Origin of the sequence: Burkholderia sp. MSMB1459WGS (assembly GCF_001534535.1) — a bacterium.
Taxonomy (GTDB): Bacteria; Pseudomonadota; Gammaproteobacteria; order Burkholderiales; family Burkholderiaceae; genus Burkholderia.
In genome coordinates, this window is sequence record NZ_LPMU01000079.1 from 57,672 (window position 1) to 113,982 (window position 56,311).

Annotated in this window: 52 protein-coding genes and 1 other RNA gene (2 of these 53 only partly in view); 30 read left to right on the forward strand and 23 right to left on the reverse strand. The window is 68.1% G+C overall.

The window, feature by feature from the left end; translation table 11 throughout:
- From secD to WT97_RS29965, 3 genes are all read left to right on the forward strand, one after another.
- Positions 1-1,665 carry the 3' portion of a protein translocase subunit SecD gene (secD, locus tag WT97_RS29955; RefSeq protein ID WP_059501019.1) on the forward strand. It extends 357 nt beyond the left edge of the window, so 1,665 of the gene's 2,022 nt are visible here — the last part of the coding sequence; its start codon lies off the left edge, out of view; it ends in the stop codon at positions 1,663-1,665.
- 18 nt (positions 1,666-1,683) lie between these two features.
- Entirely contained in the window at positions 1,684-2,634 is a 951-nt protein-coding gene (gene secF, locus WT97_RS29960) for a protein translocase subunit SecF (RefSeq protein ID WP_059501018.1), read from the forward strand.
- Positions 2,635-2,850: 216 nt separating this feature from the next.
- Positions 2,851-4,395 (forward strand): S41 family peptidase, encoded by a 1,545-nt coding sequence (locus WT97_RS29965; protein ID WP_257128575.1) that lies wholly within the window; start codon positions 2,851-2,853, stop codon positions 4,393-4,395.
- 18 nt (positions 4,396-4,413) lie between these two features.
- Here the strand turns inward: WT97_RS29965 and WT97_RS29970 are convergent, their stop codons facing one another.
- From WT97_RS29970 to WT97_RS29985, 4 genes are all read right to left on the reverse strand, one after another.
- Positions 4,414-5,691, reverse strand: a complete 1,278-nt coding sequence (locus tag WT97_RS29970; RefSeq protein WP_060354941.1) for an MFS transporter — start codon at positions 5,689-5,691, stop codon at positions 4,414-4,416.
- 192 nt (positions 5,692-5,883) lie between these two features.
- Complete coding sequence (locus tag WT97_RS29975; protein ID WP_006476873.1) at positions 5,884-6,465, reverse strand: YceI family protein; 582 nt, start codon at positions 6,463-6,465, stop codon at positions 5,884-5,886.
- Positions 6,466-6,530: 65 nt separating this feature from the next.
- The gene (locus WT97_RS29980) at positions 6,531-7,091 is read right to left on the reverse strand and encodes a YceI family protein (protein ID WP_059501115.1); all 561 of its coding nucleotides are present in this window, start codon (positions 7,089-7,091) and stop codon (positions 6,531-6,533) included.
- 8 nt (positions 7,092-7,099) lie between these two features.
- Positions 7,100-7,660, reverse strand: a complete 561-nt coding sequence (locus tag WT97_RS29985) for a cytochrome b (RefSeq protein WP_034206446.1) — start codon at positions 7,658-7,660, stop codon at positions 7,100-7,102.
- 258 nt (positions 7,661-7,918) lie between these two features.
- On the opposite strand from WT97_RS29985, the gene WT97_RS29990 reads away from it, so the two are divergent.
- From WT97_RS29990 to WT97_RS30015, 6 genes are all read left to right on the forward strand, one after another.
- Complete coding sequence (locus tag WT97_RS29990; RefSeq protein ID WP_060354942.1) at positions 7,919-8,584, forward strand: paraquat-inducible protein A; 666 nt, start codon at positions 7,919-7,921, stop codon at positions 8,582-8,584.
- On the forward strand, positions 8,581-9,216 hold the full coding sequence (locus tag WT97_RS29995; RefSeq protein ID WP_059501015.1) for a paraquat-inducible protein A: 636 nt from the start codon (positions 8,581-8,583) through the stop codon (positions 9,214-9,216). The genes WT97_RS29990 and WT97_RS29995 overlap by 4 nt, the downstream gene beginning before the upstream one ends.
- Positions 9,209-10,828, forward strand: a complete 1,620-nt coding sequence (locus WT97_RS30000) for an intermembrane transport protein PqiB (RefSeq protein WP_059501014.1) — start codon at positions 9,209-9,211, stop codon at positions 10,826-10,828. Before WT97_RS29995 ends, WT97_RS30000 begins: the two co-directional genes overlap by 8 nt.
- Entirely contained in the window at positions 10,825-11,544 is a 720-nt protein-coding gene (locus WT97_RS30005) for a membrane integrity-associated transporter subunit PqiC (protein WP_059501013.1), read from the forward strand. Before WT97_RS30000 ends, WT97_RS30005 begins: the two co-directional genes overlap by 4 nt.
- A 483-nt stretch (positions 11,545-12,027) precedes the next feature.
- Positions 12,028-14,142: a site-specific recombinase gene (locus WT97_RS30010; RefSeq protein WP_060354943.1), complete on the forward strand. Its 2,115-nt coding sequence runs from the start codon at positions 12,028-12,030 to the stop codon at positions 14,140-14,142.
- 152 nt (positions 14,143-14,294) lie between these two features.
- Positions 14,295-15,596, forward strand: a complete 1,302-nt coding sequence (locus WT97_RS30015) for a class I SAM-dependent RNA methyltransferase (protein ID WP_060354944.1) — start codon at positions 14,295-14,297, stop codon at positions 15,594-15,596.
- 73 nt (positions 15,597-15,669) lie between these two features.
- On the opposite strand, the gene WT97_RS30020 is transcribed toward WT97_RS30015, so the two are convergent.
- Complete coding sequence (locus tag WT97_RS30020) at positions 15,670-16,134, reverse strand: SRPBCC family protein (RefSeq protein ID WP_059779228.1); 465 nt, start codon at positions 16,132-16,134, stop codon at positions 15,670-15,672.
- Complete coding sequence (locus WT97_RS30025; protein WP_034206438.1) at positions 16,127-16,459, reverse strand: helix-turn-helix transcriptional regulator; 333 nt, start codon at positions 16,457-16,459, stop codon at positions 16,127-16,129. Before WT97_RS30025 ends, WT97_RS30020 begins: the two co-directional genes overlap by 8 nt.
- 171 nt (positions 16,460-16,630) lie before the next feature.
- Here WT97_RS30025 and WT97_RS30030 point away from each other — a divergent pair, with 171 nt between their 5' ends.
- Positions 16,631-17,035 (forward strand): VOC family protein, encoded by a 405-nt coding sequence (locus WT97_RS30030; RefSeq protein ID WP_060354945.1) that lies wholly within the window; start codon positions 16,631-16,633, stop codon positions 17,033-17,035.
- Between the two features lie 73 nt (positions 17,036-17,108).
- Positions 17,109-17,795 (forward strand): YafY family protein, encoded by a 687-nt coding sequence (locus WT97_RS30035; RefSeq protein ID WP_059501008.1) that lies wholly within the window; start codon positions 17,109-17,111, stop codon positions 17,793-17,795.
- A gap of 66 nt (positions 17,796-17,861) precedes the next feature.
- Here the strand turns inward: WT97_RS30035 and WT97_RS30040 are convergent, their stop codons facing one another.
- Positions 17,862-18,785: a carbon-nitrogen hydrolase family protein gene (locus tag WT97_RS30040; protein ID WP_060354946.1), complete on the reverse strand. Its 924-nt coding sequence runs from the start codon at positions 18,783-18,785 to the stop codon at positions 17,862-17,864.
- Between the two features lie 80 nt (positions 18,786-18,865).
- Between WT97_RS30040 and WT97_RS30045 the strand changes: the two genes are divergently transcribed.
- Entirely contained in the window at positions 18,866-19,786 is a 921-nt protein-coding gene (locus WT97_RS30045; protein ID WP_059501006.1) for a LysR family transcriptional regulator, read from the forward strand.
- A gap of 87 nt (positions 19,787-19,873) precedes the next feature.
- Here WT97_RS30045 and WT97_RS30050 read toward each other — a convergent pair whose 3' ends face one another.
- The 3 genes from WT97_RS30050 to WT97_RS30060 are packed head-to-tail and all read right to left on the reverse strand — an operon-like array spanning position 19,874 to position 22,802.
- Entirely contained in the window at positions 19,874-21,328 is a 1,455-nt protein-coding gene (locus tag WT97_RS30050) for an NAD(P)(+) transhydrogenase (Re/Si-specific) subunit beta (RefSeq protein ID WP_006483443.1), read from the reverse strand.
- Positions 21,325-21,651 carry an NAD(P) transhydrogenase subunit alpha gene (locus tag WT97_RS30055; protein ID WP_012327914.1) on the reverse strand — a complete coding sequence of 109 codons (327 nt, stop codon included), beginning with the start codon at positions 21,649-21,651 and terminating at the stop codon, positions 21,325-21,327. Before WT97_RS30055 ends, WT97_RS30050 begins: the two co-directional genes overlap by 4 nt.
- 11 nt (positions 21,652-21,662) lie before the next feature.
- Positions 21,663-22,802, reverse strand: a complete 1,140-nt coding sequence (locus WT97_RS30060; protein ID WP_059501005.1) for a Re/Si-specific NAD(P)(+) transhydrogenase subunit alpha — start codon at positions 22,800-22,802, stop codon at positions 21,663-21,665.
- Positions 22,803-23,093: 291 nt separating this feature from the next.
- Here WT97_RS30060 and WT97_RS30065 point away from each other — a divergent pair, with 291 nt between their 5' ends.
- The 3 genes from WT97_RS30065 to WT97_RS30075 all read left to right on the forward strand — a co-directional run bounded on the left by WT97_RS30065 (position 23,094) and on the right by WT97_RS30075 (position 26,530).
- The gene (locus tag WT97_RS30065) at positions 23,094-23,603 is read left to right on the forward strand and encodes an NUDIX hydrolase (protein ID WP_060354947.1); all 510 of its coding nucleotides are present in this window, start codon (positions 23,094-23,096) and stop codon (positions 23,601-23,603) included.
- Positions 23,600-24,790, forward strand: coding sequence for a tRNA 2-thiouridine(34) synthase MnmA (mnmA, locus tag WT97_RS30070; RefSeq protein ID WP_060354948.1), 1,191 nt, complete (start codon positions 23,600-23,602; stop codon positions 24,788-24,790). Before WT97_RS30065 ends, mnmA begins: the two co-directional genes overlap by 4 nt.
- Before the next feature lie 120 nt (positions 24,791-24,910).
- Positions 24,911-26,530, forward strand: a complete 1,620-nt coding sequence (locus WT97_RS30075) for an FMN-binding glutamate synthase family protein (RefSeq protein ID WP_060354949.1) — start codon at positions 24,911-24,913, stop codon at positions 26,528-26,530.
- Positions 26,531-26,636: 106 nt separating this feature from the next.
- On the opposite strand, the gene WT97_RS30080 is transcribed toward WT97_RS30075, so the two are convergent.
- Positions 26,637-27,251, reverse strand: coding sequence for a glutathione S-transferase family protein (locus WT97_RS30080; protein ID WP_027783574.1), 615 nt, complete (start codon positions 27,249-27,251; stop codon positions 26,637-26,639).
- Positions 27,252-27,435: 184 nt separating this feature from the next.
- On the opposite strand from WT97_RS30080, the gene WT97_RS30085 reads away from it, so the two are divergent.
- From WT97_RS30085 to WT97_RS30130, 10 genes are all read left to right on the forward strand, one after another.
- On the forward strand, positions 27,436-28,833 hold the full coding sequence (locus WT97_RS30085; protein WP_059791826.1) for an aminopeptidase P N-terminal domain-containing protein: 1,398 nt from the start codon (positions 27,436-27,438) through the stop codon (positions 28,831-28,833).
- A 74-nt stretch (positions 28,834-28,907) separates the two neighbouring features.
- On the forward strand, positions 28,908-30,095 hold the full coding sequence (locus WT97_RS30090; protein WP_060354950.1) for a UbiH/UbiF/VisC/COQ6 family ubiquinone biosynthesis hydroxylase: 1,188 nt from the start codon (positions 28,908-28,910) through the stop codon (positions 30,093-30,095).
- A gap of 128 nt (positions 30,096-30,223) precedes the next feature.
- Positions 30,224-31,291 carry a tRNA dihydrouridine synthase DusB gene (gene dusB / locus WT97_RS30095; protein WP_060354951.1) on the forward strand — a complete coding sequence of 356 codons (1,068 nt, stop codon included), beginning with the start codon at positions 30,224-30,226 and terminating at the stop codon, positions 31,289-31,291.
- Positions 31,288-31,521 (forward strand): Fis family transcriptional regulator, encoded by a 234-nt coding sequence (locus WT97_RS30100; protein WP_060354952.1) that lies wholly within the window; start codon positions 31,288-31,290, stop codon positions 31,519-31,521. The genes dusB and WT97_RS30100 overlap by 4 nt, the downstream gene beginning before the upstream one ends.
- A gap of 44 nt (positions 31,522-31,565) precedes the next feature.
- The gene (gene purH, locus WT97_RS30105) at positions 31,566-33,131 is read left to right on the forward strand and encodes a bifunctional phosphoribosylaminoimidazolecarboxamide formyltransferase/IMP cyclohydrolase (protein ID WP_059500999.1); all 1,566 of its coding nucleotides are present in this window, start codon (positions 31,566-31,568) and stop codon (positions 33,129-33,131) included.
- A 154-nt stretch (positions 33,132-33,285) separates the two neighbouring features.
- A complete protein-coding gene (gene ruvC / locus WT97_RS30110) occupies positions 33,286-33,828 on the forward strand; it encodes a crossover junction endodeoxyribonuclease RuvC (RefSeq protein WP_006476894.1) in 543 nt (180 codons plus the stop codon).
- Between the two features lie 176 nt (positions 33,829-34,004).
- Positions 34,005-34,586, forward strand: a complete 582-nt coding sequence (gene ruvA, locus WT97_RS30115) for a Holliday junction branch migration protein RuvA (RefSeq protein WP_021162490.1) — start codon at positions 34,005-34,007, stop codon at positions 34,584-34,586.
- Between the two features lie 108 nt (positions 34,587-34,694).
- Positions 34,695-35,768 carry a Holliday junction branch migration DNA helicase RuvB gene (ruvB, locus tag WT97_RS30120; RefSeq protein ID WP_059500998.1) on the forward strand — a complete coding sequence of 358 codons (1,074 nt, stop codon included), beginning with the start codon at positions 34,695-34,697 and terminating at the stop codon, positions 35,766-35,768.
- Between the two features lie 23 nt (positions 35,769-35,791).
- Positions 35,792-36,745, forward strand: a complete 954-nt coding sequence (locus WT97_RS30125; protein WP_060035400.1) for an oxygenase MpaB family protein — start codon at positions 35,792-35,794, stop codon at positions 36,743-36,745.
- Positions 36,746-36,897: 152 nt separating this feature from the next.
- Positions 36,898-38,022, forward strand: a complete 1,125-nt coding sequence (locus WT97_RS30130; protein ID WP_060035447.1) for a ParB/Srx family N-terminal domain-containing protein — start codon at positions 36,898-36,900, stop codon at positions 38,020-38,022.
- A 61-nt stretch (positions 38,023-38,083) separates the two neighbouring features.
- Here WT97_RS30130 and WT97_RS30135 read toward each other — a convergent pair whose 3' ends face one another.
- From WT97_RS30135 to tyrS, 3 genes are read right to left on the reverse strand one after another with little or no spacing between them, the layout of a single operon-like run.
- Positions 38,084-38,746, reverse strand: a complete 663-nt coding sequence (locus WT97_RS30135) for a histidine phosphatase family protein (protein WP_059500996.1) — start codon at positions 38,744-38,746, stop codon at positions 38,084-38,086.
- Between the two features lie 23 nt (positions 38,747-38,769).
- Positions 38,770-39,225: a D-aminoacyl-tRNA deacylase gene (gene dtd / locus WT97_RS30140; protein ID WP_060354953.1), complete on the reverse strand. Its 456-nt coding sequence runs from the start codon at positions 39,223-39,225 to the stop codon at positions 38,770-38,772.
- Positions 39,222-40,463 carry a tyrosine--tRNA ligase gene (tyrS, locus tag WT97_RS30145; protein WP_059500994.1) on the reverse strand — a complete coding sequence of 414 codons (1,242 nt, stop codon included), beginning with the start codon at positions 40,461-40,463 and terminating at the stop codon, positions 39,222-39,224. Before tyrS ends, dtd begins: the two co-directional genes overlap by 4 nt.
- Positions 40,464-40,605: 142 nt before the next feature.
- Between tyrS and WT97_RS30150 the strand changes: the two genes are divergently transcribed.
- Complete coding sequence (locus tag WT97_RS30150; RefSeq protein WP_059791834.1) at positions 40,606-41,754, forward strand: anhydro-N-acetylmuramic acid kinase; 1,149 nt, start codon at positions 40,606-40,608, stop codon at positions 41,752-41,754.
- 106 nt (positions 41,755-41,860) lie between these two features.
- Here WT97_RS30150 and erpA read toward each other — a convergent pair whose 3' ends face one another.
- From erpA to rplM, 3 genes are all read right to left on the reverse strand, one after another.
- Entirely contained in the window at positions 41,861-42,232 is a 372-nt protein-coding gene (gene erpA, locus WT97_RS30155) for an iron-sulfur cluster insertion protein ErpA (RefSeq protein ID WP_006759918.1), read from the reverse strand.
- Positions 42,233-42,448: 216 nt separating this feature from the next.
- On the reverse strand, positions 42,449-42,841 hold the full coding sequence (rpsI, locus tag WT97_RS30160) for a 30S ribosomal protein S9 (RefSeq protein WP_006476904.1): 393 nt from the start codon (positions 42,839-42,841) through the stop codon (positions 42,449-42,451).
- Between the two features lie 11 nt (positions 42,842-42,852).
- The gene (gene rplM, locus WT97_RS30165; RefSeq protein WP_009687896.1) at positions 42,853-43,281 is read right to left on the reverse strand and encodes a 50S ribosomal protein L13; all 429 of its coding nucleotides are present in this window, start codon (positions 43,279-43,281) and stop codon (positions 42,853-42,855) included.
- A 311-nt stretch (positions 43,282-43,592) separates the two neighbouring features.
- On the opposite strand from rplM, the gene WT97_RS30170 reads away from it, so the two are divergent.
- Together WT97_RS30170 and WT97_RS30175 are read left to right on the forward strand one after the other, a co-directional pair.
- On the forward strand, positions 43,593-43,898 hold the full coding sequence (locus WT97_RS30170) for a DUF1090 family protein (protein ID WP_060354954.1): 306 nt from the start codon (positions 43,593-43,595) through the stop codon (positions 43,896-43,898).
- 410 nt (positions 43,899-44,308) lie between these two features.
- Positions 44,309-44,773 carry an OsmC family protein gene (locus WT97_RS30175; protein WP_074801272.1) on the forward strand — a complete coding sequence of 155 codons (465 nt, stop codon included), beginning with the start codon at positions 44,309-44,311 and terminating at the stop codon, positions 44,771-44,773.
- Positions 44,774-44,841: 68 nt separating this feature from the next.
- Here WT97_RS30175 and rnpB read toward each other — a convergent pair.
- The 3 genes from rnpB to pyrC form a co-directional block, all read right to left on the reverse strand.
- An RNA gene (gene rnpB / locus WT97_RS30180) (RNase P RNA component class A) lies at positions 44,842-45,253 on the reverse strand.
- A gap of 12 nt (positions 45,254-45,265) precedes the next feature.
- Positions 45,266-46,144, reverse strand: a complete 879-nt coding sequence (locus WT97_RS30185; protein ID WP_060354955.1) for a DUF3025 domain-containing protein — start codon at positions 46,142-46,144, stop codon at positions 45,266-45,268.
- On the reverse strand, positions 46,141-47,205 hold the full coding sequence (gene pyrC, locus WT97_RS30190; RefSeq protein WP_059500990.1) for a dihydroorotase: 1,065 nt from the start codon (positions 47,203-47,205) through the stop codon (positions 46,141-46,143). Before pyrC ends, WT97_RS30185 begins: the two co-directional genes overlap by 4 nt.
- A gap of 203 nt (positions 47,206-47,408) precedes the next feature.
- Between pyrC and WT97_RS30195 the strand changes: the two genes are divergently transcribed.
- Positions 47,409-48,323 carry a class II glutamine amidotransferase gene (locus tag WT97_RS30195; RefSeq protein WP_060354956.1) on the forward strand — a complete coding sequence of 305 codons (915 nt, stop codon included), beginning with the start codon at positions 47,409-47,411 and terminating at the stop codon, positions 48,321-48,323.
- Positions 48,324-48,923: 600 nt separating this feature from the next.
- On the forward strand, positions 48,924-54,197 hold the full coding sequence (locus WT97_RS30200; protein WP_060354957.1) for an autotransporter outer membrane beta-barrel domain-containing protein: 5,274 nt from the start codon (positions 48,924-48,926) through the stop codon (positions 54,195-54,197).
- Positions 54,198-54,278: 81 nt separating this feature from the next.
- Here the strand turns inward: WT97_RS30200 and WT97_RS30205 are convergent, their stop codons facing one another.
- The 3 genes in view from WT97_RS30205 to WT97_RS30215 are tightly spaced (each overlapping or abutting the next) and all read right to left on the reverse strand, a layout consistent with a single transcriptional unit that may run on beyond the window.
- Entirely contained in the window at positions 54,279-55,004 is a 726-nt protein-coding gene (locus WT97_RS30205) for an amino acid ABC transporter ATP-binding protein (protein ID WP_034206415.1), read from the reverse strand.
- Positions 55,001-55,678: a glutamate/aspartate ABC transporter permease GltK gene (gltK, locus tag WT97_RS30210; RefSeq protein WP_059500987.1), complete on the reverse strand. Its 678-nt coding sequence runs from the start codon at positions 55,676-55,678 to the stop codon at positions 55,001-55,003. Before gltK ends, WT97_RS30205 begins: the two co-directional genes overlap by 4 nt.
- Positions 55,678-56,311 carry the 3' portion of an amino acid ABC transporter permease gene (locus WT97_RS30215; protein ID WP_059500986.1) on the reverse strand. It continues 107 nt past the right edge of the window, so the window shows 634 of its 741 coding nt (coding positions 108-741); its start codon lies beyond the right edge, outside the window; it ends in the stop codon at positions 55,678-55,680. Before WT97_RS30215 ends, gltK begins: the two co-directional genes overlap by 1 nt.

Below are 56,311 nucleotides of genomic sequence, written 5' to 3' on the forward strand. Positions count from 1 at the left end.
CGCTGGCTGACCGCGCTGCACGCGCTGCCGATGTATCTCGGCCTCGACCTGCGCGGCGGTGTGCACTTCCTGCTCCAGGTCGACATGACGGGCGCGCTCACGAAGAAGCTCGACTCCGACGCGTCCGACGCGCGCACGCTGCTGCGCGACAAGAACATCCGCGACGGCGGCGTGAGCCGCGTCGAGCAGTCCGTGGTCGTCAACTTCAGCGATGCGCAGACGGCGGAAGACGCCCGCAAGGTGCTCGCCGCGTCGATCACCGAGCTGCAATGGGCGACGCAGCCCGGCGGCGGCGGCACGCAGGTGGTCGGCACCTTCACGCCGGCCGTGCAGAAGTCCGTCGAGGACGCCGCGCTCAAGCAGAACCTGACCACCCTCCACAACCGCGTGAACGAACTCGGCGTGTCCGAGCCGATCCTGCAGCAGCAAGGCAGCGACCGCATCGTCGTCGAACTGCCGGGCGTGCAGGACACCGCGAAGGCGAAGGACATCATCGGCCGCACCGCGACGCTCGAGGCGCGCCTCGCCGACCCGATCAACACGCACCCGAACCCGAACGATCCCGTGCCGCCGGGCGAGGAACTCTTCACGCAGGGCAACCAGGCGCCCGTGCTGCTGAAGAAGGACGTGATCTTCACCGGCGACCGCATCATCGACGCGTCGGCCGGCTTCGACGAGCACCAGCGTCCGTCGGTCAACATCCGCCTCGATTCGGCGGGCGGCCGCGCGGTGCGCACGGTGTCGCGCGAGAACATCGGCAAGCCGATGGCGATGGTGCTGTTCGAGAAGGGCAAGGGCGAAGTGCTGACGGTCGCGACGATCCAGTCCGAACTCGGCGACCGCTTCCAGATCACGGGCCAGCCGACGCCGCAGGCCGCGGCCGATCTCGCGCTGCTGCTGCGCGCCGGTTCGCTTGCCGCGCCGATGGACATCATCGAGGAACGCACGATCGGCCCGAGCCTCGGCGCCGACAACATCAAGATGGGCATCCACTCGGTGATCTGGGGCTTCTGCGCGATCGCCGTGTTCATGGTCGCGTACTACATGCTGTTCGGCGTGGTGTCGGTGATCGGCCTGTCGGTGAACCTGTTGCTGCTCGTCGCCGTGCTGTCGCTGATGCAGGCGACGCTGACGCTGCCGGGCATCGCGGCCATCGCGCTCGCGCTCGGCATGGCGATCGACTCGAACGTGCTGATCAACGAGCGCGTGCGCGAGGAACTGCGCGCCGGCCAGCCGCCGCAGCTCGCGATCCAGGCCGGCTACGCCCATGCGTGGGCGACGATTCTCGACTCGAACGTCACGACGCTGATCGCCGGCCTCGCGCTGCTCGCGTTCGGCTCGGGCCCGGTTCGCGCGTTCGCGATCGTGCACTGCCTCGGCATCCTGACGTCGATGTTCTCCGCGGTGTTCTTCTCGCGCGGGATCGTCAACCTCTGGTACGGCGGCCGCAAGAAGCTGAAGTCGCTCGCGATCGGCCAGGTGTGGAAGCCGGAAGGCGCCGCTGCCGCCGCGTCGTTCGCCGATGCAGACGAATCGACCGACACTGCCCGCGCCGCGAAGCTCGCCGCCCCGGCGAAGGGCAACGCGCCGCGCGCCGGCAAGCCGCAGTTGCGCAACCGCGCGCAGCAAGGCGTGTCGCCGAAGAAACCGGGCTCGACCCAATAAGGCCCCGGAGACGAAGCCATGGAATTTTTCCGCATCCGTAAAGACATTCCGTTCATGCGGCACGCGCTGGTGTTCAACGTGATCTCGCTGGTCACGTTCCTCGCCGCCGTGTTCTTCCTGTTCCACCGCGGGCTGCACCTGTCCGTCGAATTCACCGGCGGCACGGTGATCGAGGTCCAGTACCAGCAGGCCGCGCAGCTCGAACCCGTGCGCGCGACGCTCGGCAAGCTCGGCTATGCCGATGCGCAAGTGCAGAACTTCGGCACGTCGCGCAACGTGCTGATCCGCCTGCAACTGAAGGAAGGCCTCACGTCCGCGCAGCAGAGCGACCAGGTGATGAGCGCGCTGAAGGCGCAGAGCCCGGACGTGACGCTGCAGCGCGTCGAGTTCGTCGGCCCGCAGGTCGGCCGCGAACTCGCGACCGACGGTCTGCTCGCGCTCGCGTGCGTCGTGATCGGTATCGTGATCTACCTGTCGTTCCGCTTCGAATGGAAGTACGCGGTGGCCGGCATCATCGCCAACCTGCACGACGTCGTGATCATTCTCGGCTTCTTCGCGTTCTTCCAGTGGGAGTTCTCGCTGGCGGTGCTTGCGGCGATCCTCGCGGTGCTCGGCTACTCGGTCAACGAGTCGGTCGTCATCTTCGACCGGATCCGCGAAACGTTCCGCCGCGAACGCAAGATGAGCGTGCAGGAAGTGATCAACCACGCGATCACGACCACGATGTCGCGCACGATCATCACGCATACGTCGACGGAAATGATGGTGCTGTCGATGTTCTTCTTCGGCGGCCCGACGCTGCACTACTTCGCGCTCGCGCTGACGGTCGGCATCATGTTCGGCATCTACTCGTCGGTGTTCGTCGCGGGCTCGCTCGCGATGTGGCTCGGCATCAAGCGCGAAGACCTGATCAAGGAAAAGAAGGCCGCGCACGATCCGGACGATCCGAACGCCGGCGCGCAGGTTTGAGCGCTACACCGTTTCGGCTTCGAAAAAACCGGCCCGTTTGGGCCGGTTTTTTTATGTGCGGGCCACCGCGGTCCGACACGCGGCCGGCTCGACCGGCGCGGTCGCAGGGGTCGGCTACAATCTTCACCGCGCCCTGCCCCGTCGCTTGCCGGTTGCCCCCGGCACCGGGCACCCCCTCGCCACCCGTCCGAACGTGCGGTCCCGATGATGCCTCCCATGCATGTCGTTCGTCGCCTCGCCGTCTGCGCAGCCGTCGCGGCCGCGTTCCCGTATGCGCCGCTCGCCGATGCGCAATCGGCATCCGCATCCCCCGCCGCTTCGCTGCCTGCCGCTTCACCGGCCGCCGCTTCGGTGCCCGCCATCCGACCGCCGTCGCCCTGCCCGCCCGACTGGGAGCCGCAGCTCTGCGAACTGAAAGCGGCCGTCGAAGTGCTGAAGAAACAGCACCTGACCGACGTCGACATCGGCGCGCTGCTCGACGCCGCGACCCACGAAGGCATCAAGACGCTGCCTTACGCACGCTTCTTCAACGCGAAGGAAGAGCAGGAGCGGCGCGACGACGAGCGGCGCGCACGCGACGGCACGCCGGGCATCGGGATCGTGTTCGAAACACGGCCCGACGGACTGCACATCATCGACGTGATTCCCGACGCGCCGGCGGAACGGGCCGGCGTGCGGCCCGACGATCTCGTCGTCGCGATGAACGACAGGAGCGTCGTCGGCATCGACGGCAGCGCGCTGATGCAACTCGCGAAGGGCGACGCGGGCGTGCCGCTGAAGCTCACGGTGCAGCGCGGCCCGAAGCATGCGGTGCTGAGCTTCGCGCCCCTGCGCACGATCGTCAAACCGCATCCGGCGACCGCGAAGCGGCTCGACGGCGACATCCTGTACACGCGGCTGTCGAGCTTTCCGGAGCCGGCGGTCGGCGACTATATCGACGCGGTGCAGGCCGCGCGCCGCGCGGGGCCGCCGGTGAAGCAGATGATTCTCGACCTGCGCATCAACGGCGGCGGCGCGCTCAATGCGGCGATCGGCATCACCGCGCTGTTCGCGGGACGCGACCGCACCGCGATGGTGACGGTCGAGCGCGGCGACACGCACCGCCGCCGCTACACGACCAACTGGCCCGACTACGAATTGCCCGTCATGCACGGGCAGGATCCGCTCGCGCCGCTGCAGGCCGACGACTGGTGGCGCACCGTGCCGCTCGTCGTACTCGTCGACGGACAGAGCGCGTCGGCCGCCGAAGCGACCGCGGCCGCGCTGAAGGATCTCGGCCGCGCGAAACTGCTCGGCATGCCGACCTACGGCAAAGGGCTCGCGCAGACGGGCGTCGACCTGATCGACGGCACGCGTCTCAATTTCACGTTCGCGCGCAACCTGCGGCCGAACGGCTGCCCGATGGACGGCTACGGCGTCATGCCGGACTGGCTCGTGCCGCCGCGCGTCGATTCGGACGTCGACGGCGTGCTGCTGTGGTACCGGGAAGCCGATCTGGCCCGCGCACCGTATGCGGACCGGCAGGCGCCCGACCCGTTCGCGCAGGTGCGCAACGCACGGCAGAAGCTGCGCGAGCAGCGCGTGCGCGCGAAGATCGATACGGCGAGGAGCGCGGCGCTGCCGCAGCGCGCATTCGGCACGGCCGCCGACTGGCAGCTCCGGCAGGCGCTCGCCGCGCTCGCGGGGCGCCCGGTCCGGACCGTCGACGCGCCGCCGCAACTGATGCCGGCGCAACCGGTGTGCGAGCGCGGCGGCAATTGACGCGCCGCCCCGCCCCTTTCAGCGAAACCCGAACCGCCGCCGCAGCACGACCAGCGCCGCGAGGCTCAGCACGGCCGCGAACATCAGGTAGAAGCTCGGCGCAGTCTTCATCCCGGTCTCGCGGATCAGCCACGCGATGATGAACGGCCCGAAGCCGCCGAAGATCGTCACCGCGACGTTATACGCGAGCGACATCCCGGTCGTGCGCGTCTGCACTGGAAACACCTCGGACAACAGCCCCGGCAGCGCCGCGAAGTAGCCGGTCATCAGGAACGCGAGCAGCACCTGCAGCGCGATCAGCGTGCCGAAGCCCGGATGCGCGACGAGATACGCGAACGCCGGATAGATCAGCACGAGGATGCCGAGCGCCGGCGCGATCATCACGCGCACGCGGCCGTAGCGATCCGACCAGTGGCCGACGAGCGGCGCGAACGCCATCTGGATCACGCCGACGACGAGAATCGCCGCGAACGCGGCGGACGGCGCGAGGCCGAGCTGCTTCACGCCGTAGGTCGGCATGAACAGCACGAGATAGGTCGCGACGGTGCCGAGCACGACCACGCCCATCGCCGCGACGAGGCGCGCCTTGTGCGACGCGAACGTATCGCGCAGCGGGTTCGCGGTGCCTTCGGCCGCGAGGAATTCGGGCGTCTCGTCGACCTTGGTACGGATGTAGTACGCGACCGGCCCGAGCAGCAGCCCGAAGAAGAACGGCACGCGCCAGCCCCACGACGCCATCTGCGCGGCCGACAGCTGCGCGTTCAGCACGGTGCCGAAGCCCGCGGCGAGCAGCGTCGTGAGCCCCTGGCTCGCGACCTGCCAGCTCGCGAAGAACCCGCGCCGGCCCGGCACGTGCTCGGCGAGGAACGCGGTTGCGCTGCCGAACTCGCCGCCTGCCGAAAAGCCCTGCATCAGCCGCGCGGCGACGAGGATCACCGGCGCGGCGACGCCGATCGTCTCGTAGGTCGGCAGCACCGCGATGATCAGCGTGCCGGCCATCATCAGCAGGATCGACAGCGTGAGCGCGGCCTTGCGGCCCGCGCGGTCGGCATACGCGCCGAGCACGATCGCGCCGAGCGGCCGCATGAAGAACGACACGCCGAACGTGCCGAGCGTGAGCAGCAACGACACGGTGTCGTTGCCGGCGGGGAAGAACAGCTTCGAGATCGTCACCGCGAAAAAACCGTAGACGACGAGATCGAACCACTCGAGCGCGTTGCCGATCGACGCGGCGACCACCGCGCGCCAGACGCGCGGCGACGAGGCAATGGAACGGGACTGCGTGACGGCATGCATCGGCGATCTCCTTGTCGTTGTACGTTCTGTTCGAGGCGGCCGCCGTCGCGGCGTCGGCCTGCCCGGCGCCGCATGGCCGCATGCTGCGCTCGGGCGATTATAGGCGCGCAAAAAAACCGCCGCGCCCCGATAACGGGAGCGCGGCGGTTTGCCCGCAGGGGCCGGCACGATGGCCGGCCCGGCAGGAGAGCCTTACTGCTGCTTGACCGCTTCGGCCGTGATCAGCAGCTTCGTCTTCATCTTGAAGCCGTACTGCTTGCCGTAGTCGAGACCGAAATCGTCGCGGCTGAATTCGCCGACCGCGTCGACGCCGCACACTTCGCGCTTGAGCATCGGGTGCGGCATGCACTTGAACGAATCGATCTTCAGCGTGAGCGGCTTCGTGACGCCATGCAGCGTCAGGTTGCCGACCACCGACACCGGCTTATCGCCGTCGAACTTGATCGTGCCCTTGTAGTTCGCCTGCGGGAACTTCGCCGCATCGAAGAACTCGGCCGTCTGCAGGTGCTCGTCGAGCTTTGCGCTGCCGGTGTGGATCGACGCGATGTCGGTCGTCACGTCGACCGTGCCGGTCTTCGCCGCGCGATCGAGCGTCACAGTGCCGCTCGACTTGTCGAACTTGCCGCGCCAGACCGACAGGCCGCCGAAGTGGTCGGCCTCGAAGCTCGGGTACGTGTGGCTCGGGTCGAACTGGTAGGTCGCGCTTTCGGCGAAGGCCGAGAACGACAGCGAAGCGGCCAGCGCGCCGGCGGCGATGATCAGATGCTTTTTCAAACCTTTTCTCCTGGGAACGGCGCCGCGCCCTCGCGCGGCATTCAGTGGACGCGGCAACCTGCCGCTTACTTCGTGGCGACGAGATGGAACTTGATCTGCACTTCGTCCGCGACGACCGACGTGTCCTTCCACTCGCCGGTACCGACGTTGAAGGTCGAACGCTTGATCGGCAGCACGCCGTCGAACGTCTGCGTCGCGCCGTTCTGCGCGACCGTGACGGGCACCGTGACGGTCTCGGTCTTGCCCTTGATCGTCAGCTTGCCGGTCACGTTGTACTTGTTGCCGCCGGCCGGCGCGATCGCCGACGACACGAAGCTCGCCTGCGGATAGGTCTTCGCGTCGAACCAGTCCTTGCCGGCGACCTGGTCGTTGTACATCTTGTCGCCGAGGTCGAAGCTCGCGACGTCGATCGTCATTTGCGCGCTGCCCTGCGCGGCCTTCGCCGGGTCGAACTTCACCTGCGCGGAAAACTTCTTGAACGCGCCTTCGGTCGGCACGTTCATCTGCTTCGACACGGCGGACACCTTGCTCTTCGCGAGATCGACGTCGGCATGCGCCGCGCCCGACGCGACAAACGCCGCCGCGGCGAACGCGGTCAGCATGGAGCGGGAGAAAGACACTTTCATGGGATCCTTCATTTGGCAAAGGGAAGCATGCGCGACAGCAGGCCGTCGCGGTCCAACAACTGATGCTTGAGCGCCGCGAGCACGTGCATCGCGACGAGCGCAAGCAGAATGTAATTCAAAGACACGTGCAGCGTCTTGAAGGTTTCCTTGAGCGCCGGATCGGGGTCGATCAGGCGCGGCAGCGGCACGATGCCGAGATAGACGACCGGGATGTTCGACGCCGAGCTGTACAGGTAGCCCGTCGCCGGAATCACGATCATCAGCACGTACAGCAGCATGTGCACGCCGTGCGACGCCGCGCGCTGCCACGCCGGCGTGTCGCCCGGCAGCGGCGGCGGCACGTGGGTCGCCCGCCACAGCACGCGCACGACGGCGAGTGCGAACACCGTCACGCCGATCCACTTGTGCCACGAGAAGTACTTCAGCTTGGTCGGCGTGAAGCCGGGGATGTCCGTCATCACCCAGCCGAGCGCGAAGCCGCAGACGATCAGCAGCGCGATCAGCCAGTGCAGGGCGATCGCGGTAGGCGCGTAGCGTGCCGGCGCGGCCGGCGGCGATTTCGATGCCATCTTGGGTTCCTCAGTTCAGCGAACGGCTGCGCCGGTAAATTCGGCCGACGCATGTCGAGGGCGCCATGCTACCGCAACCTTTTGACGCGCGCGGACTCTGAGGACAGGCGCGCCAGCCGGCTGACGGCTTCCCGTCATGTTACCGACCGGTCACGCAGCGCACGATCCTTGACCCATCGAAAAAGCCCTTTTGGTAAGATTGGCGCGGGTTCCGGCCCCGTCGACGCGTTCCCCGGCCGTCGCAGCACCGCCTTTTCCATGCAACGATACGACCTGATTGCCTGCCACGAATGCGACGCACTGTTGCATAAACCGCGCCTGAGCGGCCGCGAAATCGCACGCTGCCCGCGCTGCGACGCGCTGCTCTATCGCAACAGCACCACGCAGATCGAGCGCATCAGCGCGCTCGCGGTCGCGGCGCTCGTCACGTTCGTCATCGCGCAGGCGTTCCCGATCCTCGAAATGGACCTGAACGGCACGCGCGTGCAGACGACGCTGATCGGCGCGATCGATGCGCTGTGGCATCAGGACATGGAGATCGTCGGCGTGATGGTGTTCTGCTCGACCGTGCTGTTCCCGCTCGTCGAGATGGCCGCGCTCCTTTACGTCCTGCTGCCGATCCGGCGCGGCATCGTGCCGCCCGGCCTCAACGTCGTGCTGCGCACGATCCAGCTCGTGCGGCCGTGGGGGATGATCGAGGTGTTCATGCTCGGCATCGTGGTCACGATCGTGAAGATGGTGAGCCTCGCGCGCGTCGTGCCCGACGCGGCGCTGTTCGCGTTCGGCGCGCTCACGCTGATGACCGCCGTCGTGCTGATGTTCGACCCGCGCGCGGTGTGGGACATCGCCGACGACCTGCGCGCCGGCCGCGCGCCGGCGCGACCCGACCCCGCCGCGCCGCTGCAGGACACGCCCCGCCGATGACGAGGCCCACGCCGACCGCCGCCCGCGAGGGCTACGCCAGCTGCCACGCGTGCGGGCTCGTGCAGACGATCGACCGGCCGCACGCGCATTGCGCGCGCTGCGGCAGCGCGCTTCACGTGCGCACGCCGAACAGCATCATGCGCACGTGGGCGCTGCTGCTCGCGGCCGCGATCCTCTACATTCCGGCGAACCTGCTGCCGATCATGCGTACGTCGTCGATCGTCGGGTCGCAGCAGGACACGATCATGAGCGGCGTCATCTATTTCTGGACGTCCGGCGACTGGCCGCTCGCCGTGGTCGTGTTCGTCGCCAGCATTCTCGTGCCGATGCTCAAGCTCGCCGTCCTGACGATCCTCGTCATCAGCGCACAGCGCCGCACCGCCTGGCGGCCGCTGCAGCGCACGCGCCTCTATCGGATCGTCGAGCGCATCGGCCGCTGGTCGATGCTCGACATCTTCGTCGTGACGCTGACCGTCGCGCTCGTCCATTTCCGTTCGCTCGCCGTCATCACGGCCGGCCCCGGCGCACTCGCGTTCGGCTCGGTCGTGATCCTGACGATGCTCGCGTCGATGCAGTTCGATCCCCGCCTGATCTGGGATCCAGTCGAAACCTCAGGGAATCACCATGAATAGTCCACAAGGCCCGCAGCACGACGCGCCCCGGCCGCCCGATCCGGCGATCTCGACGAAAAGCGGCTGGCTGCCGTCGCTCGTCTGGCTCGTGCCGCTGATCGCCGCGCTGATCGGCATCGGCCTCGTGATCAAGTCCGTGCGCGAGCGCGGCCCGGAAATCACGATCAGCTTCCACAGCGCCGAAGGGCTCGAGCCGGGCAAGACCCAGGTCAAGTACAAGGACGTCGAGATCGGCACGGTCAAGACGATCAAGCTGTCGAAGGACCTGTCGCGCGTGCTGGTCCAGGTGCAGCTCAAGAAGGAAGCCGAGGACTTCGCGGTCCAGGGTTCGCGCTTCTGGATCGTGCGCCCGCGCGTGGGCGCGACCGGCGTGTCGGGGCTCGGCACGCTGCTGTCCGGCGCGTACATCGGCGTCGACGCCGGTCACGGGCAGGACACGCTGACCGACTTCACCGGCCTCGAGACGCCGCCCGCCGTCACGGGCGACCAGAAAGGCACGCAGTACGTGCTGCGCGGCGATTCGCTCGGCTCGGTCGACATCGGCTCGCCGGTCTACTACCGTCGCGTCCAGGTCGGCCAGGTGGTCGGCTTCTCGCTCGACAAGGACGGCACGGGCGTCACGTTCAACGTGTTCGTCAATGCACCGTACGACCAGTACGTCGGCATGAACACGCGCTGGTGGCAGGCGAGCGGCGTCGATCTGCGGCTCGATTCGAGCGGCCTGAAGCTGAACACGCAGTCGCTCGCGACGGTGATCCTCGGCGGCATCGCGTTCCAGACGCCGCCGAACCAGGGCAGCGGCACGACCGCGCCGAACAACACGACGTTCCGTCTCGGCTCCGACGAGGGCGACGCGATGCGCGACCCGGACGGCCAGCCGCTGCAGGTCGTGATGAACTTCAACCAGTCGCTGCGCGGGCTCGCCGTCGGCGCGCCGGTCGACTTCCGCGGCATCGTGCTCGGCGAAGTGACGAACATCGGCATCGACTTCGATCCGAAGACGAAGAACTTCCTGATGCCGGTGACGATGAACGTGTATCCGGAGCGCCTCGGCCGCCGCTTCCGCGAGACGATCGAGAGCAAGGGCGAACCGGCGCGCCGCGAAATCGTGGAGCGGCTCGTCCAGCACGGGCTGCGCGGCCAGCTGCGCACCGGCAACCTGCTGACGAGCCAGTTGTACGTCGCGCTCGACTTCTTCCCGAAGGCGCCGGCCGTGAAGATCGACACGGCCCGCCAGCCGCTCGAGCTGCCGACCGTGCCGAATACGCTCGACGAGCTGCAGTTGCAGGTCGCCGACATCGCGAAGAAGCTCGACAAGGTGCCGTTCGACCAGATCGGCGCGAACCTGAACAGCGCGCTCGCGAACGCCGACAAGCTGTTCAAGCAGCTCGACACGCAGGTCGCGCCGCAAGCGCGCGACACGCTGTCGGCCGCGAAGCAGACCTTCTCGACCGCCGAGGCGACGCTGCAGCAGGATTCGCCGCTGCAGTCCGACGTGCGCGGCGCGCTGAAGGAACTCACGCGCACGCTGCAATCGCTGAACGCGCTCGCCGACTATCTGGAGCGCCACCCCGAATCGCTGCTCAAGGGCAAGCCAGGAGATAAACCATGACGACACGCGTGAACGGTTTTGCGAGCGGCGCGGCGGCCGTCTTCGCCGCACTCGCGCTCGCCGCGTGCAGCTCGCCGCCCGCGCGGTTCTACACGCTCAGCCCGGCCGACGCCGCGGCGCCGCTGCGCACCGCGCCGGCCAACCCGGCGTTCCTGATCGAGGTGCCGTCGGTCGGCGTGCCCGAACAGGTCGCGAAGAACCAGTTGGTCGTGCAGAAGAACGCCGCGCAGGTCGACGTGCTCGAGCAGGAACGCTGGGCGTCGCCGCCCGCCGACGAGATCCGCCGCGCGCTGTCGGACGATCTCGCCGCTCGGCTCGGCACGATCGACGTCGCGAATTCCGCCTATCCGGCCGGCGTGCCCGTGTACCGCATCAGCGTGAACGTGCAGCGCTTCGAGTCGTGGCCCGGCAAGCGGGCCGCGGTCGACGCCGTGTGGAGCGTGCGCTCGCTCGCCACGCAGGCCGTGATGACCTGCCGCACGAGCGTCGCCGAACCGGTCGGCGACGGCTACGACGCACTCGTCGCCGGCCACCGGCGCGCGCTCGACGCGATTGCCGCGCAGGCCGCGGACGGCGTGCGCGCGATGGCCGCGCGCCGCGGCGCGCCAGCCACGCCCGCGGCCGGCAGCAAGACGGCGGCCGCGCCGGTCGTGCCGTGCCCGGCCAACCCGACGTCCGGCGGCGACGCCGGCGCGACGGGCAAGTCCGGCGCATAAGCGAACGCGGACGGCGCGCAGGCGAACGTTCGACACGGCGTTCGCCCGCGCGGTGTCGAATGGCGCGTCGGGCCGCGTGCCGCCCGTCGGGGGCTGCACGCTGCCGCAGCCGGCCTCGCGTACCGCCTTCATCGGCCCGACGGCCATTTAGAACGGCCATTTACATTCTTTGTCAAAGCCGCCGGAACCCGCGCCATGCAACGCGGTCGGCTTGCGTTTTCCGGCCCGATTGACGATCCTACGCACTTTCAGGCTCGCGCCGTTCGTCGTGCGCACCGGCCAGTGGCGCCGGGCCGCGTTCGGCCCGACCGCCGTGCCCCCGGCGCCTGCACGCGGTCGGCGTGCACCGCAGCGGGGCAGTCGCATCGCGGGTCGCCGCGCCCCGTCCGGCACCGGCCCCGTCTCATCCGTTCTCCCGGCGCCGCGCCGTTTCCCCGGCCGGCATCCCGAACCCGCCCGTCACGGGCTTTCGCTATTCCGTTTATGTTTCGTTCCCTGACGACCCTGATCAAGAAGTGGCGCGCGTCGCGCAATGCCGGTCACCAGCTCGATGCGCTGCTCGCGCATGCCGACGCCGACGCGTCGTACGCCGAGCGCAGCGAATGGCTGATCGAGCTCGCGCACTGGCTGCGCCGCAACGGCACGGTGCAGGACGCGCCGGCCGAGCGCGACGCCGACACGCGGGCCTATCCCGCCCATGCGCGGCTGCGCTACCTGTTTCACGTGCTCGATCGCAACCCCGCATGGAAAGCGCACGCCGCGCGCATCCTGCGCGGCATCCTGCGCGAGTGCGACGGCATCTCGCTGCTGTGCGACGCCGGCATGCCCGTGCATTCGGGCTTCTTCGGCGCGCTGTTCGAGCGGATCGATTCGTCGCTGATCCCGCCCGCGCCGAACCGCCGCGAACTGTCGGCGCTGTTCACGCTGATGTTCCCGACGCCCGAGGACGCGAAATGGATCGACGCGCTGCCCGACGACCTGCTCGCGCGTCTCGCCGAGCTGCTCTCGTTCGACGTCACCGACGAGGAGCGCCACGAGCCCGGCTCGTTCTCGCGCGATCTGCTGGCCGCGCTGCACAACCTGACCTGCCAGATCAGCTCGACCGGCCTGTCGCAGACGGTGCGCAGCCGGCTGTCCGACGACGATGCGCGCAAGCCGCTCGAATCGCAGCCGTTCTACCGCCTCACGCGCGCGATGCTCGCGGTCGAGACAGCGCACGCGGCCGTCGAGGACGGCGGCGATCCGAGCAAGCTGCTGCACGAGGTGAACTACCTGCGCGTGCTGCTCGACGAATGCCGGATCGCCGTCGACAACGTGTTCGCGCACCTGTACCGCAACGGCGTGTCGGTCGACATCGTGTTCCAGGTCGAGCGGATGCGCATGCGCATCCTGCGCGCGGAAATGCTGCTCAACGCGTGGATGGCGCGCGACGACCTGCACGGCATGGCGCACCTGACCGCCGAGCTCGTCGACGCGAACCAGAGCAGCCAGAGCGTCGCGCACCTCGTGCGCAGCAACTTCTCGCTGTTCGCACGCAAGCTCGTCGAGACCAACGCGGACACCGGCGAGCACTACATCTCGCGCGGCCGGGCCGAGTACCTGAAGATGCTGCGGATGGCCGCGGGCGGCGGCCTCGTCACGGTCGCGACCGTGTGCGTGAAGTTCGCGATCACGGGTGCGCACCTGCAGTCGATGCTCGAAGGGCTGCTGGCGGGCATCAACTACGCGGCCAGCTTCATGCTGATGCACTTCCTGCATTTCACGCTCGCGACCAAGCAGCCCGCGATGACCGCGCCGACGCTCGCGCGCGAGCTCGACGACACCGGTCACGAGGAAGGCGTGAAGGCGTTCGTCGCGTCGGTGATCGCACTGATCCGCACGCAGGCGGCCGCGATTTCCGGGAACGTGGTCGTCGTGCTGCCCGTGTGCCTGCTCGTGCAGCTGTTCGCGGCCAACGTCACGCATACGAACCTGATCTCGCCGGAGAAGGCGCACGCGACGCTGCATTCGTTCTCGCTGCTCGGCCCGACCCCGTTCTATGCGGCGCTCACGGGCGTGCTGCTGTGGGCGTCGAGCCTGCTCGCGGGCTGGGCCGACAACTGGTTCGTGCTGCACCGCGTCGGCGACGCGCTCGCGTACAACCGTAGGCTGCGCCTGACGCTCGGCGCGGCCGGCGCCGCGAAGCTCGCGCATTTCTGCCGATCGAACGTCGCCGGCGTGGTCGCGAACGTCGGCCTCGGCCTGATGCTCGGCCTCGTCCCGGCGATCGTCACCGTGTTCATGTTCCCGTTCGAGGTGCGGCACGTGACGCTGTCGGCCGGCTCGATCGGGATCGCGCTCGGCGTACTGGGCAAGGATGCGCTCGGCACGCCCGAACTGTGGTGGGCCGGCGCCGGCGTGCTCAGCATGGCCTTCCTCAACGTGCTCGTGAGCTTCGCACTCGCGTTCACGATGGCCGTGCGCTCGCGCAGCCTGCGCCCGACCAAGGTGCGCGCGCTCGTCGCCGCGATCGTCCGCACGGTGCTGTCGAATCCGCTCGCGCTGTTCTGGCCGGCGGGCACCCCGGCCGCGCGCGCCGGCCAGCCGGGCGCGCACTGAGCTGCGGCGGGCAGCGGCGCCCCGCCGGTGCCCGTCGCCGTCCTCCCGGCACGCGCGAGCGGCCGTCGTGCCGGCGCCGCCGCGCCGAAACGCCGGCCCCGGTCGGCCGCGCCGCGTACAATAGTGGACTTTTGCACGTCCTCACCCGCCTTATGTCCTCGCCCACCCTGTTCGAATTCTTCGCCCCCTGCCCGCGCGGCCTCGAAGCGGCGCTTGCCGCCGAGCTGGCCGAAATCGCCGGCCGCCACCTGAACGGCGCGCCGTTCACCGCGGGCGCGCAGGTGCCGGGCGGCGTCCATTTCAGCGGCGGCTGGGCCGCCGGCATGGCCGCGAACCTCCATTCGCGGATCGCGAGCCGGATCCTGCTGAAGATCGCGCACCGCGCGTACCGCAACGAGCAGGACGTCTATGCGCTCGCGCTCGAGCAACCGTGGGAGCGCTGGTTCGCGGCCACGCAGACGCTGCGCGTCGACATCACCGCGATCAAGTCGCCGCTGAAAAGCCTCGAATTCGCGACGTTGCGCGTGAAGGACGCGATCTGCGACCGGATGCGCGACAAGACCGGCGCGCGCCCGAGCATCGACACCGGTGCGCCGGACGTGCGCGTGTTCGCGTTCCTGACGGCGGGCGAATGCACGCTGTACCTCGATACGTCAGGCGAGCCGCTGTTCAAGCGCGGCTGGCGTCTCGACAAGGGCGCGGCGCCGCTGCGCGAGAACCTCGCGGCCGGCATCCTGCGCCTGACCGGCTGGACGCCCGGCACCGCGCTGTACGACCCGATGTGCGGCAGCGGCACGTTCCTCGCGGAAGCCGCGCAGATCGCGCTCGGCGTGGCGCCCGGCGTCGAGCGCCGGTTCGGCTTCGAAAAGCTCAAGCAGTACGACATCACCGCGTGGCAGGGGCTGAAGGTCCCGGCGCTCGACGCGAAGCGCGCGGCGCGGGCCAGGCGCGGCGACGCGCTCGGCGTGTACGGCAGCGACATCTCCGGCGACATGCTCGAGAAGGCACGCGCGAACCTCGAGCGCGCGGGCGTGCCGTCGGTGTGGCTCAAGCAGGTCGATGCGCGCGGGATGACGCCGCCGTGCGACGGGCCGGGCGTCCTCCTCGCGAACCCGCCGTACGGCGAGCGGATCGAAGTGCGCGGCCGCAGCGCGCGCGGCGAGGTGCGCGAAACCGGCCGCAACCGCGGCAACGACGACGCATTCCGTCGCACGCACACCGACGCGCCGGACAGCGAGTTCTTCAACGCGCTCGGCGATGCGCTGAAGCAGCGCTTCACGGGCTGGCAGGCGTTCCTGCTGACGTCCGACCGTTCGCTGCCGGGCCAGTTGCGCCTGCGCGAATCGGCCAAGACGCCGCTGTTCAACGGCGCGCTCGAATGCCGGCTGTTCCGCTTCGATCTGATCGCCGGCAGCGTGAAGGCACGCCCGGCCGCGCCGGAGGGCGACGCGTAAGCCATCCGTGCGCTTGTGCAAGCCACGACGTGCAGGGGCCGCCATCGCGGCCCCTGTGCTTTTCCGCAGCCGGTCAATGCTTCGACTGCGACCAGCGCGCCATCGTGAACGGCAGGGCATGCCCCGTCTCGAGCAGCGTCTTCAGGCTCGACAGCACGACCGGCCAGCCGCCGCGAATCCCGCGGTCCATCTCCGAACCGGGCACCAGCCCGTCGTGCGTGACGGTCAGCTTCACGACGCCCTCGTGCGGCTCGACCAGATAGGTCACGCGCGATTCCTCGCCCTCCCCCGACGGCGTGCGCCACGTGACGACCAGCCGGCGCGGTGGATCGTTCTCGACCACTTCGCCGACGATGTCGACCCGCGACGGATCGTCGTAGTCCTGATGTTCCCACCGCGAACCCGGCCGCCAGTCGGGCGACGCGTTGCGATGCCGTACCCAGTAGTCCTTCGTCAGCTCGGCGTTGGTCAGCGCGTCGAACACGCGCTCGGGCGTGGCCGCAATGAAGGTCACGTACACGAAGTCGGGATTACCCATCGTCGTCTCCCGTGTCGCGGGGGGCTTCCAGCCCCCGCTTGAGGTCCGCCAGCGCCTGCAGGCGCTGACGCTCGAACTTGCCGATCCAGCGTTGTGCGATGTCATGGATCGGCACCGGATTCAGGTAATGCAGCTTCTCCCGGCCGCGCCACGTCGTCGCGACGAGATTCGCGGCCTCGAGCAGCGCGAGATGCTTGCTCACGGCCTGCCGGCTCATCGCGAGCCCGTCGCACAGCTCGGACACGGTCTGGCCGTTTTTTGCGTACAGCAGATCGAGCAACCGACGGCGCGTGGCATCGGCCAGCGCCTTGAAAACGAGGTCCATGCCGCTCCCGGGTCAACGGCCTTATTATGCAACCAAATGGTTGCATGTCAAGAGTGACAACTCTACTGACAATACGGTGTCAGCAGCCCGCGATCACACTGCAATCCCGGCGCAATGCAGGCTGGTTTCCCCCACCGAATCCGAATAACAACGCAACACAAGGAGCTCGTCATGACGTCAGCAACCGCCACTGCAACCGTGGAACGCGCGATCGCCTGGTTCGACATTCCGTCCCTCGATTTCGACCGCGCGATCCGCTTCTACGAAACCGTGCTGCAAACCACGTTGCAGCGCGAGGTCATCGGCGGCGTGCCGATGGCGACGTTCGATCGCGACGCATCGAGCACGGGCGGCAGCATCGTGTTCGATCCGCAGCAGATGAAGCCGAGCGCGAACGGCGTGCTCGTCTACCTGAACGCCGGCGAGTCGGTCGTCGCGGCGCTCGAACGCGCGAAGCGCGCGGGCGGCGTCGTGCAGGGCTCCGTCGTCGAGCTGCCGAACCACTACGGCTACGTCGGCTACCTGATCGACACGGAAGGCAACCGCGTCGGCCTGCACGCGCCGAAATGCCACTGAGCGCAGCGGTCAGCGGGCCGGCGCGGCGCTATCATCGCGAAGTCCCCGTAGCCAGAGGAATCGAGGTGCTGTCATGACCCGCCGTGCCGACCGCCTGTTCCAGATCGCCGAGCTGTTGCGCGGGCGTCGTCTCACGACCGCGCAGCAGCTGGCCGACTGGCTGTCGGTGTCGCCGCGCACGGTCTACCGCGACGTACGCGACCTGCAACTATCAGGCGTGCCGATCGAAGGCGAGGCCGGCATCGGCTACCGGCTGAACCGCAACGCGAGCCTGCCGCCGCTCACGTTCACGGCCGAGGAGCTGGCGGCGCTCGCCACCGGCGCGCGCATGCTCGAGACCTGGGGCGGTGCGCGCTTCGCGAGCGGCGCGCGCTCGGCGCTCGCGAAGATCGCGTCGGCAATGCCGGCCGACAAGCGTACGGCGCTCGACCGGCTGCCCGTGTTCGCGCCGTCGTTCCACATCGACGCGACGTTTTGCGCGAAGGTCGACGCGATCCACCAGGCGATCGACACGCGCCACATCGTCAGCTTCGACTATCGCGACCGGCTCGGCGCGCATTCGCAGCGCCGCGTCTGGCCGCTCGGGCTCGTCTACTGGGGCGGGCGCTGGACGATCGGCGCGTGGTGCGAGCTGCGCGACGATTTTCGCACCTTCGACATCGCGCGGATGGGCGACATCACCGTGCACGAGCAGTTTCCGGACATGGAGGGCCGGCGGATCGCCGACTACATGCGGATCGCGGAAGCGCCGATGCGCTGACGCGGCGCGGCGGGCGGCCGCCGCCCTTCGTTTTCGGGCGCCATGTGGCGCCCGCCTCCGCTTTCGTTACCCGCCGAACACCACCGGCCGCTTCGGCCGCTCGTCGACGTGCAGCGAAAACACGTCCGCACGTGCGTAGTGGCCCACGACGTCGAAGTCGTAGCGCGCCCGCACGAGCTCGTCGGTGTCGATACGGGCGGTCACGAGCCCGGCCTCGCCGATCAGCGGCTCCGTCAGCAGGTCGCCGAGCGGCCCGACGATCACGCTGCCGCCGCGAATCAGCGGCCGCTCGGGGTCCCAACCCGGCACGTCGATGCCGAGCGCGCGCGGCGACGGCTGCACCTGGCACGCGCTCACGACGAAGCAGCGCCCTTCGTGCGCGATGTGCCGCATCGAGCTCTGCCACACGTCGCGCTCGTCGACGGTCGGCGCACACCAGATCTGCACGCCTTTCGCGTACATCGCGCAGCGCAGCAGCGGCATGTGGTTCTCCCAGCAGATCGCGGCGCCCGCGCGGCCCGCGGCCGTCTCGACGACGGGCAGCGTCGAGCCGTCGCCCTGCCCCCAGATCAGCCGTTCGGTGCCGGTCGGCATCAGCTTGCGGTGCTTCGCGACGAGCCCGTCGCGCGGATCGAAGAACAGCGCCGTGCAGTACAGCGTGCTGCCGCCGCGCTCGATCACGCCGACCACGAGGCTCGCGCCGGTGCGCTGCGACAGCGCGGCCAGTTCGTCGGTTTCCGGCCCCGGCACGTCGATCGCCTGCGCGGCGTAGCGCGCATATGCGTCGCGCCCCTCGGGCAGCCGGTAGCCGAGCCGCGTGCCGAAGATTTCGCCTTTCGGATAGCCGCCGAGCACGGCCTCGGGCAGCACGACCAGCGACGCGCCGCTGTCGTGGATCGAGGTTTCGTAGCCGAGGATCGTGTCGAGCGTGGCGCGCGTGCCGGCGGGCGATGCGCCGATCTGCAGCGCGGCGATGACTGACGTGGACATGAAGGCGTCTCCGTTGAATGGGATGTCGCCATCTTTATCGATAAGATGTCATCGATCAAATCGATGGAACGATATGTGTCATGAACGTGGATGATATCGCCAGCCTCGACCTGAACCTGCTGAAGGTGTTCGAGGCGCTGTACGAGGAAGGCGGCGCGAGCCGCGCGGCGCTGCGGCTCGACCTCACGCAGTCGGCGGTCAGCGCGGCGCTCGGGCGGCTGCGCGTGATCTATGCCGATCCGCTGTTCGTGCGCACCGGCCGAGGGCTCGCGCCGACGCCGCGCGCGGACGAGCTGAAGCCGATCCTGTCGGACGCGCTCGACCGCTGCCGCGAAAGCCTCGCGATCGCGGCCGACGGCGGCGACCGCGTCGGCCGCACGATTTCGATCGGGCTGTCCGACGACTTCGAGATCGCGCTCGGCCGCGCGTTGATCGATGCGCTCGCGCAAGAAGCCGCCGGCATCCGGCTGATCTTCCGGCAGACCCACAGCGGCATCGCCGGCGACGCGCTGCTGCGGCACGGCGTCGATCTCGCGATCGCATCGGGCGGCTTCTCGGCGAACGGGCTCAGCCGGCGCGCGGTCGCGACGGGCGGATATGCGTGCCTGATCGATCCGGCCGGCCGCGCGCGGACGCCGCGCACGCTGACGCTCGCCGAGTTCCTGCGGCGCGACCACCTGCTCGTATCGTCGGGCGGCGTGATCGGGATCGTCGACGAGGCGCTGGCCGCGCTCGGCCACCAGCGGCGCGTCGCGGCGTCGACCACGCATTTCGCCGCGCTGCCGTACCTGCTCGCCGGCTCCGACGCAGTCGCGACGATTCCCGCGCATGCGGCCCGCGCGATCGCGCAATCGACCGCGCTGCGCGCACTCGCGTGCCCGATCGACCTGCCGCGCTATCCGGTCGAAATCGGCTGGCGCACGAGCACGCAGCGCGACCCGGCGATCGTGCGCGTACGCGACGCGATCGCCGCCTGCATCGCGCAACGCGTCGCACCATGAAAAAAACCCGGCCGGCTTGCGCCGGTCGGGCCTGTGCCGGCGCGGCGCCCGCGCATCGAAGCGGGCGCCGCATAGCCTCGGCGTGCGCTACTCGACCGCCTTCACCATGTCCTCGATGACCTTCTTCGCATCGCCGAACACCATCATCGTCTTGTCCATGTAGAACAGGTCGTTGTCGAGGCCCGCGTAGCCAGCCGCCATCGAACGCTTGTTGACGATCACCGTGCGCGCCTTGTACGCCTCGATGATCGGCATCCCCGCGATCGGCGATTTCGGATCGTTCTTCGCGGCCGGGTTCACGACGTCGTTCGCGCCGAGTACGAGCACCACGTCCACCTGGCCGAATTCGCCGTTGATGTCCTCCATCTCGTGCACGATCTCGTACGGCACTTCCGCTTCCGCGAGCAACACGTTCATGTGGCCCGGCATCCGGCCGGCGACCGGGTGGATCGCGTACTTCACGTCGATGCCCTTCTCGACAAGCTTGTCGGTCAGCTCCTTCAGCGCGTGCTGCGCACGGGCGACGGCGAGCCCGTAACCCGGCACGATCACGACCGATTCCGCGTTGCCGAGCATGAACGCCGCGTCGTCGGCCGAACCCGACTTCACCGGCCGCTGCTCCTGCGCGCCCGCCGCGCCGCCGGCCGCCGCTTCCCCGCCGAAGCCGCCGAGGATCACGTTGAAGAACGAGCGGTTCATCGCGTGGCACATGATGTACGACAGGATCGCGCCCGACGAGCCGACCAGCGAACCGGCGATGATCAGCATCGCGTTGTTCAGCGAGAAGCCGATGCCGGCCGCCGCCCAGCCCGAGTACGAGTTCAGCATCGACACGACCACCGGCATGTCCGCGCCGCCGATCGGGATGATGATCAGCACGCCGAGCACGAACGCAATCGCCGTCATGATGATGAACGGCAGCCACGCCTGCGTGATGAAGAACAGGATGCCGAAGCCGAGCATCGCGATCGCGAGCATCAGGTTGATCAGGTGCTGGCCCGCGTACACGACCGGCGCGCCCTGGAACAGCCGGAACTTGTACTTGCCCGACAGCTTGCCGAACGCGATCACCGAACCGGAGAACGTGATCGCGCCGACGAACGTGCCGATGAACAGCTCGACCCGGTTGCCGTACGGGATGAAGCTCGACGACACCGCGTCCTGCGGCACGAGGCCGAACGCTTCGGGCTCCGACACCACCGCATATGCGATGCACACGGCCGCGAGACCGATCAGCGAGTGCATGGCCGCGACGAGCTCCGGCATCTTCGTCATCTCGACGCGCGCGGCGACGAACGCCCCGACGCCGCCGCCGACGATCAGCGCGCCGAGCACGAGCGCGAGGCCGAGCGGCAGGTTCGCGCCGAGCCACGCGGCCTGCTTGACGATCAGCGCGATCGTCGTGAGGATCGCGATGGCCATCCCGACCATCCCGAACAGGTTGCCGCGCCGCGCGCTCTTCGGATTCGACAGGCCCTTCAGCGCCTGGATGAAGCACACCGAGGCGACGAGGTACAGCAGCGTAACGACGTTCATGCTCATCGCGCGCCCTCCTTGCCGCCCTCGATGCGCTTGGGCTCCTTCTTGCGGAACATCTCGAGCATTCGCCTCGTCACGAGAAAGCCGCCGAACACGTTGACGGCCGCGAGCGCGACCGCGAGCGTGCCGAAGAACTTGCCGGTCGCGCCGACGGTGAGCGCCGCCGCGAGCATCGCGCCGACGATCACGATCGCCGAGATCGCGTTGGTCACGGCCATCAGCGGCGTATGCAGCGCCGGCGTGACGTTCCAGACGACGTGGTAGCCGACGTACACCGCCAGCACGAAGATGATCACGTTGATCACCGTGTGATTGATGACTTCCATGGTCTCCTCCGTTATTTGCGCGTGACTTCACCGTCGCGGCACAGCAGCGTCGCGGCGACGATGTCGTCGGTCAGGTCGACGTTCAGCGTGCCTTCCTTCGTGACGATCAGCTTCGTGAAGTCGAGCAGGTTGCGCGCGTACAGCGCCGATGCGTCCGACGCGACCATCGACGCGAGATTCGTGTAGCCGGCGATCGTCACGCCGTTGTGCACGATCACCTGATCGGCGACGGTCAGCGGGCAGTTGCCGCCCCTGCGGCCGTCGATTTCCGGGCCGCGGCCGGCCGCGAGATCGACGAGCACCGAGCCGGGCTTCATCGCCTGCGCGGTGTCGACCGAGATCAGCGTCGGCGCCGGGCGCCCGGGAATCAGCGCGGTGGTGATCACGATGTCGGCCTGCCTCGCACGCTCGTGCACGAGCGCGGCCTGGCGGCCGAGCCACGATGCCGGCATCGGGCGCGCATAGCCGCCCACACCCTGCGCGGCTTCGCGCTCTTCGTCGGTTTCGAACGGGACGTCGAGGAATTTCGCGCCGAGCGACTCGATCTGCTCCTTCACGGCCGGCCGCACGTCGGACGCCTCGATCACCGCGCCCAGCCGCTTCGCGGTCGCGATCGCCTGCAGGCCCGCGACGCCCGCGCCGAGAATCAGCACGCGCGCCGCCTTCACGGTGCCCGCGGCCGTCATCAGCATCGGCATGAAGCGCGGATACAGCGACGCGGCCACCAGCACGGCCTTGTAGCCGGCGATGTTCGCCTGCGACGACAGTACGTCGAGACTCTGCGCACGCGTCGTGCGCGGCGCGGCCTCGAGCGCGAAACCGGTCACGCCGGCCGCGGCGAGTTTCGCCGCCTGCTCGCCGTTGAACGGCTCGAGCATGCCGATCAGCACGGTGCCGCGCTTGAGCAACGGCAGCTCGGCGTCGGTGGGCGCCTGGACCTTCAGGACGAGATCGGCGTCAAACGCGGCCGACTGGTCGGTCAATTCGGCGCCGACGGCCGCATAGGCTTCGTCGGGATAGCTGGCTGCGCTGCCGGCCCCTTTCGCGATACTGACGCGATGGCCGGCCGCCGCGTATTTCTTCACGGTTTCCGGCGTCGCAGCCACACGCGCCTCGTTGGCCCGCGTTTCAGCAGGCACTCCAATATGCATCGTCAGTCCCTCCAGTCATTGTCAGTATTTCTTTTCTTGCGATCTTTTACTGCACAACGAGCCGGACAGGCTGACATACCGGCTCACGAGCAACGGCTTTCACGCTGCACTTTAACCGAAAGCGATGGTCGCGCCAGCACTTTCCGCACGATCGTGCTCGAATGCGACAGGCGCTTGACCCGCGCCGCCACGCAGCGTCGTCACGCAGCGCCGGGACGGACGATCCGAGAGGGTCGGATCGTCTGACGAACGGCCGGCAACGTTCGGGCGCAACCGGTAAAATGCCGAACCATGAAACCCGAAATCTGGACCCCGCATGTGACGGTCGCCGCGCTCGTCGAGCGCGCCGGCCGCTTTCTCGTGATCGAGGAAGAAACCTCGACGGGCCTGCGCATCAACCAGCCGGCCGGTCATCTCGAAGCCGGCGAAACGCTGGCCGATGCCGTGATCCGCGAAACGCTCGAGGAAACCGCGCGCCCGTTCACGCCCGACGCGCTCGTCGGCGTCTATCTCGCGCACTACGATCGCCCCGGCAGCGCCGGCGCGACCTACCTGCGCTTCACGTTCTGCGGCACCGCCGGCGAACCGGTCGCGGGCCATGTGCTCGACGACGGCATCGTCCGCACGCTGTGGATGACGGCCGACGAACTGCGCGCCTGCAGCGAGCGCCATCGTTCGCCCGCGGTGATGCGCTGCGTCGACGACTATCTCGCCGGGCGGCGCATTCCGCTCGATTTCGTGCACACGCATTCGGTCGCCCCGTGCCCCGAGGCATTCGAACGTCAGGCGGTCGGCAAATGAGCAAGCGCCGTGTAGTGGTGGGCATGTCGGGCGGCGTCGATTCGTCGGTGACCGCGTGGCTGCTGAAGGAACAAGGCTACGACGTGGTCGGCCTGTTCATGAAGAACTGGGAAGACGACGACGACGGCGAGTACTGCTCGACGCGCCAGGACTGGATCGACGTCGTGTCCGTGGCCGACCTGATCGGCATCGACGTGGAAGCCGTCAACTTCGCCGCCGAATACAAGGACCGCGTGTTCGCCGAGTTCCTGCGCGAATACTCGGCCGGCCGCACGCCGAACCCCGACGTGCTGTGCAACGCCGAGATCAAGTTCAAGGCGTTCCTCGACCACGCGATGTCGCTCGACGCGGAAATGATCGCGACCGGCCACTATGCGCGCGTGCGCGAGCGCGACGGGCATTTCGAACTGCTGAAGGCCTTCGATCATACGAAAGACCAGTCGTACTTCCTGCACCGGCTGAACCAGGCGCAACTGTCGAAGACGATGTTCCCGCTCGGCGAGATCCCGAAGACGAAGGTGCGCGAGATCGCCGCGCAGATCGGGCTGCCGAATGCGAAGAAGAAGGATTCGACCGGCATCTGCTTCATCGGCGAGCGGCCGTTCCGCGATTTCCTGAACCGCTATCTTCCGACGAAACCCGGCCCGATGAAGACGCCCGACGGCAAGGTGGTCGGCGAGCACATCGGCCTCGCGTTCTATACGTTCGGCCAGCGCAAGGGCATCGGCCTCGGCGGCAGCAAGAGCGGCAGCGGCGAGCCGTGGTTCGTCGCCGCGAAGGACATCGCGACGAACACGCTGTACGTCGTGCAGGGTCACGATCATCCGTGGCTGCTGTCGCGCGAGCTCGTCGCCGGCAACGTGAGCTGGGTCGCCGGCGAGCCCCCGGCGGACGGCTTCGCGTGCGGCGCGAAGACGCGCTACCGGCAGGCCGACGCGGCGTGCACGTTCGGCCGGGCCGCGGATGGCCGGGCCGCGACAGGCGCCGCGGCAGCCGGCCCGGCAGGCGAAGCTCGCTTCTCGCTCGCGTTCGACGACGCGCAGTGGGCCGTCACGCCCGGCCAGTCGGCCGTGCTGTACGACGGCGAGATCTGCCTCGGCGGCGGCATCATCGAGTTCGCGGCCACCGGCCAACCCGGCCAGGCTGCACCGGCGGGCCACGCGCCGGCGCTCGCCGAAGCACGCTGACATCCATTCGGTTTAGACTTGCGGCACGCCGCGCCCGGCGGAACACGATTCCGCCGCGGCCGGCGCGCCGCCTTCGCAGCGTACGCATGGCGGTATTTCAAGATTCTTATGGAGTCCCCCATGCTTTCACGCCGCTACCTCGCGATGTGGTGTGCCGTGCTGCTGCTCGTCGCAGCGGCCGCGCTCGCGTCGGCCCACGTTCTTTCCTGGCTGTGGATCGTCGTCCCCATCGCCCTCGTCGTGCTCGGCCTGTACGACCTGAAGCAGGACCGCCACGCGATCCTCCGGAATTACCCGCTCTGGGGCCACTTCCGCTTCCTGTTCGAATTCATCCGACCTGAAATCCGCCAGTACTTCGTCGAGGACGACACCGACGAAAAGCCGTTCTCGCGCGCGCAGCGCAGCCTCGTCTACCAGCGCGCGAAGAACGTCGCGGACAATCGTCCGTACGGCACCGAGCTGAACGTGAAGGCCGTCGCGCACGAATGGATCAGCCATTCGCTCGCGCCGACGAAGCTGCCGAGCCACGACTTCCGCATCCGCGTCGGCGCGAATCGCGCGCAACCGTACGACATTTCGATCTTCAACATCTCGGCGATGAGCTTCGGCTCGCTGTCCGCGAACGCGATCCGCTCGCTGAACCTCGGCGCGAAGAAAGGCGGCTTCGCGCACGACACCGGCGAAGGCTCGCTGTCGAAGTACCACCGCGAGCACGGCGGCGACATCATCTGGGAAATCGCGTCCGGCTACTTCGGCTGCCGCAACGAAGACGGCACGTTCAACCCCGACAAGTTCGCGAAGCAGGCCGCCGATCCGCAGGTCAAGATGATCGAGGTGAAGCTGTCGCAGGGCGCGAAGCCCGGTCACGGCGGCGTGCTGCCGGCCGCGAAGATCACGCCGGAAATCGCCGAAACGCGCGGCGTGCCGATGGGCAAGGACTGCATCTCGCCCGCGACGCACTCGGAATTCTCGACGCCGCGCGGGCTGCTCGAATTCGTCGAGCGGCTGCGCACGCTGTCCGGCGGCAAGCCGACCGGTTTCAAGCTGTGCATCGGTCACCCGTGGGAATTCTTCGGCATTGCGAAGGCGATGATCGAGACGGGCATCGTGCCCGACTTCATCGTCGTCGACGGCGCGGAAGGCGGCACGGGCGCGGCGCCGCTCGAATTCACCGACCACGTCGGCGTGCCGCTGCAGGAAGGGCTGCTGCTCGTGCACAACACGCTCGTCGGGATCGGCGTGCGCGATCGCGTGAAGCTCGGCGCGAGCGGCAAGATCATCACCGCGTTCGACATCGCACGCACGCTCGCGATCGGCGCGGACTGGGTGAACTCGGCGCGCGGCTTCATGTTCGCGGTCGGCTGCATCCAGGCGCAGCACTGCCACACCGACCGCTGCCCGACCGGCGTCGCGACGCAGGACCCGGTGCGCCAGCGCGCGCTCGTCGTGCCCGACAAGGCCGAGCGCGTGTACAACTTCCACCGCAATACGCTGCATGCGCTGCAGGAACTCGTGCAGGCGGCCGGCCTCGCGCATCCGTCCGAGCTGCGCGCGCATCACATCGTGCAGCGGGTCGCGCCGCACGAGGTGCGACTGATGTCGCAACTGCTGAAATACCTGAAACCCGGTGCGCTGCTCGACGGCCAGACCTGCGGCTTGTCCCTGTACGACAAGTGGTGGCCGATCGCGCGCAGCGATTCGTTCTCGCTCGGCGAAGCCGTGTACGCGTCGATCGAGTGACGCGCGCGGCCGCCCCGCGCCGACGGCGGCCGGCGCGGCAAAAAGAAAAGCGCCCCGCGGGGCGCTTTTCTTTCGTCTGCCGAATGCGTGAAGGCCGGGCCGCGGCTCAGTTCTGCGGCAGCGTATCGGCGAACGACTGCCGCTGCTGCAGCTTCACGAAATGCTTGTCGAGGTTCGGGTGGCGATCGCGCCAGTCGAGCTCGGGCATCCGGAAATCGAGATAGCCGAGCGCGCAGCCGAGTGCGATGTCGGCGAGCGTGTAATGATTGCCGACGCACCACGTCTTGCCGCCGAGACCCTGCGACATCGCGACGAGCGCGTCGTCGATCTTGCGTTGCTGGCGCGCGATCCAGCTCGCGCTGCGCTGCCCTTCTTCCCGCAGCGTGTGTTCGAGACGGATCGCGACCGCCGCGTCGAGCACGCCGTCGCCCAGGGCTTCCCAGCAGCGCACTTCGACGCGCTCGCGGCCCGACGGCGGAATCAGCTTGCCGACCGGCGACAGCGTATCGACGTATTCGCAGATCACGCGGGAATCGAACACCGCGGCGCCGTCTTCCATCACGAGGCACGGGACCTTGCCGAGCGGATTCGATGCATGAATATCCGTCTCCGGCGCCCACACGTTCTCGAGCTCCAGCTTGTAGTCGATCTTCTTTTCAGCAAGCACGATCCGCGCCTTTCGGACGTACGGGCTGCTGAGCGAACCGATTAATTTCATCATCTGCCTTTTCAAGGGAACCGCCGAGAGTATACGTTGTCGCCGATCATAACCGGCACGCGCGGCCGGGTAGAAAATCGCCCGTCCGGCCTGTGGATGGTTTGCAACAGCCGCCGCGCGGGCCTTGGCCGGAGCGGCTTGCGGCCCCACTCTCACGCACCGCGTCGCGCGGCGCTACAATCGCACGATGAATGCGCCCCTCGATACCGCCATCGCCGTCGACGTCTACCGCCAGCGCCGCGAACGCGTGCTTGCCGCACTGCGTGCCGCGGGCGGCGGCGTCGCCATCGTCCCCACCGCGCCGGAAATGCTGCGCAACCGCGATACGGCCTACCCGTATCGGTTCGACAGCTATTTCCATTACCTGACGGGCTTCACCGAGCCGGATGCCGTGCTCGTGCTGAACGCGGCCGCGCCGCACGGGGCGCCGGAATCGATCCTGTTCTGCCGCGGCAAGAACGTCGACCGCGAGATCTGGGAAGGCTTTCACTACGGTCCCGACGCCGCACGCGACGCGTTCGGCTTCGATGCGGCATTCGCGGTTGACGTGATCGACACCGAAATGCCGCGCCTGCTCGCCGATGCGGGCACCGTGCACTACCGGTTCGGCGCATCGGCCGACTTCGAGCGCCAGCTCGCAGGCTGGATCGACGCGGTGCGCGCGCAGGCACGCACGGGCGTCGCCGCGCCGGACGCGCTGCTCGACCTCACGCCGCTGCTCGACGACATGCGGCTCGTGAAGGACGAACACGAACTCGCGATCATGATGCGCGCCGCGCACATCTCCGCGCTCGCGCACCGCCGGGCGATGCAGGTGTGCCGCCCCGGCATCCGCGAATACGAGCTCGAGGCCGAGCTGCTGTACCTGTTCCGCAAGCACGGCGCGCAGGCGCCCGCGTACGGTTCGATCGTCGCGGCCGGCGCGAATGCGTGCGTGCTGCACTATCCGGCCGGCAACGCGGCCGCGCGAGACGGCGACCTGATCCTGATCGACGCCGCCTGCGAACTCGACGGCTATGCGTCGGACATCACGCGCACGTTCCCGGCCAACGGCCGCTTCTCGCCCGCGCAGCGCACGCTGTACGACATCGTGCTCGCCGCGCAGCAGGCCGCGATCGACGCGACGCGCGCGGGCGTGCCGTTCGAGGCGCCGCACGACGCGGCCGTGCGCGTGCTCGCGCAGGGGCTGCTCGACACCGGGATCATCCCGAAAACGCGCTTCTCGAACGTCGACGACGTGATCGCCGAGCGCGCGTACACGCGCTTCTACATGCATCGCACCGGCCACTGGCTCGGGATGGACGTGCACGACTGCGGCGACTATCGCGAGCGGCTCGCCGCGCGCGACGCCAACGGCGCGCTGCCGTGGCGCACGCTGAAAGCCGGCATGACGCTCACCGTCGAGCCCGGCCTGTACGTGCGCGCGGCCGACGACGTGCCGCCCGAGTACTGGAACATCGGCATCCGCATCGAGGACGACGCGATCGTGCGCGAGCACGGCTGCGAACTGATCACGCGCGACGTGCCGGTCGCGGCCGACGAGATCGAGGCGCTGATGCGCGAGGGCGCCGCGCACGGCGCGTGAGCGGCCGCGTGCCGCCTGCGACTGCCTGGACCGCTTGAACCGCTTCGACCGCCAACACCGTTTCACGAACCCTGATGACGACCGCTTCCCCCTCCGCCACGCCGGATTACGACCTCGCCATCGTCGGCGCGGGCCCCGTCGGGCTCGCGCTCGCCGGCTGGCTCGCGCGCCGCAGCGCGACGCAGCATGCATCGATCGCGCTGATCGACGCGCGCGACCCGGCCGCGAGCGCGAACGATCCGCGCGCGATCGTCGTGTCGCACGGCAGCCGCGTGCTGCTCGACACGCTCGCGTGGCCCGCCGACGCCACGCCGATCGAACATATCCACGTGTCGCAGCGCGGCCATTTCGGCCGCACGCTGATCGATCGCGACGAGCACGCCCTCGCCGCGCTCGGCTACGTGGTGCGCTACGGCTCGATCGTGCAGGCGCTCGCGAATGCGGTGCGCGGCACGCGCGTCGACTGGCTCACGTCGACCACCGCGCGCGCGCCGCAGCAGGACGCCGACGGCGTCGCGCTGACGCTCGACGGCCCGCAAGGCGAGCGCACGCTGCGCGCGCGTATCGTCGTCAATGCCGAAGGCGGGCTGTTCCACGAACAGCAGGCCGATACGGCCAAGCATCGCCGCGACTACGGACAGACCGCGCTCGTCGGCACGGTCACGGTATCGGCGCCGCGCCCGAACGTCGCGTGGGAACGCTTCACGCACGAGGGCCCGCTCGCGCTGCTGCCGCTCGGCGGGCCGCGTCAGGCCGATTACTCGCTCGTCTGGTGCTGTACGCCCGACGAAGCGGCGCGACGTGCCGCACTGCCCGACGATGCGTTCCTGCGCGAGCTCGGCAGCGTGTTCGGCGAACGCATGGGCGAATTCGTCGCGATCGCCGGGCGCGCGTCCTTCCCGCTCGGCCTGAACGCCGCGCAGACGCTCGTCAGCGGTCGCGTCGCGATCGTCGGCAATGCCGCGCAAACGCTGCACCCGGTTGCAGGCCAGGGGCTCAACCTCGGGCTGCGCGATGCGCACACGCTCGTCGACACGCTGTCCGCACAAGGCTTCGAAGCGACCGCGCTCGCGACCTTCAACGCGCGCCGCGCGCTCGACCGGCGCTTCACGATCGGCGCGACCGACACGCTGGCGCGCCTGTTTACGGTCGACTCGGGCCCGCTTCCGTTGCTGCGCGGCGCCGCGCTCACCGCGCTCGAGTTCGTGCCGCCGCTCAAGAAGGCGATCGCGCGCCAGATGATGTTCGGCCAGCGTAGCTGACGCGCGGCACACCGCACAGCGCCTCCAGCAAACCGGGTCAAATCGGCGGGGCATGGGAATACGGTAAAATGCCCGCTTTCCGTCTTCCCTTCCCCCTGCCCGCGCTTGCCGCGGGCGGCGCCATTGCGATGCCCGTTATCGGCTCTCACGTATTGCGTAACAACCTGTTCGTCGCCCCGATGGCCGGGGTGACGGATCGTCCGTTCCGCCAGCTGTGCAAACGGCTGGGGGCCGGTTATGCCGTGTCCGAGATGGTCGCGTCCAACGCGCAGCTGTGGAAAAGCGCGAAGACGATGCGGCGCGCGAACCACGAAGGCGAAGTCGAACCGATCGCGGTGCAGATCGCCGGCGCCGATCCGGCGATGATGGCCGAAGCGGCCCACTACAACGTCGACAACGGCGCGCAGATCATCGACATCAACATGGGCTGCCCGGCGAAGAAGGTCTGCAACGTCGCGGCCGGCTCCGCGCTGCTGCAGAACGAGCCGCTCGTGCAGCGGATCGTCGAGGCCGTCGTCGCGGCGGTCGGCACGGGGCCCGATGCGGTGCCCGTCACGCTGAAGATCCGCACCGGCTGGGACCGCGAGCACAAGAACGCGATCACGGTCGCGCGCCTGGCCGAAGCGGCCGGCATCTCGATGCTCACCGTGCATGGCCGCACGCGCGCCGATCTGTATCGCGGCGACGCCGAGTACGACACCATCGCGGCCGTGAAGGCGGCCGTGCGGATTCCGGTCGTCGCGAACGGCGACATCACGTCGCCGGCGAAAGCGAAGGCCGTGCTCGACGCAACCGGCGCCGACGCGCTGATGATCGGTCGCGCCGCGCAAGGCCGGCCGTGGCTGTTCCGCGAAATCGATCATTTCCTGCAAACCGGCGAGCTGCTGCCCCCGCCGCGGATCGACGAGATCCAGCATGTGATGAACGAACACCTGGAAGACCACTACGCTTTCTATGGCGAATTCACCGGCGTCCGTACTGCGCGCAAGCACATCGGCTGGTACACTCGCGGCCTTTCCGGTGCCAACGGGTTCCGGCACCGAATGAACACGCTCGATTCCACCCGCGAGCAGCTCGCCGCCGTCAATGCATTCTTCGAGGCGCAAAAGGCGCTGTCGGACCACCTCGTCTACGTCGACGACGAAGCGGAAAACAGCCAGGGCGAGTCGGACGACCATAACCAGTTAGCAGCATGAGCAAGCACAACATCGAACAATGTGTCCGCGAGAGCCTGGACGTGTATTTCCGGGATCTAGACGGCTCCAATCCGCACGACATCTATGAAATGGTGATGTCCTGCGTCGAAAAGCCGATGCTCGAGGTCGTGCTCGTACAGGCCGGCGGCAACCAGTCGCTCGCCGCGGAGTACCTCGGCATCAATCGCAATACGCTGCGCAAGAAGCTGCAGCAGCACGGCCTGCTGTAGGCGGCCGTCCCGTCCCCGTTTCCCTGGCTATTGGTGGTTCCATCATGATCAAGCAAGCGCTCATTTCCGTTTCCGACAAGACCGGCATCGTCGACTTCGCGAAGTCGCTGTCCGACCTCGGCGTCAAGCTGCTGTCGACGGGCGGCACCGCGAAACTCCTCGCCGACGCCGGCCTGCCCGTGACCGAAGTGGCCGATTACACGGGCTTCCCGGAAATGCTCGATGGGCGCGTGAAGACGCTGCACCCGAAGGTGCACGGCGGCATCCTCGCCCGCCGCGACCTGCCCGAGCACATGCAGGCGCTCGAACAGCACGGCATCCCGACGATCGACCTGCTCGTCGTGAACCTGTATCCGTTCGTCGCGACGATCGCGAAGGACGACTGCACGCTCGCCGACGCGATCGAGAACATCGACATCGGCGGCCCGACGATGCTGCGCTCGGCCGCGAAGAACCACCGCGACGTGACGGTCGTCGTCGACCCGGCCGACTACGCGGTCGTCCTCGACGAAATGAAGGCGAACGGCAACACGATCGGCTACCCGACCAACTTCCGTCTCGCGACGAAGGTGTTCGCGCACACCGCGCAATACGACGGCGCGATCACGAACTACCTGACGAGCCTGACCGACGAGCTGCAGCACGCCTCGCGCAGCGCATACCCGGCCACGCTGAACATGGCGTTCGACAAGGTGCAGGACCTGCGCTACGGCGAGAACCCGCACCAGAGTGCGGCGTTCTACCGCGACCTCGCGGCGCCGGCCGGCGCGCTGGCGAACTACCGCCAGCTGCAGGGCAAGGAACTGTCGTACAACAACATCGCGGATTCGGACGCGGCGTGGGAATGCGTGAAGACGTTCGACGCGCCGGCCTGCGTGATCATCAAGCATGCGAACCCGTGCGGCGTCGCGGTCGGCAACGATTCGGCCGACGCGTACGCGAAGGCATTCCAGACCGACCCGACGTCGGCATTCGGCGGCATCATCGCGTTCAACCGCGAAGTCGACGAGGCGGCCGCGCAGGCGGTGGCCAAGCAGTTCGTCGAAGTGCTGATCGCGCCGTCGTTCAGCGACGCCGCGAAGCAGGTGTTCGCCGCGAAGCAGAACGTGCGCCTGCTGGAGATCGCGCTTGGCGACGGCCACAACGCATTCGACCTGAAGCGCGTGGGCGGCGGCCTGCTCGTGCAGTCGCTCGACGCGAAGAACGTGCAGCCGAGCGAGCTGCGCGTCGTCACGAAGCGCCAGCCGAGCGCGAAGGAAATGGACGACCTGCTGTTCGCATGGCGCGTCGCGAAGTACGTGAAATCGAACGCGATCGTGTTCTGCGGCAACGGCATGACGCTCGGCGTCGGCGCCGGCCAGATGAGCCGCGTCGATTCCGCGCGCATCGCGAGCATCAAGGCGCAGAACGCGGGCCTGACGCTCGCCGGCTCGGCCGTCGCGTCGGATGCGTTCTTCCCGTTCCGCGACGGCCTCGACGTCGTCGTGGCGGCCGGCGCGACTTGCGTGATCCAGCCGGGCGGCTCGATGCGCGACGACGAAGTGATCGCGGCAGCCGACGAGCACGGCATCGCGATGATCCTGACGGGCGTGCGCCACTTCCGTCACTGATCGCAGCATGCGGCCCGCGCGGCCGCTGCACGAGAACCCGGCGGCATCCCCTCCGCCGGGTTTTTTATTGCGCGGCGCCTTTGCGCCCGCCCGGGCGGCCGGCTTGCCGCACCGTTCGTTGTAGTATCGCTGCATCACGCCATTCTCCTCACTCATGCGAATTCTCGGCATCGACCCCGGCCTGCGCGTCACCGGCTTCGGCGTCATCGACGTCAGCGGCCACCGGCTCGCCTATGTCACGAGCGGCGTGATCCGCACGCCGACGGCCGACCTGGCCACCCGCCTCGGCACGATCTTCCAGGGCGTCTCGACGATCGTGCGCGAACACGCGCCCGACCAGGCCGCGATCGAAAAGGTGTTCGTCAACGTGAACCCGCAGTCGACGCTGCTGCTCGGTCAGGCGCGTGGCGCCGCGATCTGCGGCCTCGTCGCGGGGGGGCTGCCGGTCGCCGAATACACCGCGCTGCAGCTCAAGCAGGCCGTGGTCGGCTACGGCCGCGCGACCAAGACGCAGATGCAGGAAATGGTCACGCGGCTGCTCAACCTGTCCGGCCAGCCGGGCTCCGACGCAGCCGACGCGCTCGGCATGGCGATTTGCCACGCACACGGCGGCAATACGCTCAGCACGCTGGGCGGCCTCGCGCCGGCGCTCGCGCAGAAAGGGCTGCGCGTGCGGCGCGGCAGGCTGGTCGGCTGACGCCGCCCGCGCACCGCGGCCCGGCCACACCGGCTCGACCGCGTTGGCGGCTTGACCGTCCTACCCGCGCCCGACATGCCCGCGACGCGCGCCGCTTCGGGCTGACGGACGCGCCCCATCGGCATTGCGCCGCGCGTGCGCTACACTCGCGCTTTCTTCCTCGCATCCCGTCCTCCATGATCGGTCGCATCGCCGGCATCCTGCTCGAAAAGAACCCGCCTCATCTGCTCGTCGACTGCAACGGTGTCGGCTACGAAATCGACGTGCCGATGAGCACCTTCTACAACCTGCCGCAAACGGGCGAGCGCGTCGTGCTGCTCACGCAGCAGATCGTCCGCGAGGACGCCCACCTGCTGTACGGCTTCCTGACGCCGCAGGAGCGCACGACCTTCCGCGAGCTGCTGAAGATCACCGGCATCGGCGCGCGCATGGCGCTCGCCGTGCTGTCCGGCATGAGCGTGCAGGAACTCGCGCAAGCGGTGACGATGCAGGACGCCGCCCGCCTCACGCGCCTGCCCGGCATCGGCAAGAAGACCGCCGAGCGCCTGCTGCTCGAACTGAAGGGCAAGCTCGGCGCCGACCTCGGCGCGCTCGCCGGGGCCGCGTCGCCGTCCGACCACGCGACCGATATCCTCAACGCGCTGCTGGCGCTCGGCTACTCCGAGAAGGAAGGCCTTGCCGCGATCAAGAACGTGCCGGCCGGCACCGGCGTGTCCGAAGGCATCAAGCTCGCGCTGAAGGCGCTGTCGAAGGCGTAACGCGCGGTCGCTCCGGCCGTCGAAGCCAGTGTCGCGCCGCCGCGCGGCGCTCGCCAGTCGGCCGTTCGGCCAGGTGGTCCGCGCGTCGTCGCGCGGTACAATGGCCGCATGATTGAAACCGACAAACTCGCCACCGAGCAGCGGATCATCGCCGCCACGCCTGCCTCGTCGCACGAGGAGGTGTTCGAACGTGCATTGCGGCCGCGCCAGCTCGACGACTACGTCGGCCAGGAAAAGGTGCGCGGCCAGCTCGAGATCTTCATCGAAGCCGCGAAGCGCCGCTCCGAGCCGCTCGATCACGTGCTGCTGTTCGGGCCGCCGGGGCTCGGCAAGACGACGCTCGCGCACATCATTGCGCGCGAGATGGGCGTGAACCTGCGCCAGACGTCGGGCCCCGTGCTCGAGCGCGCGGGCGATCTCGCCGCGCTGCTGACGAACCTCGAGGCGAACGACGTGCTGTTCATCGACGAGATCCACCGGCTGTCGCCGGTCGTCGAGGAAATCCTGTATCCGGCGCTCGAGGATTACCAGATCGACATCATGATCGGCGAAGGGCCGGCGGCGCGCAGCGTGAAGCTCGACCTGCAGCCGTTCACGCTGGTCGGCGCGACCACCCGCGCGGGGATGCTGACCAACCCGCTGCGCGATCGTTTCGGGATCGTCGCGCGCCTCGAGTTCTACGACGCCGATCAACTGTCTCGCATCGTGCGGCGCTCGGCGTCGCTGCTGAATGCGCAGATCGACCCGAACGGCGCGCTGGAAATCGCGAAGCGTGCGCGCGGCACGCCCCGGATCGCGAACCGTCTGCTGCGCCGCGTGCGCGACTTCGCGGAAGTGAAGGCCGACGGCCAGATCACCGCAGCCGTTGCCGATGCCGCGCTCGCGATGCTCGACGTCGATCCCGTCGGCTTCGACCTGATGGACCGCAAGCTGCTCGAAGCGATCCTGTACAAGTTCGACGGCGGCCCGGTGGGGATCGACAATCTCGCGGCCGCGATCGGCGAGGAGCGCGACACGATCGAGGACGTGCTCGAACCGTACCTGATCCAGCAGGGCTTCCTGCAGCGCACGCCGCGCGGCCGCGTCGCGACGCTGCTCACGTATCGCCACTTCGGGCTGTCGGTACCCGATGCGCGCCGCATCACCGAGCACGACGCGTGGGATACCCCCGACGGGAAGTAATCCGTCGCCGCGCCGCACCCGCCATGACGACGCCGCCCAGCCGCCACCCCACCGCACCCGTGCCGGGCCCACGCTGGGCCGAGCCGATCCGCAAGCGGCTCGTGGCCGGTATCACGCACCTGACGGCCGGCGGCGGCGGCCCGTCGATCGATCTCTCCTCACCGCCCGGAGACCCGGGGCTGTTCGGCCCCGACGCCGTCTGCTGGCGCGTGCATGCCGATTTCACGTCGATGATGACGGGCGGCATCGCCGCACTGCTGCTGCAGGCGCTCCACCCGCTCGCGCTCGCGGGCGTCTGGGATCATTCGTCGTTCCGCACCGACATCTTCGGCCGCTTGCGGCGCACCGCCACGTTCATCACGGGTACGACGTTCGGCAGCCGCGCGGACGCGCTCACGCTGATCGAGCGCGTGAAAACGATCCACACGCGCATATCAGGTACCGCGCCCGACGGCCGGCCGTACCGCGCCGACGACCCAGCGTTGCTCACCTGGGTACATGTCGCGGAAGTGTCGAGCTTCCTCGCCGCGCATCTGCGTTACGTGAATCCCGCGCTGCCGGGCGAACTGCAGGACCGCTATTACGCGGAGACGGCGCTGATCGCCGAGCTGCTCGGCGCCCGCGAGATTCCGCGTTCGCGTGCCGAGGTGGCCGCTTATCTCGCGCGCATGCTGCCCGAACTCGACGCCGGGCCGCGTACCTTCGAGGTCATGTCCATCCTGCTGAACGTGCCGATCGCGAAGCCCACGCTGCGGCCTGCCGCGTCGCTGGTGATGCATGCCGGGATCGACCTGTTGCCGCCGTGGGCGCAGCGCATGCTCGGCGTGTCGACGTTCGCGCCGTTACGGCGTGCGGTGGTTCGACCCGGCATACGCGCCATCGCGCCCGTGCTGCGCTGGGCGCTCGTGAACGGCGCGTCGAAGCGTGCGCGCCGCCGCGCGACGGCCGCTCCATCCGACGGCACTCCGCCTGCCTGACGATCCGCTTCTTCCGATCATTTCAATTTACTGTCAAATAGCCGTGACAAGCTGACGGGCTTGCACCCACGCATGGTCGCACCTCGTGCTCGTCACGCGTGTCCGTGACCCGTGCGGTGTCCCGCCCACCCGACCGACGCCCGATGCCCGCGATGCCACGCCTGCCGATCCGTTTCGCCCTTGCCGCCAGCCTGTCCACCGTCTTCGCCCTCGCCGCGTGCGGAGGCGACGATGTCGCCGCCGTCGCGCGCACGAACGCGCAGCCGCCGTCCAGCGGCACGACGACGCCGGCTCCCACGCCGCCCGCCACCACCACGCCGCAGCCGGGCAAATGGAGGGCTGCCCGCGTCGGCGACCTGATCGACGTCACGCTCGGCGACCTCCATCCGACGCAGGGTGCGATCGGCTACGACCAGATTTACTACAAGCTCGGCCGCTACGAACTGCAGCCCGACAAGAAATTCGACGACTTCTGCGCGGACGAAGGCCTCGGCGGCGTCGCATCGAGCGGCTACACGGCCAAATCGTCGCTGCGCGAGCCGGCGAGCTACACGTGCGCGACGACCGACGCGAACGCCCGCGACCGCTCGGTGCTGAACCCCGTCGTGATCGGCCCCAACGGCGACACGCTGTACCTGACCGACGGCCATCATGGGCTGTCGACCTATTACGAAACGCCCGACGGCGGCCCGGCGCTGCACGTGCACGTCGTCGTCAAGGACAACCTCGCCGATTATTCGGGCGACGCGTTCTGGCAGCAGATGCAGAGCCGCGGCTATCTGCGCCTGAAGAACGGCGAAGGCCAGCCGATCACGACCGCGCAGTTGCCGACCGGCCTCGGCCTGACGCTCGGCATGACGAACGACCGATACCGCTCGCTCGTCTATTTCACGCGCGATATCGGCTACAGCAAACCCGCACAAGCGACCGACTACCTCGAGTTCTACTGGGCCGACTGGTTGCGCGCGCAGCCGGGCACGTTCGCGCTGGCCGGCTACGACCTGACGCGGCCCGGCACGACCGATCCCGATCCGGCGAAGGCCGACACGGGCTACCTGAATGCGGTCTGGAATGCGTCGACGCGAATGGTCGCGGCCACGGACCCCGTGATCGACGGCAAGACGGGCGCCGACCTCGGGCGCGCCGATGCGATCAACGGCGGGAAGAAATACAGCAAGGGGGAATTCGACAAGCTGCGCCAGCCGATCACGGCCGACAAACCCGGCAAGATCGCGTACGCACTCGACTACAAGACGCGCCACGGGCTGCCGCAGTAAGCGTCACGCGCGAAGCAAGGCAACGGAACCCCGGGCCGGCCATGCCGGACGGGGGGCATGCTCAGAGCACCTTGCGGTATCCGTCGTCGTCGCTCGCGGCTTCGAGATGCGACACGTCGGCCCACCGCACGACCTGCGCGCGGCCATCCACGTAATCGACGACGTTGATGCTGGTGTTGAGCAACTGATAGGTACGCGGCGCCGACAACTCGATCCCGTTCGCGAAGCGATACACGCAATCGAGCACGCCGCCGTGCGCGACGCACGCGATCCGGCCGCCCGGATGCGCAGCGACGATCGGTTCGAGCGCATGCAGCACGCGGTGATAGAACTCGCGCTGCGACTCGCCGCCTTCCGGCGCGAAGCCCGGATCGCGTGTCTGCCAGGCCGCATACGCGTCCGGAAACAACGCTTCGATCTCGGTGCTGTCGTGCCCCTGGAATGCGCCGTACGAACGTTCGCGCAATCCTTCGCGCAGCAGCAGCGGCAGCCCGAGCGCATCGGCGAACGGCTGTGCGGTCTGTTGCGCGCGCATCAGGTCGCTCGAATACACCGCGTCGATCCGCGCGCCGTCGCGCGCCTCGCGCCCGAGCCGGGCCGCCAGCCGCTGCGCCTGCGCGAGCCCCGTGTCGGCCAGCGGGATGTCGATATGCCCCTGGATGCGCTTGATGCGGTTCCAGGCCGTCTCGCCATGGCGGATGAAAAGAATCTGCGTGGTGGCCATCGCGGCGCGCCTCCGGGGAAGAATCAGGGCCGCACTTGCAGCCAGAACGTCACGGGGCCGTCGTTGACGAGCGACACCTGCATGTCGGCGCCGAACTCGCCCGTCTCGACGACGGGATGGCGCGCCCGCGCGGCCGCGACGAAATAGTCGAACAGCCGCGCGCCTTCGTCGGGCGGCGCGGCCGGCGTGAAGCTCGGCCGCAGCCCGCTGTTGGTATCGGCCGCGAGCGTGAACTGCGACACGAGCAGCAGGCCGCCTGCACGGCCTTCGCCGTCGATGTTCGACACCAGGTTCATCTTGCCCGCCGCGTCGCTGAACACACGATAGCCGAGCAGCTTCGCGAGCAGCTTGTCGGCCGCGCCCTCGGTATCGCCGCGCTCCGCACAGACGAGCGCGAGCAGGCCCGCGCCGATCTCGCCCGTCGTGCGCTCGCCGACGCGTACGTCGGCGCGCTTCACGCGCTGGATCAGCGCGATCATGCGGTCAGCGTGACGCGCGCGAAGCGGCGCTTGCCGACCTGCACGACGAACTCGCCGGCCTCGACCTTCAGGCCCTTGTCGGACACGGTCGCGCCGTCGATCTTCACGCCGCCCTGCTCGATGTTGCGCAGCGCTTCGCTCGTCGACGGCACGAGGCCGGCCTGCTTCAGCAACTGACCGATCGCCAGCGGCGCGCCGGCCAGCGTGACCGACGGAATGTCGTCCGGCACGCCGCCCTTCGCGCGGTGGTTGAAGTCCTCGAGTGCGCGCTCGGCGTCGGCCTGCGAGTGAAAGCGCGCGACGATTTCCTGCGCGAGCAGCACCTTGAAGTCGCGCGGGTTGCGGCCGCCTTCGGCGTCGCGCTTGAAGCCGGCGATTTCTTCCATGCTGCGGAACGACAGCAGTTCGAAGTAACGCCACATCAGCGTGTCCGAGATGCTCATCAGCTTGCCGAACATGTCGGTCGGCTTCTCGCTGATGCCGACGTAGTTGCCCTTCGACTTCGACATCTTCTCGACGCCGTCGAGGCCTTCGAGCAGCGGCATCGTCAGGATGCACTGCTGTTCCTGGCCGTACTGCTTCTGCAGTTCGCGGCCGACCAGCAGGTTGAATTTCTGGTCGGTGCCGCCGAGTTCGAGATCGGCGTTCAGCGCGACCGAATCGTAGCCCTGCATCAGCGGGTACAGGAATTCGTGGATCGAGATCGGCACGCCGCCCTGGAAGCGCTTCGTGAAATCCTCGCGCTCGAGGATCCGCGCGACCGTGTAGCGCGACGCGAGCTTGATCATCCCGTCCGCGCCGAGCGGCATCGACCATTCGCTGTTGTAGCGGATCTCGGTCTTGTCGCGATCGAGCACGAGCGCAGCCTGCTCGAAGTAGGTCTTCGCGTTCGATTCGATCTGCTCGCGCGTGAGCGGCGGGCGCGTCGCGTTGCGGCCCGACGGATCGCCGATCAGCGACGTGAAATCGCCGATCAGGAAGATCACCGTGTGGCCGAGGTCCTGCAGCTGGCGCATCTTGTTCAGCACGACCGTATGGCCGATGTGGATGTCCGGCGCGGTCGGGTCGAGGCCGAGCTTGATGCGCAGCGGCGTGCCCGTGGCTGCGCTGCGCGCGAGCTTCTGCGCGAACTCTTCCTCGATCAGCAGCTCGTCGACGCCGCGCTTCGTGACGGCGAGCGCATGCCGGACTTCGTCGGTGATCGGGAAAACGGGCTTGGAACTGGGTTCGGTGCTCATCGGTGCCGGGAAGAATGTCGCAAAAACAGGGATTTTCCCATAACTTGCGCGCGCATCGCTTAACGACGCGTCAGGTTGCGCGGATAATCGGGCGCAAGGCGCGCGGCACCGGCCCGCGCCGCACGATCCAGGAGAACCCAACGTGCCGCAACGACCGCCGCAGAATGCCCATCCGGCAGACGGCATCTACTTCGGGCTGATGTCGGGAACCAGCATGGACGGCGTCGACGGCGTCGCCGTGCGTTTCGAGGCCGGCCGCGCGCCGGCCGTGCTCGCGGAAGCGTTCGTCGGCTTCGCGCAATCGCTGCGCGACGCGCTGTTCGCGCTGCAGCAGCCCGGCGACAACGAGATCGACCGCGAATCGCTCGCGGCGAATGCGCTCGTCACGCGCTATGCGGTGTGCTGCCATGAATTGCAGCGTACGGCCGGGCTGTCGCGCGACGAAATCCGCGCGATCGGCGTGCACGGCCAGACGGTGCGCCATCGCCCCGAGCGCGGCTATACGCGCCAGCTCAACAATCCGGCGCTGCTCGCCGAGCTGACCCAGATCGACGTGATCGCCGATTTCCGCAGCCGCGATGTGGCCGCGGGCGGCCACGGCGCGCCGCTCGCACCTGCCTTCCATGCGACGGTGTTCGGCGCGCCGGGCGAAACGCGCGTCGTCTGCAATCTCGGCGGGATCAGCAACATCACGATCCTGCCCGACGCGGGCGGCGAAGTGCGCGGCTTCGACTGCGGCCCCGCGAATGCGCTGATCGATGCGTGGGCGACCCGCCATCTGGGCAAGCCGTACGACGACGGCGGGAGGTTCGCCGCACGCGGCAGCGTACGCGCGCCGCTGCTCGACGCGTTGCTCGACGAACCGTATTTCACCGCGCCGCCGCCGAAAAGCACCGGACGCGACCTGTTCAATCCCGCATGGCTCGATGCGAAGCTCGCCGCGTTCCCGCAGGTTGCGCCGGAGGATGTGCAGGCGACGCTCACCGCGCTCACCGCGGTGTCGGTGGCGCGCGAAATCGCGCAGCACGCGCCGGGCTGCAAGGCCGTCTTCGTATGCGGCGGCGGCGCACGTAATCCGGTGCTGCTCGACGCGCTCCGGCACGCGCTACACGAGGCCGGCGTGCCGGCCACCGTCGATACGACGGCCGCGCTCGGCGTACCGCCGCAGCAGGTCGAAGCGCTCGCGTTCGCGTGGCTCGCGTACCGCTTCACCGCGCGCCAGCCCGGCAATCTCGCGAGCGTGACGGGCGCCGCCGGCGAGCGCGTGCTCGGCGCGCTTTATCCGCGCTGAAGCGATAACCGCTGCGCGGCGATCGCTGCAAGGTGAGCGCGCATGAAAAACGGGGCATCAAGCCCCGTTTTTCATGCCGGCGAACCGGCGCGGATCCGGCGTGCGCTCAGACCGAGAACGACGAACCGCACCCGCAGGTGGTGGTTGCGTTCGGATTCTTGATCACGAACTGGGCGCCGTTGAGGTCGTCCTTGTAGTCGATCTCGGCGCCGACCAGGTACTGGTAGCTCATCGAGTCGATCAGGAGCTGGACGCCGTTCTTGTTCATCACGGTGTCGTCCTCGTTGACTTCCTCGTCGAACGTGAAGCCATACTGGAAGCCGGAGCAGCCGCCACCCTGCACGAACACGCGCAGCTTCAGGTCGGGATTGCCCTCTTCGTCGATCAATTGCTTGACCTTGTCGGCCGCGGCGTCGGTGAAGACGAACGGCAGCGGCATATCGGTCGTCGTTGCTGCGGATTCGGTAACAGCGTTCATTCGAACTCTCCAAAAAGCTTTAGCCGCTATTGTAGGGCCGATCAGAAGATCGTGCTGAAGTCCATGAAATCAACAGGTTCTTGTCGATTTCATCAAGGGCGCCCGCGCAGGCGGGCGCCGCAGCGGCCCGGAAGCGGGCATAAAAAAACCGCCAGCGTGAAAGCTGGCGGTTTTCCGGCGGACGCCGCCCGAAAGCGGCGAGGCCATGAAGCGAAATTAACGCTTCGAGAACTGCTTTGCGCGGCGAGCCTTGCGCAGACCGACCTTCTTACGCTCGACTTCACGCGCATCGCGCGTGACGAAGCCTGCGCTCGACAGCGACGGCTTCAGCGTCGCATCGTAGTCGATCAGTGCACGGGTGATGCCGTGGCGCACTGCACCTGCCTGACCCGTTTCGCCGCCGCCATTGACGTTCACCTTGATGTCGAACGTCTGGCCGTGGTTCGTGAGTTCCAGCGGCTGACGCACGATCATCAGCGACGTTTCGCGCGAGAAGTAGTCAGCGATGGGCTTGCCGTTGACGATGATGTCGCCCTTGCCAGCCTTGATGAAGACACGTGCGACAGCGCTCTTGCGGCGGCCCGTGCCGTAGTTCCAGTTACCGATCATGTGGGCTCCCCTTAGATCTCGAGCGCCTTCGGCTGTTGAGCCGAATGCGGATGCGTCGCTTCTGCGTAGACCTTCAGCTTCTTGATCATCGCGTAGCCGAGCGGGCCCTTCGGCAGCATGCCCTTGACCGCCTTCTCGAGCGCGCGGCCCGGGAAGCGTTCCTGCATCTTGCCGAACGTCGTTTCATAGATACCGCCCGGGTAGCCCGAGTGACGGTAGTACTTCTTGTCCAGCGTCTTGTTGCCCGTGACCTTCAACTTGCTCGCGTTGATGATGATGATGAAATCACCGGTGTCGACGTGCGGGGTGAACTCAGGCTTGTGCTTGCCGCGCAGACGGCGTGCCACTTCGCTGGCAACACGGCCGAGAACCTTATCCGTCGCGTCAATCACGTACCATTCGCGCGTCACCTCATGGGCTTTTGCGGAAAACGTCTTCATGATCGATCCAAAAAAAATGCTTTGCCCGATGTGTTCTTCCTGCTTGTCTGTGTGCGCTTCGAGGCGCGGTGCAGGCTCTCCCTGTTCTTTTTCCGTGGGCATGAATGCGGAAAAGCCCTGAATTATAAAGGAAATACGGCTGCGTGGTCAAAGAGAATCCACGTCCCGTGTTCGGAACGGCCGAAATGAGCCAAAATCCGATCGTGCCCCGACCAGCCAGGCGAACCGAGCGCCTGGGGAGGCACCCATCGACGCGGGGCACCTGACCTTGCCGCGCCCGACCGGCCGAACCCGAAAAACAACAAATCAGCATGATGAAACAACGACTTACGCCCTTCTTCGCGGCCGCCCTGCTGGCCGCCGCGGCGCCCGCCGTCGCCGCCCGCTCCGGCTGCGAAGCCAAGCTCGACGCACTCGACGCGCGTATCGCCGAAGCCCGGACCGCCCATGCCGAAGACCGCATCGCGCGCCTGCGTGCGGTGCGCGAACGCGTGCGCCACTTCTGCGCGCGCGGCCACGGCCACGCGTCGGCCGCCCATGCGCCGGCGCCCGATGCCGGCACGCGCGGCACGCCGCCCGACGCGACTTCGCAGCCGGCGGCGCGACAGCCCGCGTGACGGCGGCGGCGCGTGCAAGCCGCGCGCCGATGTTTGCATGAGACGAAAAAAAGCCCGAACGGCTGGTTCGGGCTTAATCCACCTTAGGAGGAGGGTGGAGGAGACATTCGGAGGTTGCCGCAGCGCGACAACCAATGAGGTTCATTATACGAATGGCCTGCGGACTTCACAAGAAAATTTGCATGGCGAAATTACATCCCACGATATAGGATTTCAACCGGCAAACTTACGCACCCGGATTATCGTTTTAAATCAATCACATAATCGCACCAGACACGACCCGAAACCGTCCCCGCCTAGAGCAAAACCCCTAAATTCAGCAGGGAAATCGCCGCTCGGCACTCCACTCGCATGGCGCCGGCGTTGCACGTCGTGCAGCGCATCAGCCGACCGTTGCGCCGCGGGCTACAATGCCGGATCGAATCCGAATCAGGCAACGCTGGAGTGCAAGCATGGAATGCAAAGTAAGCTGGATGGGCCAGGACGGCATGGCGTTTTCCGCCGAGACCGGCAGCGGGCATCTCGTCACGATGGACGGCGCGCCCGAAGGCGGCGGCCACAATCTCGCGCCGCGTCCGATGGAAATGGTGCTGCTCGGCACCGGCGGCTGCACGGCCTATGACGTCGTGCTGATCCTGAAGAAGAGCCGCCAGGAAGTGAGCGGCTGCTCGGTCACGCTGAAGGCCGAGCGCGCGAGCGAAGATCCGAAGGTGTTCACGAAGGTGCACTTCCACTTCACGGTCACTGGCCGCAATCTGAATCCGGCCACGGTCGAGCGCGCGATCAACCTGTCGCACGACAAGTACTGCTCCGCGTCGATCATGATCGCGAAGACGGCCGAACTCACGCATTCGTTCGACATCGTCGCCGCCTGAGCGCACGGCGAACGCATGAAAAAAGGGCCGGCGCTCCGCTGGGAGACGCCGGCCCTTTCGTATTCGAACGGCAAAGCAGGCCGATAAGCCGGATTCTGTGCACGCCGCGCGCCGAAGCGCGCCGCGCGTGGCAGCCATTCCTCTAGGCGCGCCATTGCTGACGCGCTCAAGCTTCCTACCCGCAGACGAGACGGGGGCCCCGTCCTGCATCCGAAAATGCGCGCCTGCCTACTTGGAATTGCTCCGGGTGGAGGTTACCGTGCCGGCGAACGTCGCCGTCGCCGCGGTGCGCTCTTACCGCACCGTTTCACCCTTACCTGATCCCGGCTTGCGCCGGGCCATCGGCGGTTTGCTTTCTGTTGCCCTGTTCCGCGTGTCGCCACGGATGGCCGTTAGCCATCACCCTGCCCTGTGGAGTCCGGACTTTCCTCGCCCCCGCGCGCCCGAAGGCGGCGAGGCCGCGACTGCCTGGCCTGCTTTGCGACGCGCATTTTAGCACTGCGCGCCGCCGTCGGCAGCGCGCGAGCGGCGGCCGCTGCGAAACACGGCCGGATCGTCGTAGAACGCGGCGTCGGCGTTCGCCGCGCACCAGCCCGGCACGCCGAGCACCGGCAGCGGCGCGAAATCGCGGGTCGTCAGCGCGCGCGTCGCGAGTTCGGCGGCGATCCGCGCATCGACATGCGCGCTCCGTTGCGCGTCGGGCCATGAAAAATAGTCGGCGCTCACTTCAACGATCCACGCGTGCGCGGTGCAGGACTTGTACGGTACAACGAGTTGTTCGAGCAGCGCATGGCCGACCAGCCGCGCTTCGCAGCGCGTACCCCACGCGTCGCGAGCGGCAACCAGCAGCCGCTGCCAGTCGAAGCCGCGCAGCGCGTCGGCAAGCGCGCGGTCGGCCGTGACGAACAGCGCCGCATTCTCGTCGAACAGCGTCAGCGCATCGCGCAACGTGCCACGCACGGGGCCGACCCCGCCCGCCGCATCGATCGCTGCGGCCTGACGCGCATTCAGCACGGCCTTGGTGCGCGGGTACGCGAGCCAGACGAGCGCATTGAAGAAGTCGTGGAGATTGTGGCGGGTCGGCACGCGGCCGGTGGTCGCAATATGGGTCTCGTACGCGATGCCGGGCGGCAGTTCGGCCTGCGGCACGAAGCGCAGCGGCCTGCCACGACCGGTGACGCGACCGCCGCCGCGCAACGCGCCGTTCAACGCATCGAGCAGCGCGGCCTCGCCCGCACGGGCGGCCGCCTGCCACGCGCGGCCCGGCTCCGCGTAAGGCGCGAGCCACGGCGCGGACCAGTCGATCCGCGCGAACTCCGCCGCCGCGAGACCGGCCGCAGGGCCGGGTTCACGCGGCGGCGCGCCGGTCACGCGAGTTTCCAGCCGATCGTCTCGCCGCCACGCAGTGGCACGACCGGCGTATCGCCCGCGAAGATCTCGCGCGGCAGTTCCCACGCCTCGCGACGCAGCGTGACCGTCTCGGCGCTGCGCGGCAGCCCGTAGAAATCCGCGCCGAAGAAGCTCGCGAACCCTTCCAGCTTGTCGAGCGCGCCGGCCGTGTCGAATGCTTCCGCGTACAGTTCGAGCGCGTGCAGCGCCGTGTAGCAGCCCGCGCAGCCGCACGCGGTTTCCTTCGCGCCGCGCGCATGCGGCGCGCTGTCGGTGCCGAGGAAGAAGCGCGGGTTGCCCGACGTCGCGGCCTCGACCAGCGCCACGCGATGCGTCTCGCGCTTCAGCACCGGCAAGCAGTAGTAATGCGGGCGAATCCCGCCGACGAACAGTGCGTTGCGGTTGTACAGCAAGTGATGCGCGGTGATCGTCGCGCCGAGCAAACCGGGCGCCGCGTCGGCATCGCGCACGTAGTCGGCCGCGTCCTTCGTCGTGATGTGCTCGAACACGACCTTCAGGCCCGGGAAATCGCGGCGCAGCGGCGTCATCACGCGATCGATGAACACCTTCTCGCGATCGAACAGGTCGATCGACGCATCGGTCACCTCGCCGTGCACGAGCAGCGGCATGCCGGTTTCCTGCATCGCCTCGAGCGTCTTCGCGCATTTCGCGAGATCGGTGACGCCGTGGTCGGAGTTCGTCGTCGCGCCCGCCGGGTACAGCTTCACGCCGTGCACGAAGCCGCTCTCGCGCGCGCGGCGGATTTCGTCGGGCGGCGTGTTGTCGGTCAGGTACAGCGTCATCAGCGGTTCGAACGTCAGCCCGGCCGGCAGCGCGGCGAGGATGCGCTCGCGATAGGCCTGCGCCTGCGCGGTGGTCGTGACCGGCGGCTTCAGGTTCGGCATGACGATGGCGCGGCCGAACTGACGGGCGGTGTGCGGCAGCACGGCGGCGAGCATGTCGCCGTCTCGCAGGTGCAGGTGCCAGTCGTCGGGACGGGCGAGCGAAAGCGTCGCCGGGGAAGAAGCGTTCGAGGCAGTCATAGGAGGCGTCGTGAGGAACGGGCTTGCCATCGGCGGGGCCGGAACGCGCGTGCGCGGGCCGACTGACGGCAAACCGCAACACGGGGCCTTTGGCCAGCGGAATCCGCTTTTTACCGCTCAGGGCTCGGTGATATGCTAGAAACCGCATTGTACCGGGGTTCGCCCGGTTCGTTACCCCGCTTCAGCCTGCCGCCCCACGTAAAATGTGCCAACTCCTTGGAATGAACTGCGCCGCGCCGACGGACGTCACATTCTCCTTCACAGGTTTCGCGGCCCGGGGCGGGCTCACCGATCACCATGCCGACGGCTGGGGCATCGCGTTCTTCGAAGACAAGGCCTGCCGTCTCTTCATCGATCACCAGGCATCGGCCACGTCGCCGATCGCCGAAATGGTGAAGCGCTACCCGATCAAATCCAAGAACACGATCGCGCACATCCGCAAGGCGACGCAAGGGCACATCCTGCTCGAGAACAGCCATCCGTTCATGCGCGAGCTGTGGGGCCGGCACTGGATCTTCGCGCATAACGGCGATCTGCAGGACTACGCGCCGGACATGGACAGCAGCGTCTACCATCCGGTCGGCACGACCGACAGCGAGCAGGCGTTCTGCGTGCTGATGCAGGGGCTGCGCGAGGCCTTTCCCGGCGCGCAGCCGCCGCTGCCCGAACTGTTCGAGCGGGTCGGCGAGCTGACGCGCGGCATCACCGATCACGGCGTGTTCAATTTCCTGATGTCGAACGGCCAGGCGCTCTTCGCGCACTGCTCGACGCGGCTGCACTACCTCGTGCGGCGCTGGCCGTTCTCGACCGCGCATCTCGTCGACGAAGACCTGTCGATCGACTTCGCGAAATACACGACGCCGGAGGATCGCGTCGCGGTGATCGCGACGCAGCCGCTCACCGACAACGAAGTCTGGACCGCATTCGAGCCGGGCGAGCTGATCATGTTCCAGTGCGGCGACGTCGCCGCGCGGATGCGGATTCCGGTGCCCGAGCGCGTGCTCGAGAAACTGCGCAACCCGTCGCTTGACGCGTCGGCGTCCGCGCCGCGCACGGCGGTTCGCGAAGCGCTCGCCACCGCGGCCGACGGCGATTCCGACGACGCGATCGATTTCTGAAGCGCGGCATCGGCCGCTTCCTGCGCACTGCCAGCCGCGCGAGCTTCACGCGACGCGTCCGACGACGCCCGTCATCGGCGTAAATCGCCGCGCTGCGGCCAATATGGTTTCATTTTGACGACCACCCGGCGCAACCGATCGACGTCATGCAACATTTGCTTGATTTTATTAATTTACAAGCGAAAATAAATAAAAGACGCAACGAACAAAACGACGACCGATTAAAACGAAAATCCCGGTCTCGCATTTTAGCGCGCCCCTCCCGTCGGAACCGTGCGTTACCCCACCTACTCCGGCAGCCCTTCCGGATTTTCGAAAAAATCCCCCAAACCCGCCACCACCATGGCCTTCGGTTCGATTAACCACACAAATCGAAAATACCACGCATTACGGTTCGCATCATTACAGTTTCCCGTTTCTCGATAATCGACGGCCACCCGAATCAGTAGACTCCGCCCATCCTCGGTGTAACGAAACACGATTGGCGCGACACGCGGCCATAGCCGCCGCACGCCCCTTCGGATCGTTTCCCCACCGCGGAATGCGAATTCGCCGAATGGCGGCGAATGCCACGTCAAAAAGAAGAAAGAGGGGTATGCCGTGAATCACTCATTTCGATCGATATGGAGCGAAGCCGCCGGCTGCTGGGTCGCGGTTGCGGAAACGGCCCGGGCGCGCGGCAAGCGCTCGGGCAACGCATCGGGTTCGAGTCGTCGCACCGCGCACGCAACGACGCGCCGGTCGCCGCTTCGCGTCGCGGCGCTCGGCGCCGCACTGGCGGCGCTGTCGGCCGGCGCCGCGCACGCATCGACCTGCGGCAGCGGCGCCGCAATCGCGAACGGGGGCACCTGCACGCTCGACAGCTTCAGCCCGACGGTCAACGACAACCTGGCCGGCGCCACGACCGTGTCGGGCGGCGACCGGGTCGGCCTGACGGGCGCCTGGACCGGCGCGACCGGCGACATGGGCTACACGCTGACGCCGCTCGGCAGCACGTCCGTCGTATCGGGCAACCCCGACCAGCCGCTGCTGTCGATCGGCGGCAAGACGCGCAGCGTCAGCACGCCCGACTCGATCACCGGCAGCCATACGTCGGTCGCGACCTATGACTCGGGTGCGTTCGCGGCATCGAGCGCCGGCTCGATCAACGTGCCGGTCTATCACGACGTGAACGGCAACCAGTACGTGAACACGCGGATCGGCACCGTCGAACGCTCCGGCGGCACGCTCGACGTGTCGATCGGCGATCCCGCGGGCGCGCCGACGGCGGCCGGCAACGCGATCACGATGGCGCCCAAGCAGACCGATCTGTTCGTCGCGGACGGCACCGGCACGGCGCAAAGCGTCGTCAACTGGAACTCGCGCAACCAGGTCTGGCTCGGCACCGGCGACTATCTCGCGAGCGGCGGCCCCGTCAGCCACTTGCTGCTCGACGTGCCGGCGTATGCGGGCACCTTCACGGCGTTCGACGGCAGCGCCTGGACGGTCACCGACGCCGCGTCGCTCGCCGCGTACAACACCTTTCTCGTGCGCTCGGTCCAGAGCGGCGCACTCGGCTCGCAGGCCGCGTACGATCAAGCATTCAGCCAGGCCGTCACATTCTCCACGCAATCGTTCGAGTATGCGAACAACGTGTCGCCGGGCGACAAGAACACGCTGCGGATGGATTACCTGACGGTCATGCACGGCACCGGCGCAAACGCGACGCTGCACATCGGCAAGGACGGCCAGATCGACTTCCGCGGCACCAACACGATCGACTCGAGCTCGGCGGTCCTCGCCGAAAACGGCGCGCACTTCGTCAACGACGGACGGCTGTCGGGCGACTTCACGCTCGTGCGCCTGCTGACCGGCGCGAGTGGCGTGAACAACGGCGTGATCTCGTCCGGCTACGCAGCCGGCGACAACTTCGACACCAGCGGCGCCGCGCGGCCCTACAACTTCAGCCTCAACGCATACACCGAGGGTAGCGGCATCTACGCGAACGGCGCCGGCACGACCTTCGTCAACAACGGCGTGATGAACGTCGGCGCCTGGACCTTCAACAGCACGCGCCCCGACCTGCAGAACTACGCGGTAGCCGCCACGGACGGCGCACGCGCATCGAACGCCGGCACGATCAACGTCGGCGTCAACGCGACGACGCTCGACAGCCAGGTGATCGGCGGCCTCGTCGCCGGCGGCAGCTTCACGAACGAAGCCGGCGGCACGATCTATCTCGGCCGCGCCGCGCAGTACGACGCCGCCTCGCCCGAAGCCGCGAACGACGTCGCGCTGTCCGCGCACGCGTACGGCATCCTGCTCGGCGCGTCGGGCACCGCGAGCAACCTCGGCACGATCGTGATCGGCACGCAAACGCAGAACGGCGCCGCGCTGGCGAGCATCGGTTCGACCTCCGGCGCGCTGACCAACGCGGGCGCGATCGTCGTCGACGGCGCCGCGCCCGGCACGCCGCTCGCCAACGTCGGCATGCTCGCCGCCAACACCGCGGCGGCCGTGACCAACACGGGCACGATCACGCTGAATGGCGTGAACGGCATCGGCATCATGGTCGTCGGCACCGGCACGAACGCGACGGCCGCGACGTCGACCGGCACGATCGACGTGGCCGGCGGCCTCGATCCCGCGTCGGGCACGCGCAACTACGGCGTCTGGGCCGAAGGGCCGCTCGCGAAGGCCACGGTCGACGGGGCGCTGAACCTGACCGGCACGGGCGCGATCGGCGTGCATGCGCGTTCGGGCGCAACGATCGACGTCGGTGCGAACGCCGTGCCGGCCTTCACGTCCGGCACCGACCAGATCGGCTTCTATGCATACGGCGCAGGCTCGAAAATCAACGTCGCCGCGCAGCACCTGAGCGTCGACACCGACGATTCGACGCTGTTCCGCGTTGCGGGCGGCGCGGCCTACACGGGCGCGTCGACGGCCGGCGCGCTGACGACCGACGTCAACGGCCAGCGGGCGCGCGGCGTGCTTGCGACCGATGCCGGCACTACGCTGTCGACCGGCAACGCGGTCTATAACGTCAACGGCGCGAACGGCATCGCGATCGCGGTCGAAGGCGGCGCGAAAGGCACGATCGACGCGGGCGCGACGATCAATCTGAACGCGGGCGGCGCGACCGCGGGCGTCGTGGACGGCCAGGCGCACGATCTCGCCGGCGCGAATGCCGGCGCACCGGTCGCGACGACGCTGATCAACGATGCCGCCGTCACGTCGTCGACCGCCGGCGTGACGGGGTTCGTCGCACAAAACCTCGGCACGCTCGAGAACCGCAGCACGGTGTCGCTGACCGGCGCCGGCTCGACGGGCGTCGTGGCCGGCACGCTCGGCACGGTGAACAACGCGTCGACGATCCGGGTCGCCAACGGCACGGGCGCGCTCGTGCAGGGTGCGTCGGCCACGCTCGCGAATGCGGGTTCGATCGAAGCCGACGACGGTATCGCGGGCGTACGCCTGACGGGGGCCGGCGCATCGGTCGCGCTGTCGGGCGCCGGCGCCGTCATCGCGAACGGCAGCGCCGACGGCGTGCTGATCGACTCGACCGTCACGGGCGGCGGTATCGCGGCCGGCGCGACGTCGATCGCGGTCGGCGGAGCGGGCAGCGGGATCCGCAACCTCGGTGCGAATGCAACGATCGCGCTGTCCGGCACGCAGGTCGCCACGACCGGCAACGGCGCCGCCGGCCTGACGTCGACCGGCGCGGGCGCGCGCATCGCGACCGATGCGGCCACGGTCGTCCGCACGGCGGGCGCCGATGCGCGCGGCCTGTCCGTGTCGGGAGCCGATTCCACGCTCACGGCCCATGGAACGACCGTCGCGACGACCGGCACGAACGCTCATGCGATCGTCATGGACGCCGGCGCGACGGCCCTGCTGTCGGGCGCGAAAATCTCGACATCGGGAAGCGCGGCCGATGCCGTCGTCGTGCAAAACGGCGGCCGCATCGCCGATGCGGGATCGTCGCTCGCCAGCGCGGCCGGCAACGGCGCAACCGCGAACAGCGGCGGCGTGCTCGCGTTGACCGGTACGACGCTCGCGGGCGCGACGGCCGGCGTGCTGACGTCGGACACGCTCGCGAACGGCGCGACCAGCTCGGTACTCGTCGACGGCGGCAGCGTGACGGCCGCCACCGGGCCGGCCTTCGCCGCGCGCGGCGGCACGGCCGACATCGCGGTGCGCAACGGCACGGTCGTGACGGCCGGCAACGGCACGCTGCTGAACCTCGCGAACGGCAGCAACGTGACGTTCGACGCATCGGCGGTGAACCTCGCGGGCGACATCGTTTCCGACGCGTCGAGCACCGGCAACGTGTTCCTCGCGAACGGCACGACGCTGACCGGAAAGATCGACCCGGTCGCGCTGACCATCGACGGCACGAGCACGTGGCGCATGACGGGCAGCTCGGTCGTGAGCCGCCTGAGCAACGCGGGCCTCGTCGCATTCGCCGCGCCGACCGGCTCGCCGACGCTGGCCGGCAGCTACAAGACGCTGACGACCGGCGGCTACGTCGGCAACGGCGGCACGATCGCGCTGAACACGTACCTCGGCGCCGACGCGTCACCGACCGACCGGCTGATCGTGAACGGCGGCGCGGCGACCGGCACGACCGGCCTGAAGATCGCCAATACGGCCGGCACGGGCGCACTGACGACCGGCGACGGGATTCCGGTGGTCGTCACGACCAACGGCGGCACGACCGCCGTGTCGGCGTTCCATCTCGCGGGCCCGGTACAGGCCGGCGCATACGAGTACCGGCTCTATCGCGGCGGGCAGAGCGACGCGAACGGCTGGTACCTGCGTTCGCAGCTCGACCCGACCGACCCCGGCGACCCGATCCACCCGTCCGGCGGCGGCGACGGCGGCAACGACGGCAATGGAAACGGCAACGGCGGCGCGCTCGCGTATCGCCCGGGCGTCTCCGGCTACGCGATGACGCCGCTGCTGAACGCCGACTACGGCTTCTCGACGCTCGGCCGGCTGCACGAGCGCGTCGGCGACATCTACAACGTCGAGAAGCAGCAGCCCGGCAATCGCGACGGCGTGTGGGGGCGTATCGGCGGCCAGAGCCTCGATGCGAACGCGGGCCGCTTCTCGGCCGACGAACGCACGTTCTTCGCGCAGTTCGGCAAGGACTGGACCGTCGATCAGGCGCCGAACGGCGCCGGCAGCACGCATGCGGGCGTGACGGCCAGCATCGGCGTGGCGAATGCGAGCTTCAGCGACATGGCGCGCGCCGGCTCGCCCGACCTGTCGACGTCGACGGGCTCGGTCGAGATGCACGCGCAGAGCGTGGGCGGCTACTGGACGCGCTATCTGCCTGACGGCACCTACTTCGACAGCGTCGGACAGGTCACGCACTACGGCAACCGCTATCGCGACAACTACGGCAACGAAGCGTCGCAGAACGGCTTCGGCGTCGCGCTGTCGCAGGAAGTCGGCAAGCCGTTCGCGCTCGGCACGTTGCCGATCGCGGTCGAGCCGCAGGCGCAGTTGATGTATCAGTACCTGAAGCTGAACGGGTTCAACGACAACGTGTCGGCCGTCTCGGGCACGACGACGCATGCGCTGCGCGGCCGCGTCGGCGTGCGCTTCTTCCGGCCGAACCTCCAGTCGGACGCGGGCGGCGGCGCCGCGACGCCGTACTTCACGGCCGACGTGCTGCACGACTTCCTGTCGCCGGGGCAGACCGTCGTCGGCGGCACGCCGTTCGCGACACATCTCGGGCGCACGTGGTACGAGCTCGGCGTCGGCGTGACCGCCGGCTTCGGCAAGTCGGGCGAGCTGTATGCGAACGCGAAGATCGCGCGCAACATCGGCGGCGATTACCGGCGCGGGATCGTCGGGCAGGTCGGCTACCGGTACAGCTGGTAACGCCCGGCGGCGGACGAAAAAAAACCGCCCGGCGGCATGCCGGGCGGTTTCTGGCTGGGTGCGCGCAAGACGCGCGAACGCTCAGTGCAGGATCTTCGCGAGGAAGTCCTTCGCGCGGTCCGATTTCGGATTCGAGAAGAAATCGTCCTTGCGGTCGTCCTCGACGATCGCGCCCTTGTCCATGAAGATCACGCGATGCGCGACTTTCTTCGCGAAGCCCATCTCGTGCGTGACGACCATCATCGTCATCCCTTCCTGCGCGAGTTCGACCATCACGTCGAGCACTTCATTGATCATCTCGGGATCGAGCGCGGACGTCGGCTCGTCGAACAGCATCGCGATCGGGTCCATCGACAGCGCGCGCGCGATTGCGACACGCTGCTGCTGGCCGCCCGACAACTGGCCCGGAAACTTGTGCGCATGCGCCTTCAGGCCGACGCGATCGAGCAGCTTCATGCCCTTTTCGGTCGCCTCGTCCTTGCCGCGGCCGAGCACCTTGATCTGCGCGAGCGTCAGGTTCTCGGTGATCGACAGGTGCGGGAACAGCTCGAAATGCTGGAACACCATCCCGACCTTCGAGCGCAGCTTCGACAGGTTCGTCTTCTTGTCGCCGACCGACTGGCCGTTCACGAGGATCTCGCCCTGCTGGAACGGCTCCAGGCCGTTCACGGTCTTGATCAGCGTCGACTTGCCGGAGCCGGACGGGCCGCATACGACGACCACTTCGCCTTTCTTGACCTCGGTCGTGCATTCGGTGAGGACCTGAAACTGGCCGTACCACTTCGAAACGTTCTTGATGGAAATCATCTTGTGACCTTTTTCTGGAGACCCTTGACGAGAGCAGACGCCAACGAGCAAATCACGAAATAGCATGCGCCGGCGAACAGGACCATCTCGACGGTCGTGCCGTCGCGATCGCCGATGTTGGCGGCCGTGCGGAAGAAGTCCGCGAGACTGATCACGTACACGAGCGACGTATCCTGGAACAGGACGATCGCCTGCGTGAGCAGCAGCGGCACCATCGCGCGGAACGCCTGCGGCAGGATCACGAGGCGCATCGCCTGCGCGTAGTTCATGCCGAGCGCGAACGCGGCATTCACCTGCCCGCGCGGCACCGCCTGGATGCCGGCGCGGATGATCTCGGAATAATACGCGGCTTCGAACAACGAGAACGCGACCATGGCCGACGCGAGGCGGATGTCGATCGTCGGCGACAGCCCGAGCACGCCCTGCAGCAGCTGCGGCACGATCAGGAAGAACCACAGCAGCACCATCACGAGCGGGATCGAGCGGAACACCGTGACGTAGCCCTTCGCGAACCACGCGAGCGGTTTCACGCCGGACAGCCGCAGCAGCGCCAGCAGCGTGCCCCAGACGATCCCGACCACGATCGCGATCAGCGTGATCTTGAACGTGACGACCGCCCCCGACCACAGCGTCGGCAGTGCGCCGGGAATACTACTCCAGTCGAACTGATGCATCACTTGCCTCCGATATAGCCGGGCAGCCGCGTGCGGCCTTCGATCCAGCGCATGAACGCCATCACGACGAGGTTGATCAGCACGTACGCGAGCGTGACCGCGATGAACGACTCGTAGGTCTGCGCGGTGTAGTCGACGAGCTGGCGCGCCTGCGCGGACAGATCGAGCAGGCCGATCGTCGACGCGACGGCGGAGTTCTTGAAGATGTTCAGGAATTCCGACGTGAGCGGCGGCACGATGATCCGGTACGCGACGGGCAGCAGCACGTAGCGATACGTCTGCCATTGCGTGAAGCCCATCGCGAGGCCGGCCGCGCGCTGGCCCTTCGGCAGCGCGTTGATCCCCGAGCGCACCTGTTCGCACACGCGCGCGCCCGTGAACAGGCCGAGACAGACGATCGACGCGGTAAAGAACTGCGTGCCGGGCGGCAACTGCTTGATCCAGGTGCCGATCGACGCGGGCAGCAGCTCGGGTATCACGAGATACCAGATGAAGAACTGCACGATCAGCGGAATGTTCCGGAAGATCGACACGTACACGGTGCCGATCGCGGCGAGCCATTTGTTCGGCACGGTGCGCAGCACGCCGAACAGCGATCCGACGATCAGCGCGATGACCCAGGCGACGAGCGAC

Coding starts and splice junctions, on each gene's coding strand:
- WT97_RS30005 (WP_059501013.1), top strand. CDS start 10,825: ATGACGACACGCGTGAACGGTTTTGCGAGCGGCGCGGCGGCCGTCTTC.
- WT97_RS30080 (WP_027783574.1), bottom strand. CDS start 27,251: ATGATGAAATTAATCGGTTCGCTCAGCAGCCCGTACGTCCGAAAGGCG.
- WT97_RS30205 (WP_034206415.1), bottom strand. CDS start 55,004: ATGATTTCCATCAAGAACGTTTCGAAGTGGTACGGCCAGTTTCAGGTC.
- WT97_RS30170 (WP_060354954.1), top strand. CDS start 43,593: ATGATGAAACAACGACTTACGCCCTTCTTCGCGGCCGCCCTGCTGGCC.
- erpA (WP_006759918.1), bottom strand. CDS start 42,232: ATGAACGCTGTTACCGAATCCGCAGCAACGACGACCGATATGCCGCTG.
- mnmA (WP_060354948.1), top strand. CDS start 23,600: ATGAGCAAGCGCCGTGTAGTGGTGGGCATGTCGGGCGGCGTCGATTCG.
- WT97_RS30010 (WP_060354943.1), top strand. CDS start 12,028: ATGTTTCGTTCCCTGACGACCCTGATCAAGAAGTGGCGCGCGTCGCGC.
- WT97_RS30125 (WP_060035400.1), top strand. CDS start 35,792: ATGACGACGCCGCCCAGCCGCCACCCCACCGCACCCGTGCCGGGCCCA.
- WT97_RS30020 (WP_059779228.1), bottom strand. CDS start 16,134: ATGGGTAATCCCGACTTCGTGTACGTGACCTTCATTGCGGCCACGCCC.
- WT97_RS29985 (WP_034206446.1), bottom strand. CDS start 7,660: ATGGCATCGAAATCGCCGCCGGCCGCGCCGGCACGCTACGCGCCTACC.
- ruvC (WP_006476894.1), top strand. CDS start 33,286: ATGCGAATTCTCGGCATCGACCCCGGCCTGCGCGTCACCGGCTTCGGC.
- WT97_RS29995 (WP_059501015.1), top strand. CDS start 8,581: ATGACGAGGCCCACGCCGACCGCCGCCCGCGAGGGCTACGCCAGCTGC.
- WT97_RS30060 (WP_059501005.1), bottom strand. CDS start 22,802: ATGCATATTGGAGTGCCTGCTGAAACGCGGGCCAACGAGGCGCGTGTG.
- tyrS (WP_059500994.1), bottom strand. CDS start 40,463: ATGAGCACCGAACCCAGTTCCAAGCCCGTTTTCCCGATCACCGACGAA.
- rpsI (WP_006476904.1), bottom strand. CDS start 42,841: ATGATCGGTAACTGGAACTACGGCACGGGCCGCCGCAAGAGCGCTGTC.
- WT97_RS30025 (WP_034206438.1), bottom strand. CDS start 16,459: ATGGACCTCGTTTTCAAGGCGCTGGCCGATGCCACGCGCCGTCGGTTG.
- ruvA (WP_021162490.1), top strand. CDS start 34,005: ATGATCGGTCGCATCGCCGGCATCCTGCTCGAAAAGAACCCGCCTCAT.
- ruvB (WP_059500998.1), top strand. CDS start 34,695: ATGATTGAAACCGACAAACTCGCCACCGAGCAGCGGATCATCGCCGCC.
- WT97_RS30035 (WP_059501008.1), top strand. CDS start 17,109: ATGACCCGCCGTGCCGACCGCCTGTTCCAGATCGCCGAGCTGTTGCGC.
- WT97_RS30075 (WP_060354949.1), top strand. CDS start 24,911: ATGCTTTCACGCCGCTACCTCGCGATGTGGTGTGCCGTGCTGCTGCTC.
- WT97_RS30065 (WP_060354947.1), top strand. CDS start 23,094: ATGAAACCCGAAATCTGGACCCCGCATGTGACGGTCGCCGCGCTCGTC.
- gltK (WP_059500987.1), bottom strand. CDS start 55,678: ATGCATCAGTTCGACTGGAGTAGTATTCCCGGCGCACTGCCGACGCTG.
- purH (WP_059500999.1), top strand. CDS start 31,566: ATGATCAAGCAAGCGCTCATTTCCGTTTCCGACAAGACCGGCATCGTC.
- WT97_RS30135 (WP_059500996.1), bottom strand. CDS start 38,746: ATGGCCACCACGCAGATTCTTTTCATCCGCCATGGCGAGACGGCCTGG.
- WT97_RS30175 (WP_074801272.1), top strand. CDS start 44,309: ATGCCGGATCGAATCCGAATCAGGCAACGCTGGAGTGCAAGCATGGAA.
- WT97_RS30000 (WP_059501014.1), top strand. CDS start 9,209: ATGAATAGTCCACAAGGCCCGCAGCACGACGCGCCCCGGCCGCCCGAT.
- dusB (WP_060354951.1), top strand. CDS start 30,224: ATGCCCGTTATCGGCTCTCACGTATTGCGTAACAACCTGTTCGTCGCC.
- WT97_RS29990 (WP_060354942.1), top strand. CDS start 7,919: ATGCAACGATACGACCTGATTGCCTGCCACGAATGCGACGCACTGTTG.
- WT97_RS30040 (WP_060354946.1), bottom strand. CDS start 18,785: ATGTCCACGTCAGTCATCGCCGCGCTGCAGATCGGCGCATCGCCCGCC.
- WT97_RS30085 (WP_059791826.1), top strand. CDS start 27,436: ATGAATGCGCCCCTCGATACCGCCATCGCCGTCGACGTCTACCGCCAG.
- pyrC (WP_059500990.1), bottom strand. CDS start 47,205: ATGACTGCCTCGAACGCTTCTTCCCCGGCGACGCTTTCGCTCGCCCGT.
- WT97_RS30015 (WP_060354944.1), top strand. CDS start 14,295: ATGTCCTCGCCCACCCTGTTCGAATTCTTCGCCCCCTGCCCGCGCGGC.
- WT97_RS30090 (WP_060354950.1), top strand. CDS start 28,908: ATGACGACCGCTTCCCCCTCCGCCACGCCGGATTACGACCTCGCCATC.
- secF (WP_059501018.1), top strand. CDS start 1,684: ATGGAATTTTTCCGCATCCGTAAAGACATTCCGTTCATGCGGCACGCG.
- WT97_RS30100 (WP_060354952.1), top strand. CDS start 31,288: ATGAGCAAGCACAACATCGAACAATGTGTCCGCGAGAGCCTGGACGTG.
- WT97_RS30055 (WP_012327914.1), bottom strand. CDS start 21,651: ATGGAAGTCATCAATCACACGGTGATCAACGTGATCATCTTCGTGCTG.
- WT97_RS30050 (WP_006483443.1), bottom strand. CDS start 21,328: ATGAGCATGAACGTCGTTACGCTGCTGTACCTCGTCGCCTCGGTGTGC.
- WT97_RS30195 (WP_060354956.1), top strand. CDS start 47,409: ATGTGCCAACTCCTTGGAATGAACTGCGCCGCGCCGACGGACGTCACA.
- WT97_RS29970 (WP_060354941.1), bottom strand. CDS start 5,691: ATGCATGCCGTCACGCAGTCCCGTTCCATTGCCTCGTCGCCGCGCGTC.
- rplM (WP_009687896.1), bottom strand. CDS start 43,281: ATGAAGACGTTTTCCGCAAAAGCCCATGAGGTGACGCGCGAATGGTAC.
- WT97_RS29965 (WP_257128575.1), top strand. CDS start 2,851: ATGCATGTCGTTCGTCGCCTCGCCGTCTGCGCAGCCGTCGCGGCCGCG.
- dtd (WP_060354953.1), bottom strand. CDS start 39,225: ATGATCGCGCTGATCCAGCGCGTGAAGCGCGCCGACGTACGCGTCGGC.
- WT97_RS30030 (WP_060354945.1), top strand. CDS start 16,631: ATGACGTCAGCAACCGCCACTGCAACCGTGGAACGCGCGATCGCCTGG.
- WT97_RS29980 (WP_059501115.1), bottom strand. CDS start 7,091: ATGAAAGTGTCTTTCTCCCGCTCCATGCTGACCGCGTTCGCCGCGGCG.
- WT97_RS30130 (WP_060035447.1), top strand. CDS start 36,898: ATGCCACGCCTGCCGATCCGTTTCGCCCTTGCCGCCAGCCTGTCCACC.
- WT97_RS30045 (WP_059501006.1), top strand. CDS start 18,866: ATGAACGTGGATGATATCGCCAGCCTCGACCTGAACCTGCTGAAGGTG.